This window comes from Hymenobacter sp. IS2118 (assembly GCF_000715495.1).
Classification (GTDB): domain Bacteria; phylum Bacteroidota; class Bacteroidia; order Cytophagales; family Hymenobacteraceae; genus Hymenobacter.
Genome location: NZ_JNLX01000047.1, coordinates 1 through 57,671, shown reverse-complemented (window position 1 = coordinate 57,671; position 57,671 = coordinate 1). Strand labels below are relative to the sequence as shown.

43 protein-coding genes (1 of these 43 running past the window's edge) are annotated in these 57,671 nt (G+C 60.2%); 25 read left to right on the top strand and 18 right to left on the bottom strand.

Features of this window, described 5'->3' with window-relative positions; genetic code table 11:
* Together GM79_RS02860 and GM79_RS02855 are read left to right on the top strand one after the other, a co-directional pair.
* Window positions 1-57, top strand: the 3' end of a protein-coding gene (locus tag GM79_RS02860) for an acetyl-CoA C-acyltransferase (RefSeq protein WP_035558914.1). 1,128 nt of this gene lie to the left of the window's left edge; only the last 57 of its 1,185 coding nucleotides appear in the window; the start codon falls outside the window, past its left edge; it ends in the stop codon at window positions 55-57.
* 173 nt (window positions 58-230) lie between these two features.
* The gene (locus GM79_RS02855; RefSeq protein WP_035558911.1) at window positions 231-2,021 is read left to right on the top strand and encodes an acyl-CoA dehydrogenase family protein; all 1,791 of its coding nucleotides are present in this window, start codon (window positions 231-233) and stop codon (window positions 2,019-2,021) included.
* Window positions 2,022-2,097: 76 nt separating this feature from the next.
* Here GM79_RS02855 and GM79_RS02850 read toward each other — a convergent pair whose 3' ends face one another.
* Entirely contained in the window at window positions 2,098-3,486 is a 1,389-nt protein-coding gene (locus GM79_RS02850; RefSeq protein WP_035558908.1) for a hypothetical protein, read from the bottom strand.
* 418 nt (window positions 3,487-3,904) lie between these two features.
* On the opposite strand from GM79_RS02850, the gene GM79_RS02845 reads away from it, so the two are divergent.
* Window positions 3,905-4,132, top strand: coding sequence for a hypothetical protein (locus GM79_RS02845; protein WP_035558903.1), 228 nt, complete (start codon window positions 3,905-3,907; stop codon window positions 4,130-4,132).
* Window positions 4,133-4,181: 49 nt separating this feature from the next.
* Here GM79_RS02845 and recG read toward each other — a convergent pair whose 3' ends face one another.
* The 4 genes from recG to mutY form a co-directional block, all read right to left on the bottom strand.
* Window positions 4,182-6,281, bottom strand: a complete 2,100-nt coding sequence (gene recG, locus GM79_RS02840; protein ID WP_035558900.1) for an ATP-dependent DNA helicase RecG — start codon at window positions 6,279-6,281, stop codon at window positions 4,182-4,184.
* Window positions 6,282-6,291: 10 nt separating this feature from the next.
* Window positions 6,292-6,933 (bottom strand): gliding motility lipoprotein GldD, encoded by a 642-nt coding sequence (gldD, locus tag GM79_RS02835; RefSeq protein ID WP_316930097.1) that lies wholly within the window; start codon window positions 6,931-6,933, stop codon window positions 6,292-6,294.
* A 262-nt stretch (window positions 6,934-7,195) separates the two neighbouring features.
* A complete protein-coding gene (locus GM79_RS02830; RefSeq protein ID WP_035558897.1) occupies window positions 7,196-7,630 on the bottom strand; it encodes a single-stranded DNA-binding protein in 435 nt (144 codons plus the stop codon).
* Between the two features lie 137 nt (window positions 7,631-7,767).
* The gene (gene mutY / locus GM79_RS02825) at window positions 7,768-8,853 is read right to left on the bottom strand and encodes an A/G-specific adenine glycosylase (RefSeq protein ID WP_035558894.1); all 1,086 of its coding nucleotides are present in this window, start codon (window positions 8,851-8,853) and stop codon (window positions 7,768-7,770) included.
* 189 nt (window positions 8,854-9,042) lie between these two features.
* On the opposite strand from mutY, the gene GM79_RS02820 reads away from it, so the two are divergent.
* The 3 genes from GM79_RS02820 (at window position 9,043) to GM79_RS02810 (ending at window position 12,513) form a co-directional block, all read left to right on the top strand.
* Window positions 9,043-9,351, top strand: a complete 309-nt coding sequence (locus tag GM79_RS02820) for an HU family DNA-binding protein (protein WP_035558892.1) — start codon at window positions 9,043-9,045, stop codon at window positions 9,349-9,351.
* A gap of 267 nt (window positions 9,352-9,618) precedes the next feature.
* A complete protein-coding gene (locus GM79_RS02815; RefSeq protein WP_161787106.1) occupies window positions 9,619-10,491 on the top strand; it encodes a tetratricopeptide repeat protein in 873 nt (290 codons plus the stop codon).
* A 414-nt stretch (window positions 10,492-10,905) separates the two neighbouring features.
* The gene (locus GM79_RS02810; protein ID WP_072008512.1) at window positions 10,906-12,513 is read left to right on the top strand and encodes a ribonuclease E/G; all 1,608 of its coding nucleotides are present in this window, start codon (window positions 10,906-10,908) and stop codon (window positions 12,511-12,513) included.
* An 87-nt stretch (window positions 12,514-12,600) separates the two neighbouring features.
* Here the strand turns inward: GM79_RS02810 and GM79_RS02805 are convergent, their stop codons facing one another.
* Window positions 12,601-13,287, bottom strand: coding sequence for a porin family protein (locus tag GM79_RS02805; RefSeq protein WP_035558885.1), 687 nt, complete (start codon window positions 13,285-13,287; stop codon window positions 12,601-12,603).
* 80 nt (window positions 13,288-13,367) lie between these two features.
* Here GM79_RS02805 and GM79_RS02800 point away from each other — a divergent pair, with 80 nt between their 5' ends.
* The gene (locus tag GM79_RS02800) at window positions 13,368-14,393 is read left to right on the top strand and encodes a hypothetical protein (protein ID WP_051718420.1); all 1,026 of its coding nucleotides are present in this window, start codon (window positions 13,368-13,370) and stop codon (window positions 14,391-14,393) included.
* A 12-nt stretch (window positions 14,394-14,405) separates the two neighbouring features.
* Window positions 14,406-15,614: a glycosyltransferase family 4 protein gene (locus GM79_RS02795; RefSeq protein ID WP_035558882.1), complete on the top strand. Its 1,209-nt coding sequence runs from the start codon at window positions 14,406-14,408 to the stop codon at window positions 15,612-15,614.
* Window positions 15,615-15,747: 133 nt separating this feature from the next.
* On the opposite strand, the gene nth is transcribed toward GM79_RS02795, so the two are convergent.
* The 3 genes from nth to GM79_RS02780 all read right to left on the bottom strand — a co-directional run bounded on the left by nth (window position 15,748) and on the right by GM79_RS02780 (window position 18,048).
* Window positions 15,748-16,404 carry an endonuclease III gene (gene nth, locus GM79_RS02790; RefSeq protein ID WP_035558879.1) on the bottom strand — a complete coding sequence of 219 codons (657 nt, stop codon included), beginning with the start codon at window positions 16,402-16,404 and terminating at the stop codon, window positions 15,748-15,750.
* 317 nt (window positions 16,405-16,721) lie between these two features.
* Complete coding sequence (locus GM79_RS02785; protein ID WP_035558876.1) at window positions 16,722-17,357, bottom strand: RNA polymerase sigma factor; 636 nt, start codon at window positions 17,355-17,357, stop codon at window positions 16,722-16,724.
* A gap of 286 nt (window positions 17,358-17,643) precedes the next feature.
* Window positions 17,644-18,048 (bottom strand): hypothetical protein, encoded by a 405-nt coding sequence (locus GM79_RS02780; protein ID WP_035558873.1) that lies wholly within the window; start codon window positions 18,046-18,048, stop codon window positions 17,644-17,646.
* A gap of 130 nt (window positions 18,049-18,178) precedes the next feature.
* On the opposite strand from GM79_RS02780, the gene GM79_RS02775 reads away from it, so the two are divergent.
* A complete protein-coding gene (locus GM79_RS02775) occupies window positions 18,179-19,471 on the top strand; it encodes an MFS transporter (protein WP_081867520.1) in 1,293 nt (430 codons plus the stop codon).
* A gap of 177 nt (window positions 19,472-19,648) precedes the next feature.
* On the opposite strand, the gene GM79_RS02770 is transcribed toward GM79_RS02775, so the two are convergent.
* The 8 genes from GM79_RS02770 to GM79_RS22680 all read right to left on the bottom strand — a co-directional run bounded on the left by GM79_RS02770 (window position 19,649) and on the right by GM79_RS22680 (window position 29,927).
* Window positions 19,649-20,293, bottom strand: a complete 645-nt coding sequence (locus GM79_RS02770; RefSeq protein ID WP_072008510.1) for an NTP transferase domain-containing protein — start codon at window positions 20,291-20,293, stop codon at window positions 19,649-19,651.
* Window positions 20,294-22,624 (bottom strand): xanthine dehydrogenase family protein molybdopterin-binding subunit, encoded by a 2,331-nt coding sequence (locus tag GM79_RS02765; protein ID WP_051718416.1) that lies wholly within the window; start codon window positions 22,622-22,624, stop codon window positions 20,294-20,296.
* 93 nt (window positions 22,625-22,717) lie between these two features.
* The gene (locus tag GM79_RS02760) at window positions 22,718-23,698 is read right to left on the bottom strand and encodes an FAD binding domain-containing protein (RefSeq protein WP_035558871.1); all 981 of its coding nucleotides are present in this window, start codon (window positions 23,696-23,698) and stop codon (window positions 22,718-22,720) included.
* A gap of 2 nt (window positions 23,699-23,700) precedes the next feature.
* Window positions 23,701-24,342, bottom strand: coding sequence for a (2Fe-2S)-binding protein (locus tag GM79_RS02755; RefSeq protein WP_035558869.1), 642 nt, complete (start codon window positions 24,340-24,342; stop codon window positions 23,701-23,703).
* A gap of 219 nt (window positions 24,343-24,561) precedes the next feature.
* The gene (locus GM79_RS02750) at window positions 24,562-25,611 is read right to left on the bottom strand and encodes a ComEA family DNA-binding protein (RefSeq protein WP_152559799.1); all 1,050 of its coding nucleotides are present in this window, start codon (window positions 25,609-25,611) and stop codon (window positions 24,562-24,564) included.
* Window positions 25,612-25,762: 151 nt separating this feature from the next.
* Window positions 25,763-27,325, bottom strand: coding sequence for an alpha/beta hydrolase family protein (locus tag GM79_RS02745; RefSeq protein WP_035558863.1), 1,563 nt, complete (start codon window positions 27,323-27,325; stop codon window positions 25,763-25,765).
* A gap of 177 nt (window positions 27,326-27,502) precedes the next feature.
* A complete protein-coding gene (locus GM79_RS02740) occupies window positions 27,503-28,891 on the bottom strand; it encodes an alpha/beta hydrolase family protein (RefSeq protein ID WP_051718415.1) in 1,389 nt (462 codons plus the stop codon).
* 37 nt (window positions 28,892-28,928) lie between these two features.
* Window positions 28,929-29,927 carry a hypothetical protein gene (locus GM79_RS22680; protein ID WP_152559798.1) on the bottom strand — a complete coding sequence of 333 codons (999 nt, stop codon included), beginning with the start codon at window positions 29,925-29,927 and terminating at the stop codon, window positions 28,929-28,931.
* A 148-nt stretch (window positions 29,928-30,075) separates the two neighbouring features.
* Between GM79_RS22680 and uvrA the strand changes: the two genes are divergently transcribed.
* The 13 genes from uvrA to GM79_RS02670 all read left to right on the top strand — a co-directional run bounded on the left by uvrA (window position 30,076) and on the right by GM79_RS02670 (window position 49,113).
* Window positions 30,076-32,928, top strand: a complete 2,853-nt coding sequence (gene uvrA / locus GM79_RS02730) for an excinuclease ABC subunit UvrA (protein WP_035558859.1) — start codon at window positions 30,076-30,078, stop codon at window positions 32,926-32,928.
* 146 nt (window positions 32,929-33,074) lie between these two features.
* On the top strand, window positions 33,075-33,947 hold the full coding sequence (locus tag GM79_RS02725) for a tryptophan-rich sensory protein (protein ID WP_152559797.1): 873 nt from the start codon (window positions 33,075-33,077) through the stop codon (window positions 33,945-33,947).
* Between the two features lie 96 nt (window positions 33,948-34,043).
* A complete protein-coding gene (gene tpiA / locus GM79_RS02720) occupies window positions 34,044-34,811 on the top strand; it encodes a triose-phosphate isomerase (protein ID WP_035558856.1) in 768 nt (255 codons plus the stop codon).
* An 80-nt stretch (window positions 34,812-34,891) separates the two neighbouring features.
* Window positions 34,892-35,275: a hypothetical protein gene (locus GM79_RS02715; RefSeq protein WP_235183894.1), complete on the top strand. Its 384-nt coding sequence runs from the start codon at window positions 34,892-34,894 to the stop codon at window positions 35,273-35,275.
* A 170-nt stretch (window positions 35,276-35,445) separates the two neighbouring features.
* Window positions 35,446-36,207 (top strand): ABC transporter ATP-binding protein, encoded by a 762-nt coding sequence (locus GM79_RS02710; RefSeq protein ID WP_035558854.1) that lies wholly within the window; start codon window positions 35,446-35,448, stop codon window positions 36,205-36,207.
* Window positions 36,186-37,577 carry a hypothetical protein gene (locus tag GM79_RS02705; protein ID WP_035558851.1) on the top strand — a complete coding sequence of 464 codons (1,392 nt, stop codon included), beginning with the start codon at window positions 36,186-36,188 and terminating at the stop codon, window positions 37,575-37,577. The genes GM79_RS02710 and GM79_RS02705 overlap by 22 nt, the downstream gene beginning before the upstream one ends.
* Before the next feature lie 155 nt (window positions 37,578-37,732).
* On the top strand, window positions 37,733-38,563 hold the full coding sequence (prmA, locus tag GM79_RS02700) for a 50S ribosomal protein L11 methyltransferase (protein ID WP_035558848.1): 831 nt from the start codon (window positions 37,733-37,735) through the stop codon (window positions 38,561-38,563).
* 36 nt (window positions 38,564-38,599) lie between these two features.
* Window positions 38,600-41,116, top strand: a complete 2,517-nt coding sequence (locus GM79_RS02695) for a TonB-dependent receptor (protein WP_035558846.1) — start codon at window positions 38,600-38,602, stop codon at window positions 41,114-41,116.
* A gap of 426 nt (window positions 41,117-41,542) precedes the next feature.
* Entirely contained in the window at window positions 41,543-43,228 is a 1,686-nt protein-coding gene (locus tag GM79_RS02690; protein WP_035558844.1) for a sodium/sugar symporter, read from the top strand.
* Between the two features lie 100 nt (window positions 43,229-43,328).
* A complete protein-coding gene (locus GM79_RS02685) occupies window positions 43,329-44,183 on the top strand; it encodes a fumarylacetoacetate hydrolase family protein (protein ID WP_035558840.1) in 855 nt (284 codons plus the stop codon).
* A 446-nt stretch (window positions 44,184-44,629) separates the two neighbouring features.
* Window positions 44,630-45,838, top strand: a complete 1,209-nt coding sequence (locus GM79_RS02680) for a porin (RefSeq protein ID WP_035558837.1) — start codon at window positions 44,630-44,632, stop codon at window positions 45,836-45,838.
* Window positions 45,839-46,139: 301 nt separating this feature from the next.
* Window positions 46,140-47,552, top strand: coding sequence for a hypothetical protein (locus GM79_RS02675; protein ID WP_152559796.1), 1,413 nt, complete (start codon window positions 46,140-46,142; stop codon window positions 47,550-47,552).
* A 304-nt stretch (window positions 47,553-47,856) separates the two neighbouring features.
* Window positions 47,857-49,113: an O-antigen ligase family protein gene (locus GM79_RS02670; protein ID WP_161787105.1), complete on the top strand. Its 1,257-nt coding sequence runs from the start codon at window positions 47,857-47,859 to the stop codon at window positions 49,111-49,113.
* A 183-nt stretch (window positions 49,114-49,296) separates the two neighbouring features.
* Here the strand turns inward: GM79_RS02670 and GM79_RS02665 are convergent, their stop codons facing one another.
* Window positions 49,297-50,322: a Gfo/Idh/MocA family oxidoreductase gene (locus GM79_RS02665; protein ID WP_035558827.1), complete on the bottom strand. Its 1,026-nt coding sequence runs from the start codon at window positions 50,320-50,322 to the stop codon at window positions 49,297-49,299.
* A 405-nt stretch (window positions 50,323-50,727) separates the two neighbouring features.
* Here GM79_RS02665 and GM79_RS22675 point away from each other — a divergent pair, with 405 nt between their 5' ends.
* The 3 genes from GM79_RS22675 (at window position 50,728) to GM79_RS02650 (ending at window position 57,574) form a co-directional block, all read left to right on the top strand.
* Window positions 50,728-56,208: a hypothetical protein gene (locus GM79_RS22675; protein ID WP_051718412.1), complete on the top strand. Its 5,481-nt coding sequence runs from the start codon at window positions 50,728-50,730 to the stop codon at window positions 56,206-56,208.
* Between the two features lie 70 nt (window positions 56,209-56,278).
* On the top strand, window positions 56,279-56,926 hold the full coding sequence (gene plsY, locus GM79_RS02655; protein WP_035558824.1) for a glycerol-3-phosphate 1-O-acyltransferase PlsY: 648 nt from the start codon (window positions 56,279-56,281) through the stop codon (window positions 56,924-56,926).
* Between the two features lie 99 nt (window positions 56,927-57,025).
* The gene (locus tag GM79_RS02650; RefSeq protein ID WP_035558822.1) at window positions 57,026-57,574 is read left to right on the top strand and encodes an REP-associated tyrosine transposase; all 549 of its coding nucleotides are present in this window, start codon (window positions 57,026-57,028) and stop codon (window positions 57,572-57,574) included.
* The last annotated feature ends 97 nt before the right edge of the window (window positions 57,575-57,671 follow it).

The window sequence follows — 57,671 nt, the reverse complement described above, 5'->3', positions numbered from 1 at the left end:
ACGGCCTGCGTGGGTGGCGGCCAAGGCGTAGCCGGCATCTACGAGCTGCTGAAGTAATTGCTACTTTGCTTAAAGAAAACCCCGCTCATGTGGGGTTTTCTTTAAGCAAAGTAGTAGGCATGCCTAACATATTTTTTTGTATCTTGCAACACTAAAACGGCTGGCCTGTTGTTTCTCAGAATAGTAGGCGTGCCTAACACTTTTAATCACAAACCCTCACCCCAACCGTCATGGAAGTAACGCAGCAAGCCAGCCTGAAGGGCGGCGAATTCATTATCAAGCCGACCGATGCACAGAGCGTCTTCACCCCGGCTGACTTTACCGAGGAGCAGAATTACATGCACCAGACGTGCCTGGACTTTGTAGCTTCTGACGTGCACCCGCTACTAGACCGCCTCGATAACCACGAGGAAGGCCTCATGCGTGGCCTGATGGAGAAAGCTGGTCAGCTGGGCTTGTTTGGCGTGAGTGTGCCCGAGCAGTTTGGTGGCCTGGACATGGACTTCCCGACGGCGCTGCGCGTGACCGAGGGCGTGGGCGGCGGCCACTCGTTCCCAGTAGCTTTTGCGGCCCACACGGGCATTGCCTTGCTGCCTATTCTGTACTTCGGCAACGATGAGCAGAAGGCCAAATACCTCCCCGGCCTCACCGATGGCAGCCTGATGGGCGCTTATTGCCTCACCGAGCCCGGCTCCGGTTCCGATGCCCTGGGTGCCAAAACCAAAGCTGTTCTCAATGCCGAAGGCACGCACTACGCGCTGAACGGCCAGAAAATGTGGATTACGAACGCCGGCTTTGCCGATGTGTTCATCGTGTTTGCTCAGATTGACGGCGACAAGTTCACCGGCTTCATCGTTGATAAAGACACGCCCGGCCTGAGCCTCGGCAACGAGGAGCACAAGATGGGCATCAAAGGCAGCAGCACCCGTCAGGTGTTCCTGAGCGACGCGCAGGTGCCCAAAGAAAATGTGCTGGGCGAGATTGGCAAAGGCCACCTCATCGCCTTTAACGTGCTGAACATTGGCCGCATCAAGCTGGCCGCTGCCTGCCTGGGCGCTACCAAAATGGCTGCCGACCTGAGCGTGAAATACGCCAACGAGCGGGTGCAGTTCAAGCTGCCGATTTCGAAGTTTGGCGCCATTCGCTACAAGCTGGCGCAGCAGGCGGTTCGTATTTACGCCGTAGAATCGGCTATTTACCGCGCTGGTTCCGACATCTATCGCATGGAGCAGCAGCTCATGGCCGAAGGCAAAGGCTCGAACGAAGCCCTGTTGGGTGCGGCCCGCGAGTTTGCCGTGGAGTGCGCCATTCTGAAAGTGGAAGGCTCGGAAGTGCTCGATTACGTGGTAGATGAAGGCGTACAGATTTACGGTGGCTACGGCTTCTCGGCCGACTACCCAATGGACCGCGCTTACCGGGATTCGCGCATTAACCGCATTTTCGAAGGTACCAATGAAATCAACCGCCTGCTGGCCGTTGACATGATTTTGAAGAAGGGCCTGAAGGGCGAAATTGACCTGATGGGCCCCGCCCAAGCCGTGCAGCAGGAGCTGTTGAGCATTCCGAGCATGAGCCAGGACGAGGAAACCGGTCTGTTCAGCAAGGAGATGAAAACCATCGCTAACCTGAAAAAGGCTATTTTGATGGTAGCTGGCTCGGCGGTGCAGAAATTTACCGCTACCCTGGCCAAGGAGCAGGAGTTGCTGATGAACATCGCCGACATGTCCATTAAGGTGTATATCGCCGAAAGCACGCTGCTGCGGGTAGAGAAAGAAGCTTCATCCAAAGGCGAAGAAGCAATGTCCGCCGAAGCTGACATCGCTCGCATCTACCTGGCCGATGCCGTGGACATCGTGGAGAAAGCCGCCAAAGACGCCATTGGCAGCATGGCTGAGGGCGACGAGCAGCGCCTGTTGCTCATGGGCCTGAAGCGCTTCACCAAAACCGAGCTGTTGAACGTGAAGGAAGCCCGCCGCCGCGTGGCTGCCAAGCTGATTGAAGCCAACGAATACGTATTCTAGACTTCCCTCTGTAGTAAGTAAAAGGCCGTTCCTGATTGCAGGAACGGCTTTTTTGCTGTTTGGCTTGCGAGGTGGATTACTTAACTACCACCTTTTCGAGTTGCAGCGCGGCTGATTTTTTGCTGGGCCGGCTGACGCCGATGATTGTTTTTTCACCCAGCCACACGGTGAAGTCTTTCACGTAAGCCAGCTGCTGGTCGGCTGCTACGTTTAGTTTTAGGCGTTCGGGCTGGCTTACCACACCGGTTTGGGCATTGACGAGCCGCAGGTAGAGGTCCGATTTCTTATTAATGGTTTCGAGGGTGAGCAGCTGCACGGTATTGCCGAAAACCGCCGCCCGGAAGCCAATGCCCGTGTACGCATCTACGGCCGGGGCTTTTTGGGCTTTGGCTATAATGCTGTGCCAAGTGGGCTGCCCAAATTCGTTGTAGCCGAACACATGCAGCTCGCGGGCGTGCACGGGCGAAGCCTCGCCGCCTTCTTCGTAATGTTTCTCGGCGATTACCACCAGTTGCTTTTCGGCAGTCAGCAGCAGCTCGCCCAAGTACACATCTTCGAGGCGTTTTACCGCAACTCCATTTGCCTTGTTCACTTCGGCTAAATAGGCAGGGGTGAAGCGAACTTCCGGCGAAAACTTCATGTCGCCGGTGCCGCTAAAATCGTATTTCACCACCTTGAGGCTGTAGTATTCGCCGGTTTCGTAGTCGGCGCACAAAGCCGCTGCATACAGGCTGCCATCGTTTAATACCTTGAACTTGGCATCGCGAATGGTGATGGCCCGACCCCCAAAAGTGCCACCCACGGGCACTCCCAGTACTTTAATCTCGGGGGATTTATCGGCGGGGTAGCGCCGAACGGTTAGCTTTTTCATCTTGTCACTTATCATCGTGACGTACTGCGTACCATCGTTGGCAACGTGTACTGCAGGAGAAAAAAAGTCGCCCTGGTCACGGAAATCGTAGGTTTTTTCCTGAAGCTTGGCCAGGCTTTGGTCGAACAGCGTGGCGGCGATGCTTTTCACCTGCGCGCCTTGTGTGAGGTAGCGGAAGGCCAACAGCCGGTTGCCATCGGGCGAAATAGAAACACCGAGTCGGCGGTCGCGGGCCGGCGCTGTCATCACTACTTTGTCTTGGCCCTTCTGGCCGGTTTCCAGGTTTATGGAGATTACGCTCAGGTTTTGGCTGCTTTCGCCTTTTTGGTGCAGAACGACCAATGTCTGCTGCGTCCCGCGGCCAAAAGCTTCCAGCGTTTGACCTTCACCCACTGGAATAGTGGCACTCCATTGCTTCTTGAGCTCGGCATCGTAGCGTTCAACGGCATAGCCGCCCGCGCTCTGATGCGCCAGAATCACAAAGCTTGACCCATCGGCCAGCGGGAGCGTTTTTTGCGGCACCCGCATATCGTAGCGGTCCGGGCCCGGTTCGGGCAGGTAGCTGAAGGGGGCGGACTTTACTTTCTGGGCCATGCTCGGGATGGCGCATCCCCCTACTGCCCAACTGAGCAGGCCAACCAATAATGCACGATGCAACATAGAACGCGGGTGTAGTTAACTCTTCGGAATAAATCTCAGAAATTTCTTAACACTCAAAAGTACCGGTTTTGAAGCGTTGAAGCATTTATCGGAGCCTATTGGCAACTGTTGTTGCGGGGGAGAGTAGAAAAAATTATTCTAAGCATAACACTAATCCTGTCACTTCCGTAGAGGGAGCCCGTTTACTTCGTGTCGGATTTGGGGCGCTCAATCGGCCCACGGTCCGGCTGCGATTTAACCCGCTCAGTCACTGGCAAACAAGGTTTGATGATATTTTTTCATCATTTTGACAAGTTTTTCTACTACTTAGTAGGTTCAGGCGTACCTTTGTCAGGCAATAAAGTTTTATATTATGAAATCACTTCTCAAGTTTAGCCTCTTATCTGCCCTCATTATTGTTGGCAAAATTGCAAAGCAACCCACTACGGCGGCCGTCGCTCAAACTATTCAGCCGACTGCTTTGCCTGATACCTCAGTTATTTTTATAAACCAGGTTATTCCATTCGAGCCTGCTAAGCAAAACCACGAAAAAGGCAACGTCCAGCAATCCCGCGTTGGTCTTGTGGCCAATCTGTTTTAGTCGATAGCGTTATTATTTATTCCCGCACTGCCTTTCCCAGCGCTTTCATTTAGCTGATTCGGCTCCAATTCACAGCAGTTGCGGGCAAGCTCTCGATGTGGCGCCGAATGTTCCCGTTAGTGGGGCTTTCCAGGTTGGGGTCTTCGCTTAGTATGGTTTGAGCGGCGGCGCGGCTTTCGCTCAGAATACGGCCATCTTTGGCCAAGTCGGCAATCAGCAAGTCGAGGACGCCACTTTGTTGGGTTCCCATCAGGTCGCCCGGTCCACGTAGTTTCAGGTCAATGTCGGCGATTTCGAAGCCATTGTTGGTGCGCACCATGGTTTCGAGCCGGGTGCGGGCGTCCTTGCTCAGCTTAAAGCCCGACATCAGAATGCAATAGCTTTGGTCGGCCCCACGGCCCACGCGCCCGCGCAGCTGGTGCAGCTGTGAGAGCCCAAACCGCTCCGCCGATTCGATGACCATCACCGAGGCATTGGGCACGTTCACGCCCACCTCAATCACGGTGGTCGCCACCATAATCTGGGTTTCCTTGTTGATGAAGCGCTGCATCTCGTAGTCCTTCTCCTCGGCCTTCATGCGTCCGTGCACGATGCTGATTTGGAACTCCGGGAAGGCGCGCGACACGCTTTCGTAGCCGTCGGTCAGGTCCTTGTAGTCCATCGTTTCCGACTCTTCAATCAGCGGGTATACGAGGTAAGCCTGCCGCCCGAGCTTCACTTGGTCGCGAATAAACTCGAACACTTTCAGGCGGTTGGCATCGTAGCGATGCACGGTCACGATGGGCTTACGGCCGGCCGGTAGCTCGTCAATCACGCTCACGTCCAGGTCGCCATACAGCGTCATGGCCAGCGTGCGCGGAATGGGCGTGGCCGTCATCACCAGCACGTGCGGAATGACGTGGGGGTTTTTCTGCCACAGCTTGGAGCGCTGCGCCACGCCAAAGCGGTGCTGCTCGTCCATAATGGTCAGGCCCAGGTTGCGGAACTGCACCACGTCTTCGAGCAGGGCGTGGGTGCCTACCAGCATGTGCATGGTTCCGTTGCGCAGCGCTTCGTGCAGCACGCGCCGCTCGGCGGTGCGCGTGCTGCCCGTGAGTTTGCCAATGTGAATGCCCAGGGCATCGGCGTACACCTTCAGGCCGGTGTAATGCTGGTCGGCCAGGATTTCGGTGGGGGCCATGATGCAGCTTTGCGCCCCGTTGTCGGCCGCCATGAGCATCGAAATAAAGGCCACGATGGTTTTGCCCGAGCCCACGTCGCCCTGCAGCAGCCGGTTCATCTGCTGGCCGGTGCAGAAGTCCTTGTAAATGTCGTGGATAACACGTTTTTGCGCCCCTGTCAAGTCAAAGCTGAGGTGGTTTTTATAGAAATCTACCAGCGTGGGCACTTGGTTGAATATCTGGCCGGCCAGCGTCACCTTGCGCTGGTCGCGCTGCCGCAGCAGCTTGAGCTGTACGTAAAAAAGCTCCTCAAACTTCAGCCGGAACTGGGCCGCGGCCAGTAGTTCCGGGCTCTGTGGGAAGTGAATCTGCTGTAGGGCCTGGGGCTTGCTCATCAGGGCGTACTGCTCAATCAGGGCCGGCGACAGCGACTCTGTGATGTGCGATTGGGCCAGCTTCAGCATCTCCGCCACCATGCGCATGATGGCCTTGCTATCGATGCGGTGGTAGTTTTTAAGCTTTTCGGAAGTGTTGTACACCGGTTGCAGAAAGCTTTGGCCGGGCTTGGCTTCGGTTACCTCCTCCAGTTCCGGATGCGCCATCTGGGGCCGCCCGTTGAACATCGTTGGCTTACCAAAAACGATGTACTCCTGGTTGTTTTTAGTGTACTGCTGCACCCATTTCACGCCCTTGAACCACACCAGCTCCAGCTCGCCGGTACCATCGCCAACCTTGGCCGTGAGCCGCTGCTTGGGCCCTTCGCCAATCAGCTCCTTGTTGCGCAGCATGCCTTTCACCTGCACGTAAGGCAGGTCGTCGTGCAAGTCGGCCACGTTGTACACCTGAGTCCGGTCGAGGTAGCGGAATGGGTAGCGCTGAATCAGGTCGCCGTAGGTGAACAACCCCAATTCTTTGCCCAGCACTTGGGCGCGCTGGGTGCTGCCCACCGAGCGCAGAAATTCAAGCCGGGTATTGAAGAAATTACTCATTCTTCGCTTGCTATTTGTATTTCAGGGTGTTGAGCATCCGCACCATATCCTCTTTCACGTATTCAATCACCGGTGCCAGCGAGTCGTTGGCCGTGGCCGTGCGGAAGTACAGCGCTCCGCGCAGGAAGTGTTTGGTGCTATCCGTGGTGTAAAACTGGAACTGGCTGGGCACCTCACCCTGCAGCTCAAACACCGAAGCGCGGATGCCGCTCGGCGTCTTCAAAATCCGCTCGTCAATGGCCGTGGCCTTTATTTCGTGCTTGCCGGTAAGCTTTCGCGCGTCTTCCATCATCTTATTATAGAGACGGCGGTCGCGCTGCACGTCCATATAAGTAATCTGCACGTTGGCGTTCAGCTTCGGGTAATACACATTCAGCCAGTGCTGCTGCGCTCTGGAAGACGAATCCCGTTTTATGACGGCCTGCTTGGAATATTCGAAGGAATACGGATGGTCGCCGGGCAAAAGCTGGTACTGGTGAGGCGGCAAATCGATGCGGTTATAGCCCTTGGGCTTAGGCGTAAAATCCGGGGCCGACGAGCAGCCCGCCAGCAAGGCCAGCGCCGCTACCAAAGAAAGATTTTTCAGGGTTATTACCACGTTTTTGCTGCTAAATAAGACGCCGTCGCCACGTCGGGTTGCGTCAGGTATCAAAGGTAACCGCTGGTCTCGTGCCATCCGCAACGCAAAAAGCTCCCGCCTGGTGCCGATAACAACACTGCTGAGCCACCGATTCTGGCGAAACCCCCAGGTTTCGCAGCTTTGGTCAACTGCGCTTGGGCACTTTGGACCCAGCCAAGACCGATGCCTCACCAAAGAAAAAGGCCACTCGACTGAGTGGCCTTTTCTTATTTTGAAAGTTAGGCCTGCAGCCCACAAACCCGGGAAACCCGGATAACAAGCCCAAATCCGTTATTCAGAACGGCAACTGGTCCAGCTCCGGCTCCTGACGGAAGCTCTGCTGGGGCTCGGCTGCTACCGGGCCATTGGCTTCGGTGCCAGTGCCAGCGGCATTTTGTGGCCGCCCGCCTAGCATCGAAATTTCATCAGCGATGATTTCCGTAATGTACCGGGTTTGCTGGTCTTTGTCCTGATACTGGCGGGTGCGAAGTTTGCCTTCGATGTACACCTGCTGACCCTTTTTCAAAAGCTTGTCAGCCATATCGGCCAGCCCACGCCACGCCGAAATGTTGTGCCATTCGGTGCGTTCCACGCGGTTGCCTTGCTTGTCTTTGTAATACTCATTGGTAGCAAGGGTGAAGTGCGCTACGCTCACGCCGCCTTCCAAATGCCGCACTTCCGGGTCTTTACCCAGATTGCCCACCAATATTACTTTGTTTACTCCGGCCATATTACTGCACGTTAGGAAATAAGAATTCGAAAGAGCCACCCGGCTTTTCTTGCCTTAAAGATAAGGCATTATATTCATGGCTGCTAATTTTTTACTAAAAATAAAAGCATAAATAGCTAATTTAAATGGCAGGCCTTCTAATAACCATGCTGGCTGCAATAATTAGCAATCAGCTTAGGCTTGGGCAGCGCCTCAATCTCATCGGTTGAATAAGCCTGTAGCCCTAAATCACGAAGGGCAGAAGCTGGCAGCGGCTGGGTTAGCGTCAGGGGATGGAACCGCACTTCCAGCTTTTGGTGGCTGAGAATGTGGCGGTAAGCCGGGCTGGGCTCGGCAGCCTGGCTGGCGTCGAGGTGCGCGCCCAATGCCTCGAGGTGGTGCAGGAGTTCGGCTGGGGGCAGTGCCGGCACTGTGGTTTCGGCCAGAGCAAAGTCGTAGAGGCCCTGCCAGATGTCTTTTTCCCGTCGCTCGCGCAGGTAGGTTTGCTCGCCGTGGCGCAGCACGAAGTAGTGAAAATAACGGGTGCGCGAAGCCTTGGCCTTGCTCTTCACCGGTAGCAGCGCCACCTGCCCGTGCTGGAACGCCCAGCACGGGCTTTGCAAAGGGCAAAACAGGCAGTCGGGCTTCAGCGGCGTACACTGGAGGGCCCCAAACTCCATGATGGCCTGGTTGAACTCGGCTGGCGTACTGGCGGGAATGTGCTGGTCGGCCAGGGCCTGGAACTCCTTGCGCGAGCTGGGCGCGGCAATATCCGAGTGCAGCCCAAAAATGCGGGCTAGCACGCGATACACATTGCCGTCGAGCACGGCCACGGCTTCATCAAAGGCAAAAGAGGCAATGGCGGCCGCAGTGTAGGGCCCCACGCCGCGCAGCCGCAGCAAACCGGCATAGGTGCCGGGAAACCGCCCGCCGAACTCATTTACCACCTGCTGGGCGGTGTGGTGCATGTTGCGGGCCCGGGAATAATATCCCAGCCCCTGCCAGTAGCGGAGTACTTCCGCCTCGGGCGCGGCCGCCAGCTGCTGCACTGTGGGGTAGGCGCTGAGAAAGGTTTCGTAGTAGGGGAGGCCCTGGGCTACCCGCGTCTGCTGCAGAATTACCTCCGACAGCCAGATGGCGTAGGGGTCGCGGGTGTGGCGCCACGGCAGGTCCCGCTGATGACGCGGGTACCAGCTGAGGAGGGCCGCCGCCAGAAAGGAAGGGCGGGGAGTTGCGTTGGTCAAAATTTTGAAAGCGAATAATTTGAGTCCAGAACTTGTTTAAGTGTTCTGGTTGGTAAAACAAAAAAAGGGGGCTACCTTTGTGGCCCCAATTCAAGGGCGAACCGCTTACCGGGCAAGGGCTTACGCTGGAATGCGGGAATTTTTTGCCTAAAACTGTATTTTTTTTAACCACATAAGGACCATACCAACGTGACTAAAGCTGAGGTAATCGCCGAAATCTCCACCAAGACCGGCATCGAGAAAGCAGATGTATTGATGACTGTTGAAGCTTTCTTCAAAGTCGTGAAAGACTCAATGACGGAAGGCCACAATATTTACGTGCGCGGCTTTGGCTCGTTCGTAAATAAGAAGCGTGCCCGTAAAGTAGCCCGCAATATTTCGAAAAATACGTCGCTCATCATCGAAGAGCACTACATCCCGAGCTTCAAGCCATCGAAGACTTTCGTAGCTAAGATTAAGAACAGCAAAAAGGTGAAAGCCGTTACGGCAAAAGCCTAAATTATCGAGCTAATCGAGCAGCGAAAAGGTGCGCAGTAGCCCGGCTACTGAACACTTAGGTGGGTTGGTAGTGTTACGCATTCGGGTAACCAACTAGGTCCCACACTGCTTTCCATCAGATAATGAATTACCGGCCGCGCCGCCGGTGTCTTTTCCTTCAGGAAAAGCCCGGCGGCCGGTTCTTTTCAGCCTATGGCCACTATTAGTTCTGCTTCTCATCAATTGGTTGTCCTCGCTACCGCACTCGCGCTGGTTGGGGGCTTATACGTGTTGCCAAAAGGCATTCTAAAACCAAAGGAGAGTCGTTCGGAACTGAATAGTGACGCTGCCAAAACAGCTAATAGGGATGGTGGCGGTTCCAAAGCTGGGGCTTCTTCGGGTCCGGTATCGGCAGCTGCCACCGGAAACAACGGTGAACACTCCGCTGATGACGGGCACGACCACGGCCCTGCTGCTCCGGAAGCAGCTCCACATACCACCGCCACGGCTGCCCAACGGCAGGAGCTGGCGCGTTTGCTGAAGGAATACAAAGCCGCGCCTACTGCGGCTGCGCAATCGGCCGTGGCCATCACTTTGGCCCGGCGCTACGAAAGCGTAGAGCGGTTCGACAGCGCGGGCTTCTACTTGGAGCAAGTGGCCTTGGCCAGTCCTAGTGCCAGCAATTGGCAGCGGGCAGCCGATGCCTACTTCCAGGCGTTTAGCTTTGCGGCGTCGGACGAGCGGGTGAAACTGCTGGGCGGCAAGTCCCGGGAGCTTTACGGCAAAGTGCTGCAAAAAGAGCCGGGCAACCTCGATGCTAAAACCAACCTCGGTATGGCCTACATGGCTTCCGAGGACCCCGTGCAGGGCGTAACCATCCTGCGCGAAGTGCTGGCAGCAGACCCCCGCAATGAGAAGGCCCTCTACAATATGGGCATTCTGGCGGTGCAAAGCAACCAGTTCGATAAAGCCGTGACTCGTTTCCAGGATTTGGTGAAAGTCAACCCGAAGAACGTGAACGGACAGTTTTACCTTGGCGTCACCCTGGCCCGCACCGGCGCCAAGGAAGCCGCCAAGGCGGCCTTCCTCACTGCCAAAAGCCTGAGCCCCGACCCGGCTCTGGCTGCTTCGGTAGACGAAGAAGTGGCCAAATTGAAATAGTAGTTAGGTCCTCATTGGCGGTTGTTAGTTAGTTTTAACCACAATTCGATGAGTCTGACAACTAAAATCAAGGACTAACAACTAAACATCACCAACTTAACCCCCAAGCATCATGCCCTGCGGTAAAAAAAGAAAGCGTCATAAAATTGCTACTCACAAGCGCAAGAAGCGCCTGCGCAAGAACCGCCACAAGAAGAAGTAAGCCTCACGGGGCGTAGCGGTGGCCGGCAGTTTTCCTAACGGGAAAGGAGCCAGTTGCCTATCTCTCACGTAGCCTCCTGAGTGTGGCCGCGTTGGGTGCTTTTCCCGTGGCTCGCGAGGGAAGCCAGAACCATTGGTTCTGGCTTCCCTTTGCCGGTTTCGGGGTAGTGCTGCGGTTATATTGGGGTTGGTTACTTTAATTAAATAAAGGCTTTGAGTAATGAATTAGTCATTAATTCTACTCAGGAAGGCGAGCGAATTGCGTTGTTGCAGGACAAGCGGTTAATTGAATACCATTTTGACCGCAACGACACTAATTACTCCGTAGGCGACATCTTCCTGGGCACCGTGAAAAAGGTGATGCCCGGCTTGAACGCGGCATTTGTAGACATTGGCTACGAAAAAGACGCGTTTTTGCATTACGGCGACCTTGGTGAGCAGTATAACTCCTTCACCAAGTGGGTTCGGACGGTACAGAGCGGCCGGGCCGGCGTGGCGGGCCTGGAGAACTTTACATTTGAGCCACCCCTCGAAAAAGTGGGTAAGGCAGAGAGTGTATTCAAAAAAGGGCAGCAGTTGGTGGTGCAAATCATCAAAGAACCCATTTCGACCAAAGGACCCCGCGTAAGCACCGACATTTCGATGGCCGGCCGCTACCTCGTGCTGATGCCGTTTTCGAATACCATCAGCGTCAGCAAGAAAATTGTGAGTAAGGCGGAACGTGACCGTCTTAAGCGACTCATTGCCAGTATTAAGCCTGTCAATTTTGGTGTCATTATCCGCACTGTGGCGGAGGGGCGCGAGGTGGCCGAGCTGGACAAGGACATGCAGGACATGGTGGCCAAGTGGGAGCAGCTGTACAGCACGCTGCGCACGGCCAAGCCGAACGACAAAGTGCTGGGCGAGTTGGGCCGCACTTCGTCGATGCTCCGCGATATGCTGAACGAGTCGTTCGACAGCATCCTGGTGGACGCCCCGACGATGTACGATGAGATGCGCGACTACCTGCAGAAAATTGCGCCTGATAAGTTGGGCTTGCTAAAGCTGCATAACTCAAAAATTAAGGTTTTCGAGCAGACGGGCATTGAGAAACAGCTCAAAACGCTGTTTGGCAAGACTGTGACCGTGCCCGGCGGCGGCTACCTCGTTATCGAGCACACCGAAGCCCTGCACGTTATCGACGTAAACTCGGGCAGCAAGAGCAACCAAGAGAACGACCAGGAGGCCACGGCCCTCATGATTAATCTGTTGGCAGCTAAGGAAGTAGCCCGGCAGCTTCGGCTGCGCGACATGGGCGGTATCATCGTTATTGACTTCATCGACATGCGCTCGGCCGAGAGCCGCAAGAAGGTGGAAGACACGGTGCGCGACGTGATGAAGCTCGACAAAGCCAAATACACCGTGCTGCCCATCACCAAGTTCGGGCTGATGCAAATCACGCGGCAGCGCGTGCGGCCCGCCGAGAACATCGTAACCGGCGAAGTGTGCCCCACCTGTGGCGGCACCGGCAAAATTTCGGCCTCCATTCAGGTTACCGATGATATTGACAACAGCATCGATGACTTGCTGGTGAACCAAAACCAGTCGGGCATTACGCTGTCCGTGCACCCGTTCCTGTATGCGTATTATACCAAAGGGCTGATTTCACGCCAGATGAAGTGGTACCTCAAGTATTACAAATGGGTGAAAGTGGTGAATGACAGTAGTCTGGGGCTGACCGATTATCGTATTGAGGACGAGCGGGGCGAAGAAATTCAACTGCGCTCCTCAGCCGCAGCCATGAGCCGTTTGCAGGACCGCGAAGTGGAGATTGTAGACTAAGCGGTTACAACAAAAAGAAGCCCCGCCCTTTGCAGCATTGCAAGGACGGGGCTTCTTTTTGTTCCGGCTGTGAGCCAGCTTCGGGCCCTAGAACTTAATGCCCAAGTCTAAGGCTACGGAACTGTTTTTAATGGTGATGTCTTTGAAATCGCGCGTCTTCTCAAAGTAGCGGTCAATGTCGACCAGACCGCGGTTGTAGCTGATGCCACTGAAGACTTTGGTGCTTTTTCCCAACTGGTACTCAACTCCAAGAGCGACCAAGGCATCGGCATCGAAAAACAAGACATGGTCGTTGGCTTTGGATTCGTTGCCAGTAGCCGGGTCGGTGTAGAATTTGCTGCTGTTGATGCGGGTGCCGATGGGCACGTTTAGTGAGCCGCCCACCTGAAAGTAGAGGCGCGTGGCCGGCGCAAGCTCATTGGTGAAAAGCTTCACCGTGAGGGGTGCTTGCAGGTACTGAATATTGAACTTCTGCGTTTCGGTAAAAGGCTGGCCTGTAACGCCACCTGAAACGTCCCGGTAGCTGATGGTGCCACCTTTGCCCGCCAGCAGCAAGCCTGTACTAAATGCATAGTTTTCGCCAAAAAAGTAGTCAACTACCAAACCGCCGCCGAAGCCGAACTGGCTGCCATCGCTCTTGAAAGCCCTGTCGCTGGGCGACTCGGCCCGTAGGCTGTTGATGGAGGGCGTGATTTTCAGGCCGATTTCAATTTGAGCCGAGGCCGTGGTGACGGAAGCCGCAAGGACCAATAGGGCGAGGAATATTTTTTTCATAGAAAGCAGATTTGACCATTGCATTCGGCAACTACCGACGGACAATGGGTTTTGGCTAATTTTACCCCAAAGTAACGCGCGTGAAGAAGAATAATTTTGCCTGGCGGCGCTGGCTGCCCTTGTTTTTTGCCCTTAGCTTCGGGCTGGGTGCCTGCAAGAGCGGCCCCGCCGACGGCTGCCGGACCGATGCTGCTGCCGATGCCCCGGCCGTGTCCGTGCGCGTGACACATCTGGAAACGCAGTTCTTCAAAATAAAATCGCCGGCTGATGCCCAGCGGTTTATGGCGGCTAATCCGGCGTTTGCTCGGTACTACCTGCAGCGGCAGCCGGCAAATGAACAGCAGCTGGCCACGAAACTGGCCCAACTGGCTTCCAACGATGCCTTGCAGCAATTGGGCCGCGAAACGGCTGCCGCCTTCCCGGACAGCGCCGCACTTTCGCACGACCTGAGCGAGCTGTTTCGCCGAGTTCATTTCTACTTTCCTGATTTTAAAGCGCCGCCGGCCGTAACATACGTGAGCGGGTTTTTGAACAAGGACATCTATGTGAACGATAGTTTGTTGGTGCTGAGCCTGGACTGGTTTGCTGGCCCCAAAGCCAGCAAGCGTCCCGATCTGCCGCAGTACATGCTGCGCCGCTACACGCCGCCCGGTCTTGTGCCGTTGCTGGCCCAGAACATATCCACTAAATACAACCGCCACGAGCTGACGGCCAACACCATGCTCGATGCCATGGTAAACGCTGGCAAGTCGCTATATTTTGCCAGCCAAGTGCTGCCCTGCACCCCGGATTCGCTGCTGCTGGGCTACACCAGCCGCGAAATGGCGGGCCTGGAAGCCAACGAGCCACGGGTATGGGGCCATTTCCTTGAAAAAGAGCTGTTGTACTCCACCACGCCTTTTTTGGTGCAGAAGTACGTGGGCGAACGTCCCAACGTGCCCGAAATCGACAAAACCTGCCCCGGCCGGGTGGGCCAGTGGGTGGGCCTGCAAATTATTCGCAAGTACGTGGCTACGCACCCCAACGTAAGCCTGAGCCGCCTGATGGAGGAGAAGGATGCCCAACGCATTCTTAACGAGTCGCACTACCGGCCCAAAAATGACTGAGGTAGCTCCCGCATGCACATCGCCGTTTTTAGCCAGTACCACACCAACCCCGACTGCCCGGCTACCAGCAGGCACTACACCCTGCTGGCCCACATTGCCAAAACGCACCGCGTAACGCTGCTGACCACACCGGCCTGGAAGGGCCAGCAGCTCACGCAGGAATTTCCCTGGGTGCCAGCCGGCGTGGAAATTCGCGAAGCGCCGGTGCCCTACCACAACAAAATGGGCGTGGCCCGACGCGCGCTTGCATTTGCTCACTACGCGGCTTGGGCCGTACGTGAGGGCCTGAAAATCGACCGGCCGGACGTCATTTGGGGTATCAGTACGCCCCTGACGGCGGCTTGGGCGGCGGCGCAGGTAGCGCGCTGGCGCCGGGTGCCGTGGGTATTTGAGGTGCAGGATTTGTGGCCGTCGTTTCCCATTGCCATGGGGGCGGTGCCCACGGCGCTGGCGCGGCAGCAGCTCTACCATTTGGAAAAGCGGCTTTACAGCAGCGCCCGCCATATTATGCCGCTCTCGCCGGACATGGCGCGCTACGTGACCGATTTAGGCATTGAACCGAAGAAAGTGACGACGGTTCTCAATGGTACCGATGTGGAACTGGCGGCGCAGGCCACGCCGGAAGTGGTGGCGGCTTTGCGTCGGGAGCAACGCTTAGAGGGCAAGCGGATTATCCTCTACGCCGGCACTTTTGGGCGGGCCAATGACATTCCTACCTTGGTAGCGGCTGCCGAAAGCATGGCGGCAGCGGCGACTAATGCGGTGTGGCTGTTTTTGGGGCACGGCTATTTTGAGCCCTTGATTGCGGCGGCGGCGGCGCGCTGGCCGGGCCGTATCCGGCTGGTGGGCGGGCAGGCGCGGCACGAGGTGTTCGGCTGGTTTGCGCTGGCGGAGGTTTCGGTGGTGTCGTTTTTGGGTTTGCCGGTGCTGGATTCCAATTCGCCGGCTAAGCTCTACGATTCCCTGGTGGTCAGCACGCCGGTTATCGTGACTAACCAGGGCTGGACGAAGGCTTTGGTGGAGCAGCACGGTTGCGGCTGGTACGTGCCCGCTGGCGATGCGCCGGCGCTGGCCGCCAGGCTGCACGAATTGCTGGCCCAGCCCACCGCGATGGCCGCCGCCGGGGCAAAAGGCAAGGCATTGGCATTGGAAAAATTTGACCGCCAGCAGCTCGCTCAAAAAGTGCAGCAGGTGCTGGAGGCGGCGGCGGAAAAAGCCTGACGACGCAGCAATGTTCTACCGTATATCATACAGCTTTTAGCGTCTGATATTGCTGCGCTAGTGCCGTGCTGCTTGGATTTGGGTTCAGGTATAAAAAGGATAAAAGTGCCTTCTGTGTCGTCAGAATGGGCTCTTAGGCCGAGGCTTTGCCGAATGTTTTTTCGAAATAGGCGCAACTGGGTGCCAAGGGGCAAATGCTGCATTTGGGCGTGCGCGCCACGCAGGTGTAGCGGCCGTGCAAAATCAGCCAATGATGCGCCTTGGCAATGGCGGCCTGCGGAATGTGCCGAACCAGTCCTTTTTCTACGGCGAGCGGCGTGGTGGCAGTTTTGGGCACGAGGCCGAGGCGGTGCGAAACCCGGAACACGTGCGTATCTACGGCCATGGCGGGCTGGTTGTAGATGACGGAAGCCACCACATTGGCCGTTTTGCGGCCCACACCCGGCAGGCGCTGCAATTCCTCAATCTGGCTGGGAACTTCGCCCCCGAATTCCTGGGTGAGCATGCGGCCCAACCCGGCCAGGTGCTTGGCCTTATTGTTAGGGTAGGAAACGCTGCGAATGAACGGGAAAATGTCTTCGGCGGCGGCGGCGCCCAGGTGCGCGGCCGTAGGAAACTGCTCCAACAGGGCAGGCATCACCTGGTTCACGCGCTTATCGGTGCATTGCGCGCTCAGCACCACGGCCACAATCAGCTCGTACGGATTGCCGTAGGCCAGCTCGGTTTTGGGCTCCGGAAAGTTGGTGGTGAAGTAGTCGAGGAAGTACTGAAAACGGTCGGCGCGGCGCATGGCGGGAGGTGGCGGCAAAATAACTGCCATCCCCGACGCAGCGAAGGCCGGAAATAGTGCGCCCGGACAATGCAAATGCGTTGGCCGGGCTACATATCTCAGGGTCTTCGCTGCGCCCGGAATGGCAGGAACAGGAAACCAAAAGGATTTAAGACTTGGCTAAGAAGGTGCGCGAATAGCGCAAAATGGCCTCGGAGGTTTGGGGCCGGGGCTCGCAACGTACGCCGTCGAGAGCTCGCTGGGCCAAAAGGAGGTCGGCGCACGTGGAAGCCAAATCCGGGTCGTGCTGCAAGGCCTCCTCTACCTCGCGCTGCCTTTCAGGAGGCAATTCGTTGTACACATACTGGAGGAGTGTCGAATGGGGTAAAGTTTGAATCATAATGGAGAGTGTTTGCAGACATCTTCTTCCGTAGGTTTATCAGCGCGTAGCGCATGCGGCCCAATGCCGTGTTGATGCTGACGCCGGTTGCGTCGGCAATTTCCTGAAAGCTCATATCGCCATAATGGCGCATGAGCAATACTTCTTTTTGGGCGGCTGGCAGTTCCTGAATTAACGCCCGCAGGTGGGTGTGGGTTTCTTCGCGGGCCAGAATATCTTCCGGACCGTCGTCGGTAATGGTGAGCGTACTGACCAGCCGCTCGTTGTCGGTAAGGCTGATGTGCGGCGCCCGCTTTTCGCGCCGGAACGAGTCGATGGCCAGGTTGTGAGCAATGCGGCAAATCCAGGGAGCGAACTTGCCTTCTTCGTTGTAGCGGCCACTTTTGAGGGTGTGGATGGCCTTGATGAACGTGTCCTGCAACAAGTCCTCCGCCAGGTCCTCGTCGCGCACGATGAGCAGAATGGTGGTGTAGGCACGGCTCCGATGACGCTCCAAGAGTAGGGCGAAGGCGGATTCCTGGCCGGCCAGGTAGAGCGAAATGAGCGCGGAGTCGCTAGGTTGCAAGAGGTCCATAAAGGGCTACGGATAAGGAGAACGTAGAGCTTTAGGCCAATAGTATGCAGTTAGCTGAAAAAAAGGAGGAGGCAACGACCCGGCGGAATATTCTCTGCTGGAATTGAACCAAATGTAGAGGAATCAACCGCACATCCGCAATAGGTACGAATCAAAAAATGACAAAATCTTTTTGCGAGCCTGAGGCAACGTTCTCAAAAGACCACGGTAGCCGCCTTTTTTAATAAAAAGGCAAATAAAATATTTCCGTAAAAGGTGCAATTGCCTGCGAACGCAGTCCGGATGGTTACTGCGCCAGCCACTGGTAAGCCGCCGCCTCGTCGGTGAAGATAGCCGTGTAATAGCCCTGGTTGGGGCGCTGGTTGCTGCTGATGGTGGCCACGGAGCTGGCCGTTTGCGCCTGTATGGCCCGCAATGGCGAAACCAGAAAGGCCATGCGCACCGGCGCAGTATAGCGCTGGGGAAGCAGGGCAAAGAAATCTGTTTCGAGCCAGTCGGCCAACTTGGGGCTGGTCAGCTCTTCGCGGCGGCGCAGGTCGAGCAGCCAGCGCCAGCAGCCGTGTTCGTCGGCCGTAGCCAGCACGGCAAAGTAGCCTTCTTTTAGCTCCTGGGCCGTGATTTCGCGCTGCCAGCGGGCCACGATGGCCGGCAGGTCGGGGCGAGGTGATATTTCGAGGCCAAAAGCTACCATAAGCCGGGAAGAGAAAGGGCAACAAGTACGGGCTTGCAATGTAGGGGAAAGCCGCCCGCTGACCTAACCGCCCGTCGCCGCCAGTCTTACCTTTGCGCTCCGTCGTCGCAGCGGCGGCTATTTGTGCTCCATGCTCCCTTCCAACCCTGCTGATTCTCCTTCGCCCCACGACCCTTACGCGGCGCTGCGCCTACCCGATTTCCGCCGCCTGGTGTCGGCCCGAACTCTGCTCACGGTGGCCACGCGGGTGCAGGGCCTGGTGGTGAGCTGGCAGATATTCAAGCTCACCAACAACCCGCTGGCCCTGGGCCTGATTGGGCTTTCGGAAGCCGTGCCCAGCATCGTGGTGTCGCTTTATGCGGGCTACGTGGCCGATTCGGTGCGGCGTAAAAATATTGTGGTGGCGGCCCTGGTCGTGCTGCTGCTATGCGCGGCGGCGCTGGCGTGGTTTGCCAGTCCGTATGGCATCGGCTTGTTGGCGAAAGATTCGCTCTACACGATTCCGCTCTACGGCGTGATTTTCGTGAGCGGCATCGCGCGCGGCTTCATGGGGCCCGCGCTGTTCTCGTTCATGCCCCAGCTGCTGCCCGACCGGGCCTTTTTGCCCAATGCCATCACCTGGAACAGCACCACTTACCAAGGCTCGGCGGTACTGGGGCCGGCCATTGGCGGGTACCTGATTGCGCACCTGGGCGTGGCCGATTCCTACCTCGTCACCACGGTGCTGCTGGGGCTGGCGCTGTTCCAGTTCGCCCGGATTGCCGGCCGGCCCTTGCCGCCCACGGAGGGCGAGCGGCTCAAACTGAAAGACAGCGTGCTGAGTGGCCTGCGGTTTATATTTAGCAACCAGCTGGTGCTCGCGGCTTTGTCGCTGGATATGTTCGCGGTGCTTTTTGGTGGGGCAGTGGCGTTGCTGCCCGTTTTTGCGGCCGATATTCTCAAAGTGGGTGCCACCGGATTCGGCCATCTGGAGGCTGCGCCAGCGGTGGGCTCGGTGCTGATGGCCGTGCTCTTGACCTATTTCCCCCTGCAACGGCACGCGGGCCGCAAGCTGCTGTGGGCCGTGGCCGGGTTTGGCGCGGCTACCATTGGGTTCGCGCTGTCCAAAAACTTCTACCTGTCGCTAGGGCTCCTGTTTCTGACGGGCGTGTTCGATTCCGTCTCGGTCATCGTGCGCTCCACCCTCATTCACACCTTCACCCCGGAGTATATGAAGGGCCGGGTGTCAGCAGTGAACAATATTTTCATCGGTTCCAGCAACGAGATTGGCGCTTTCGAGAGCGGCGTCGCGGCCCGGCTGATGGGTACGGTGCGGTCGGTAGTATTCGGCGGTGTGATGACGCTATTGGTGGTAGTCGTCACCACCTGGCGGGCCGATAAGCTCCGCGAGCTGGAAATGGGCAAAAAAGAGCCAGTCGATTGATGGGCTAAAAGACTTGTTCCCAAAAAAGCAAAATCGACGGTCATGCTGAGCGCAGCCGAAGCATCTCTACCGAGTGACTAATTCAATCGAATCAACGAAGCGAGCGAGATGCTTCGGCTGCGCTCAGCATGACCGTCGATTTTATGCTTTTTCGTGTTCAGAAACAAGTTTAATAGCTTATTCTTCAGTACGGGCCAGTAGGGCAGCGTACGCTTCGGGCGTGTCCACGTCCAGCAGCCCGTCTGGGAAAGCCAAGCGGCCGGCGGCGATGCCCTGACTGGCGATAAGGCGGCCGGCACCCTGCGCGCCGCGCAACTCGTGGAGTGCGGACAGCAGCGACTGGTCGAAAACGGCGGGTACGCCCAGCGTATCGCCGTAGGCCGTGGCCACTACGGCGGCCCGGCTCTGCCGCTGCGTGGTAACAAGCTGCCGCAGATGCTCGGGCGTAACCAATGGCTGGTCGGCCAGCATCACGAGGTAGGCGCTGGGCTGGGAGGCTACCGTCGCGTTTAGCCCGGCTTGGATGGAAGATGCCATTCCTGACTCCCAATCGGGATTATGCACCACTTGAAAGGGCAAATCCGCGACTTCGGCGGCCAGCGAATCGTGCAGGGCGCCGGTCACCAGCACCAGCGGGGCGCAACCCGTGGCTACGGCGGTTTCGGCGGCGTGGCGCAGCAGCGTGCGGCCGCGGTAGGACAGTAGCTGCTTGGGCCGGCCCATGCGGGTGGAAGCCCCGGCGGCCAGCAACAGCAACGCCACCGCCCCGGACGGAGCCGGAACGGTGGCGTTGGATGCCGTAAGCAAAGCTGGCGCAGGCATCTAAACTGCTTTAGTGGCCAGGATTTTATCGGGCGTGATGGGCAGGTCGCGCACGCGCTTGCCGGTGGCGTGGAAAATGGCATTAGCAACGGCCGCCGACACGCCCACCATCGAAATCTCGCCAATGCCCTTCACGCCCATGGCATTGATGTAGGGGTCCCGCTCGTCGATAAACTCCACGGTCATGTCCGGAATGTCGGCGTTGACGGGAATGTGGTAGTCGGCGAAATCGGCGTTGACGTAGCGGGCAAACTGGTTGTCGCGGTGCGTGGCCTCCATCAGCGCCGCGCCGATGCCAAAGATGGAGCCGCCGATAATCTGGCTACGGGCCGTTTTGGCGTTGAGAATGCGGCCGGCGCCGTGCACGCTCACCCAGCGGGTCACGCGCACGGTGCCCAGGTCGGGGTCGACCTGCACCTCGCAAAAATGCGCGCCGAAGGAGTGCATGGAGTGCGTCGCCGGTTTCTCGGCATTGCCCGAGGTGGCGGGGCTGGCCGCCTGGCCGGTTTCGTAGCCCGCGCCGTACTTGCCGCTGCCGCTACCCTCGATGTCGTCGAGGCCCGCCCGCTTCATCAAGGCCATGAAACCTTCGCCTTTGGCCTTGTTCTTCTTCAGTTGGAGGCGGCCATTTTCAACGGCTACCTCTTCGGACTTAGCGCCAAACAGCGGGGATTTTTTATCCTTTATGGCCAGTTTGGTCAGCCGGCCCCATACGTCCTGCGCGGCCATGTAGACGGACGAGGACACCGTGCCCGCCGCCACCGAGCCGCCCGAATTGGGCGCGGTGGGCAACTTAGTATCACCCAATTCGAAGCGGATTTTTTCGGGTGGCAGGCCCAGCGAGTCGGCCGCCACCTGCGTCATCACGGTGTAGGTGCCAGTGCCGAGGTCGGTAGCGCCGCTCTGCACCACGGCGTGGCCGTCGGCGTAGAGGCGCACGCGGGCCATGCCCTGGGAATTGTGAACCGGGTAGCTGGCCGTGGCCATGCCCATGCCCACCAGCAGGCGGCCGTTGCGGGTGGCACCGGCCTTGGGGTTGCGCTTGCTCCAGCCAAAAAGCTCGGCACCACGGGCGTAGCACTCTTTCAGCGACTTGCTCGACCACGGATTCCCGTTGGTGGGGTCTTTGTCGGCGTGGTTCAGCAGGCGAATCTGAATGGGGTCGATGTTCAGCTTATAGGCCAAATCATCCATCAGGCTTTCCAGCGCGAAAGAACCGGGCGCCTCGCCGGGGGCGCGGGTATAGGTGGACGTCATCACGTTGCCCCGCGCCAGCTGGTAGCTGGCTTCAAAGTTGGGGCAGTCGTACAGCATGTTGATTATTTTGCTGTTTGACTCAGCGTAATTGTCCCAGGGCGACGTGGTGGATGTTTTCTCGTGGATGAGGGTCGTGAGCTTGCCTTCCTTAGTGGCGCCCAGGGTGAGGGTCTGGGTTTGGTCTTCGCGGTGGCCCATGCTGGTGAATTGCTGCTTGCGGGTCAGCGACAGCTTCACGGGCCGGCCCACGCCCTTGGCCGCCAGCACCGTGAGCACGGTGTGGGGCCAGCACGAGCCCTTGCAGCCAAAACCGCCCCCTAGGTACTTCGTGATAACGCGCACCTGGTCCTGCGGCAGCCCCAGCATGGTGGACAGGGCCTTCTGGGTCCGGGTCACGCCCTGCGTCGATTCGTACACCGTGAGGCGGTCGGGCGCGTCCCACACCGCCGTGGTCGCGCCGGGCTCCATCGGATTGTGGTGGTTGATGGCGTGCGTATACACGGCCGTAAGCTGCACGGGGGCACTGGCTAGCGCGGCGCGCGCATCGCCCCGGCGGGTTTTGCCATCGGTCTTACCGTCCTGAATTTTTGCCGGGTCGAAGATTTTAGCCTTCGGGTCGGTGTAGGCCGCAATGGGCTGCTCGGTAGTATAAGTAACGCGCACCAAATCGGCGGCGTGAGTAGCGCGCTCGAACGTGTCGGCCACGACCACGGCCACGGGCTGGCCGGCGTAGAAAATGACATCCGAAGTCAGCGGCATAAAACCCATGGGCGCGCCAATGGCCTTTTTACCGTCCGCGTCGTTGGGCGTCACGGCCAGCTTGGGAATGTTGAGGTGGGTGTAAATGGCCAGCACACCCGGCTGCTTGGCGGCGGCGCTGGTATCAATGCTCTGAATTTTCCCCTTGGCGATGTCGCTGGTTTTCAGCACGCCGTAGGTGAGGCCGGGAATGGGGTATTCGGCCGAATATTTGGCCCGGCCCATCACCTTGTCGCGCCCGTCGACGCGGTTCAGCGGTTTGCCCACCACGTTGGGAGTGGGCGAGGTTTCGAAAAAGGAAGGTTCGGTTTCCATAGAATAATTGTAGGAATGCGCCTCGGCGCGTTCGATTGGTCTTGTTTCAAATGGGCCGCGTGGCAGGCGCCGCACGCGCCAAGGCGCTGGTTCCTACGCCGTCAGTTCCGTGAGGGCGCGCACCAGGGTGTTTTGGGCCAGCTCTACTTTGAAGCGGTTGTGTTCGCGGGGTTGAGCTTCGCGCAAGGCGGCAGCGGCGGCGGCCCGAAAAGTGGCTTCCGTGGCGGGCGCGCCGGTAAGCACCTTTTCGGCTTCGCGGGAGCGCCAGGGCTTGGTGCCCACGCCGCCCAGCGCCACGCGGGCCGAGCGAATCTGGCCGCCCTGCACGTCGAGCCCTACGGCGGCCGAGGCCAGCGCGTAGGCGTAAGAACTACGCTCACGCACTTTCAAATACATGGATTTGCGGGTGTGCGCGGCGGCCGGCACTGTCACCGATACAATGAGCTCGCCGGGCTCCAGCACGGTTTCGCGCTGGGGCGTGCTGCCGGGCAGCAGGTGAAAATCAACCAGCGGCACGCGGCGCTGCTTGCCTTTGGCGTTTTCGAGGAGCAGCACGGCGTCCAGCGCCACCAGCGCCACGGCGAGGTCGCCGGGGAAAGTGGCAATGCAGTCCTTGCTGCCGCCCAGAATGGCCAGGCCGCGGTTTTCGCCTTCCTGGGCCGGACAGCCGGAGCCGGGCTGGCGCTTGTTGCAGGGAAAGGCCGTGTCGCGGAAGTAGCCGCAACGGGTGCGCTGCAGCAGGTTGCCGCCGATGCTGGCCATGTTGCGCAGCTGCGGCGAGGCAGCCAGCAGCAGCGACTGCGAAATCACGGGGTACTGCTGCATCACGAGCGGGTTTTCGCCCACGTCGCTCATGCGCTCCAGCGCGCCGATGCGCAGACCGTCGGCGGTTTGCTCGATACCTTTAAACGCGAGCATATTGATGTCCACCAGCTGGTCGTGGGTTTCCACGTTCAGCTTCATCAGGTCGAGCAGGGTGGTGCCGCCGGCGATGAAAGCCGCCTGCTGGTTGTCGCGCACGGCGCCGGTGGCTTCCTTGGGCTGCGTGGCCTGGAGGTAGGAGAAATTATTCATTGCTAAGACTTAAAACCACTTTTTTCGACCTGCCGAATGGCTGCTACGATGTTGGGGTAGGCGCCGCAGCGGCAGAGGTTGCCGCTCATCCACTCGCGCACGTCGCCGTCGGTTTTGGCGTGGCCTTCTTTCAGGCAGGCTACGCCCGACATGAGCTGGCCGGGCGTGCAATAGCCGCACTGGAAGCCGTCGTGCTCGATGAAGGAGGCTTGCAGCGGATGCAGCTCTTCGCCCTTGGCCAGGCCCTCCACGGTGGTAATTTCCTTACCCTGGTTCATCACGGCCAAGGTCAGGCAGCTGTTGATGCGGCGGCCGTCGACGAGCACCGTGCAGGCACCACACTGGCCGTGGTCGCAGCCTTTCTTGGAGCCTGTGAGGTCGAGCTTCTCGCGCAGGGCGTCGAGGAGCGTCACCCGCGGCTCGGCGCTGATGGTGCGCACGGTGCCGTTCACTTTAAGCCGCATTTCCGTCACGCCCTCCACCTTTTTGGAGATGGCCGTGAGGCGTTCGGCCTGGCTGATGAGCGGCGGCGCCAGCGCCAGGCCCAGAAAACCGGTGGCTTGCTTGATAAACGAGCGGCGGCCGTCACTGGGTACCGGGCCATCAGGCCGGTCGGCCGAATCAGGTGGAAAGTTGTCAGTCATGGCGAGGGATGTCAGAAGTAGGTTGCTAACCGCGGAGCACGGGCAATGGTTGAGTTACGCCAGCAGTAGCGCGCGCTCACGTTGAAGCTAACGTGCTACTACGTTTTGGCGGCTATTCAAAGTTGCCAATCCCCCTAATTATGTACGTTTTCATGCCAATAGCGAGAGGGCTGGCGCGCGTCTCTGACGCGCGCCAGCCCTCTCGCGTAACAGCGGTGATTACTCGCAGCGCACGTAGGGCCGCATTTTTTCCCAGTCTTCGGCTTTGAGAATGGGAATCTGCTTCAAATCCTCCACTTGCTTGTAGGGGCCGTGCTGCTGCCGGTACGCCACAATGAGGCGGGCCCGCGGCTTACCGATGTAAGGATGCAGGTACAGCTCATCGAAGGAAGCGGTATTCACGTTCACCAGCTTCGGCGCAAACCCTACCGCCACGAAGGTGTATTTCTTGAGGCTGTCGCGCAAATCAGGCGCATCGCGCAGCACAAATACCTCGTCCAGCTGGTCTTCGCGGAGGTAGCCGCCCAGCTGGTTGCGGTAGCGCACCACCCACTTGGCACGCCCGGCGCCAATGCCGCGAATCTGCATCAGCTGCGTGGTGTCGGCGGTATTGAGGTCGAAGGGCTGGAGGTTGCGGGGCTTGCTCGGAAACTTGCCGGGCGTGGCCGCGAAGGGCGGAAACTTGCCGTCGGGACCGGGTTTGGCGGCATAATCGGGCTGCTCACCGCGCTTGGGCGGTGCATCGGGCAGCTGCATAAACGGGGCGAGCCGCCGGTACACGGAGTCTTCCAGTCCGTACATTTTTTGCACCTGGGTTTTGGCCTTGAAGCCGCCGGCCGCCTCGCGGTATTTCACAATGCGGGCGGCCACGAAGTGCGGGACGCCACGGGCCTCCCAGCCTTCAGCGGTGAGGGAGTTGGGGTCGAATGCGGAGAGTTGCACCTGTGCCACTTTGGGGTAGCGGCTGCCGCCCGGTTTCCCAAAGTCCCGCTTCGGAAATTTAGTGGCAAAGCCCTGTTCGGCCGTGCGGTGCTCCTTGAGCTGCGCGGCCAGCTTGCTGAGGGCTTTTTGGTCGGCGGCGGGCAGGTACGCGGGGGCGGCGGGGCGCAGCACAATGGGTGCCACAATGGCCATCAGCATCAGGGTCAGCAGTCCCACCATGCCCCTGGCCTCGCCCCGCGAGTAGCCCATATGGCGCCGTATCCAGCGCATGGGCCCGGAGTTTTCCCACGACCAGCGGGGCCGTGGTGGGGGGGGCGTAGCAGCCATGGGCAGGGGCTCCAGCCAGCGGCCGGCATTTGGTAGAACGGGAGGCAAAGGGCCGATAAAATCCAGATATGCAGATTCTATTGCCGGAAGCAAGTATAGCCAAAAACCCTGACAAAGCGCCCCGCTCGGCCAGCTGCTCGCCCGGCAGGCCTTACCGGCGGCGCAAGCTCAGGCCCGTTGCTTTGGAGCTTTTGGCCGGGGCGGCCGGGCTGGGTTTCAGCAGCGAGCGGGCCGGGGCGGGCTGGGTTTTTATGGCCACCCACTCGCTGATTTTCTTTAGCGCCTCGGGCGAGAAGGTAGGCTGCTGCACGCCATTCACCAGCGGCCACTGCGCGGGCGCGGGCTGAAACAAGTGGTTGACGCCATCGATGCGGTAAGCTGTCACCTTGTTCAGCCCCCGGCGCAGTGGCGCCATGTTGCGTTTGGCCGGTACCTGCAGGTCGGACGTGCCGTTGAGCAGCAGCACCGGGCATTCTACCTTATTTAACTGACTGATAGGATTAAAATCAAAGAAATAGCGCGACCACGGCGAGGTGAGCTGTACCGCCCGGGCGTTGGCCATGGCCACCGTGATGCCGGTGTTGGAGCTGTTGAGGACCGTGGCCACTTTGGCGCGGGCCAGCTCATTGTTCGGATTTTCCCGCACGATGGCCACCAGACGCTGGTAGGCATCCTGCGCGGCCTTCACCTCGGCGGCGTCGGACCCAATCAGGCGCATGATTTCGCCTTGCTGGCGCAGTAGCACGTCGAAACCCGGCTGGCCGTAGCCGGCCAGCGAAACCACAAAGCTGGGCGCCTGGCGGCCGGCCATGGCCGCCAGCAGGGCCACGTTGCCGCCCTCGCCGTGGCCCAGCAGGCCCACGCGCTGGGCGGAAATGAGCGGGCGTTTGCGCAAAAAGGCCACTGCCGCAGCGGCATCCGTCACAAAATCGGCGGTGGTGGCGCTGGCGTAGGTGCCGCTGCTCTGCCCCACGCCCCGGTCGTCGAAGCGGAGCACCGCAATGCCGTGGCGAGTGAGGTAGTCGGCGAGCTGGCCAAACATGTGGTAGCCGCTCACTTCCACCTCCCGGCTCTGCGGGCCCAGGTCGGAAACCAGCGCTACGGCCGGGAAAGGGCCTTCGCCGGCGGGTACCGTGAGCGTACCGCCCAAGTGCTGCTTCGAGGAGGGGTTCTGGAAACTGACCTGGGTAACGCGGTAGGGCGGGGCGGGGCGGAACGGAGCCGCGGCCTTCGACTGCACGGTTGCGGCCCGCTCCAGCAGCATGGGCGCTTTCACGCCGGGCTGCGTCCAGGTGCCGCTCAGCTTGTCGCCGCCTTCCAATACCTTGCCCACGAAGCTGCTGCCGGCCTGCTCAATGCGCAGCGTGATGTCGTTGCCCTTCAGCTCTACTTCCACGGGCATGCGGCTGATGCGCTGCTGGGGCGCGTCGAGGGCGGCGTAGTAGGTGCCGTTGGTGAGGGGCACGATGGTGATGACGACAGTGATTTGGCCGCCCAGCAATTTCAGCGGGCCTTTCCACTGGCCGTTGAGCGGACCGGTGAGCTTGGCTGCGGCGGCAGGCCGGGCCGGAGTCTTGGGTTTGGCAGCAGGGGCCGGTTTGCCCGGCAGCTTTTTTTTGATGGTTGTGGGCGCCGGCTTCCGCGTTTGGGCATTGCCAGGCAACTGGGCCACCAGCGTAAGGAATAACAAGGTAACGGATAAAAATTTTATCATGGAATCAGTCTATATAAAATGCGCTAAAGTCGATTCGACTGGAAACAAGTGCTGAAAAGTACAACAAACGTAAGAAAACGAAGTGAATCCGTAGGCGTGTCAGTACGTGTTTAAAAAGGCGAGAGCCCATCTTTCGAGTGGGCTCTCGCCGGGGTTTAATCAGCGTGAAAAAACGCCTTATTTTTTAGTGTGCTGCGTTATCCAGTCGCCAATCAGCTGTAGCGCGGCCGGTGCAACCGTCTCTTCAATGGTGCCATACTCATCGGTGCCGCCGGTTGTGGCCGTCTGAAACAAGTGGTTGAGACCCGGCAGCTCTTTCACGGTCACGTCGCGGTTGCCCCCGGTTTTGAGGATGGCCGTCGTGGCCGCCAGGTTGGGCTTGGCAATCACCTGAATATCCTTGCTGCCGCCCAGGGCCAGCACCGGGCAGCGCACTTTCACCAGGGTTTGGGCCGGGCGGTCGGCCAGTATTTGGCGGTAGTCGGGCGCGGTCATGCTGGCCAGCTGCGGTGCCAGCTGGACGGTGGCCTGCGGGTTGCCGGTGGGGTTGTAGAGCGCCAGCAGCTGCGCGGTGGCCTGGGCGTTGTCGGCGGTTTTCTTGATAATCTGAGTCATGGCGCGCTGCAGTTTTTCGGTGGCGGACAGTTGGGCGGGGTCCATGGTCAGCAAGCGGGCGGCGGCCACGGACTGCTGCACCAGCATCTCGTCGCCGGGCAGGGCGGGCGAGGCCAGCAGCACCAAAAAATCGGGCCCGCCGGCCTGAATGGCGGCGCCAATGGCGGCCGTGCCGCCCTGGCTGTGCCCCACCAAACCCACCTGGTTCCGGCGGATGCCCGGCTGAGCCCGCAGCCAGGCAAGCGCGGCCTGGGCATCGGCGGTGTAGTCGGCGCTGGTGGTGCCGGCCAGCGTGCCGCCGCTCTGGCCCACGCCCCGGTCATCAAACCGCAGCACGGCAATGCCCTGGCGGGTGAGGTAGTCGGCGAGCACGGCGAAGGGTTTGTGGCCCTTGATGGTTTCGTCGCGGTCCTGGGCGCCGGAGCCGGTGAGCAGTATCACGGCCGGAAACGGGCCCATATCGGCAGGCACGGTATAGGTGGCGGCCAGCGTCACGTTGGCCTTTTCATTCCTGAAAGTGACCTCGGCCGACTGATAGGGAAACGGTGGCTGCGGCGTTTGCCGGCGCGGCGCCGCAGCCTCGGCAGCACCCGCGCGCGTGAACGTGATGGGGAACACCCGCAGGCCCTGCTGCCATTCGCCGGTCAGCTGCTGGCCATCGGCGGAGCGGCGGCCGGCAAACCGGGCGGCTGGTTGCGCGAGGTTCAGGTACACGCTGTCGGCCGGCGCGGTGAAGCTCAATGCCATGCCTTGCACGCGCTGCGCCGGAATGTCGAGCGTGGCCGTGCGCGGCCCGGTGGCCGGGTCGGTGAGGTGGGCCGTGAACTCAATGGGGCCGAGCGAGCCGTTCCAGTCGCCAGTGAGGCTGGGGCGCGGGGCGGTTTGGGCGTGGGCGGGGCTGGTGGCAGCCAGCAGGACGGCGGCTAGGAAAAGGCGGGTAGCAGTTTGCATGAAAAGGAAGTTGGAAAACCTGAGTTAATTGCAAGGCTCAAAATGCGACAGCAACAGGAGTGACGTGGTGACTCTGTGGAATCTGCTTGGCGGCGTACAAGGCATTGGCAATGCAGGCAGATGCACTATAGTTGGTGTAGATAAACAACGGACGGCTTTGATAGGAAGCAGCTGTGCTTGTGCCGATGGCTGGCTTCGTTGTCGAAAGCAAAAACGTCTTTTTACCCGCGTTATCCCGAAGTGGAATACCAATGCTATGGTTGGTTTCCAGTGCTAACTGGCATACTTCTAACAAAATATCCTTCCAGGTATTAATGGCTTTTACGGTGCCGTTGGGCAAGCGTAGCTGTTTGGGCTTTTGGCCGGGTGGTAAGGGGGCCGCCTGCAATTGCGTCAACTCAATGAATGTGACGGCAGCAGTCACCGGCTTATTTGGTAGCGTGGATTGTTTGCGCACCTTGGCAGGCGGCAGCGTTGATAATTTCTGCAATGCAACTGCTTGCTTCTGAGTGGTAGGTATGGCTTCCCCGAGAGGTAGCAAGCCGTGCCCGCTCTGCGCTGCGTCGAGCCATTGAACCAGCTGCAGAGCGCAGCCGATGATGTCATCACGTAATAAATTGAAATGAGCATCTGCAATGGAGTTGCCCGGTCTGAATTCCGTGTAGAAATGCCAGCTGACGCCATCAGTCACGATTACTTTCAGCACCCCGAAGCCGAAGGCGTAACTCAGCAGCTGCTGCACGACGCTAAATTTCTCCAGATTCGAGCCCAGGCATTTGGCTTCCAGTAACAGGTCGATGTTTCCGCTGGAATCTCGCAGGGCGTAGTCTGCCCGCCACGTGGTATTAATGGTTTTTTCGGGTTCCACCATCTGTACGTTGGTCGTGTCCCAACCTAAGGCCCGTAGGACCGGGTCGATTAGGGCGGCGCGGGTAGCGGCTTCGTTTTTCTGCAAGATGCTGGCATTGGCTCCAGCGCTCGTCGCCACGTCTTTTAATACCTGATACAGGGTGCCGAGCGGACTGGAAATAGACATGAGGCAGCGAAAGGTGAAGTATAGCGCAATGTTAGCCATTGAAACGGCATTGCGCAGTACGCTGCACCCCCGCCCTGCCCGTACCTTCGCACCCCAGCAATTGCCCCCGGCCGAAACCTTCCGGCCCGGTTTCGCTGTTAGTTTGTTTATGCCCAAAAAAGACGCTTTGCAGGTTTCGGCTCCCGCCGACAACGCCATTGATAACCTCGACCCGCGCGAATTCATCCTCATCAAAAACGCCCGGGTTCACAACCTCAAAAACCTCAGCGTGGCCCTGCCGCGCAACCAGTTTATCGTCGTCACGGGCCTGAGCGGGTCGGGCAAATCGAGCCTGGCGTTCGATACGCTTTATGCGGAGGGCCAGCGCATGTACGTGGAAAGCCTGAGCAGCTATGCCCGCCAGTTTCTGGGCCGCATGGACAAACCCGACGTGGACTACATCCGGGGCATTTCGCCGGCCATTGCCATCGAGCAGAAGGTCAGCATTAAGAACAACCGCTCCACGGTGGGCACCAGCACCGAGATTTACGACTACCTCAAACTGCTGTTTGCGCGGGTGGGCCGCACGTTTTCGCCCGCCAGCGGCGAGCAGGTGCGTAAGGACAACGTGGCCGACGTGGTGGATTTCCTGGCTGCCCAGCCCGAAGGCACCAGGGCCATGATTCTGGCCCCGCTCTTCCGCACCGACCCCACGCGGGCCATGAGCAAGGAGTTGGATTTGCTGCTGCAAAAAGGCTACAGCCGCGTGGTGGTAGCCGGCGTGACGTCGCAGATTGAGGACCTGATAGGGGAGGGCCAGTCCGAGGTGAAGGGCGACGTGTACATCATGGTGGACCGCGCCGCCCTGCGCCCCGACGACGAGGACCTGCTTTTCCGCCTGTCCGACTCGGTACAAACCGCGTTTTTCGAGGGCCACGGTACCTGCGTGGTGCAGCTATCGGGCGCTGACCGCGAACCTGAAAACCGCACCTTTTCCGATAAGTTTGAACTCGACGACATTGTGTTTGAGGAGCCGAGCGTCAACTTCTTCTCCTTCAACAACCCGTACGGCGCGTGCCAGACCTGCGAGGGCTTTGGCTCGGTGCTGGGCATCGACGAGGATTTGGTGATTCCCGACAAGAGCCTGACGGTATACGAGGGCGCCATCGCGCCCTGGCGCACCGAAAAGCAGGGCGAGTGGCTGAAGCCGCTGCTGAAAAACGGCATTCGCTTCGACTTCCCCATTCACCGGCCCTACAACGACCTGAGCGCGGCCGAGCAGCGGCTGTTGTGGACCGGCAACAAGCATTTTGACGGGCTCGACAAGTATTTTAAGTGGGTGAGCGAGCAGACCCACAAAATCCAGTACCGCGTGCTGCAAAGCCGCTACCGGGGCCGTACTACCTGCCCCGACTGCCGCGGCACCCGCCTGCGCAAAGACGCGCAGTACGTGCGCATCGACGGCCGCAGCATTGCCGATATCGTGCTGCTGCCCATCTCCGACGCGCTGGTCTTTTTCGAAAACATGAGCCTGAGCGAGCACGACGCTAAAGTGGCCGAGCGCCTCGTGACGGAAATCACCAACCGCCTCGGCTACCTCAACCGCGTGGGCCTGGGCTACCTGACGTTGAACCGGTTGAGCAATACGCTGAGTGGTGGCGAGAGCCAGCGCATTTCGCTGGCTACTTCGCTGGGTTCGGCGCTGGTGGGCTCGATGTACGTGTTGGATGAGCCCAGCATCGGCCTGCACCCGAAGGATGCCGAGCAGCTGATTGGCGTGCTGCGCTCGTTGCAGCAGCTGGGCAACACCGTGGTGGTGGTGGAACACGAGGAGAAGATGATGGAGGCCGCCGACCAGATTATCGACATCGGCCCCGAAGCCGGCAGCGGCGGCGGTAACCTCATGTTTCAGGGCACGATGGCCGAGCTGTTGCAGGACACGACTACCTACACCGGCCAGTACCTGAGCGGCAAAATGGAAGTGCCCGTGCCCAAAGTGCGCCGCCCCTGGCGCAACGCCCTGGAGCTAACCGGCGCCCGCGAAAACAACCTCAAAAACGTGACTGTGAAGCTGCCGCTGGGCGTGATGACCGTCGTCACCGGCGTATCCGGCTCGGGCAAGTCCACGCTTATCAAGCGCATTCTGGCGCCGGCCCTGATGAAGATGCTGGGCGGCGGCGCGGGCGAAAGCACCGGTAAATTCGACCGCCTCACGGGCGTAAACGGGCAGGTATCGCACGTCGAGTTCGTGGACCAGAACCCCATCGGCAAGTCCTCGCGCTCGAACCCCGTCACCTACGTGAAGGCCTACGACGCCATCCGGACGTTGTTTTCGGAGCAGCCGCTGGCCAAAGCGCGCGGCCTCAAGCCCTCGCACTTTTCGTTTAACGTAGAGGGCGGGCGCTGCGAGGTGTGCACGGGCGAAGGCCAAGTGAAAATCGAGATGCAGTTCATGGCCGACATCTACCTGACCTGCGAGGGCTGCGACGGCCGCAAGTTCAAGCAGGACATTCTGGAAATAAAATTCCAGGATAAAAGCATCGACGAGGTGCTGCAGCTGACCGTATCCGACGCCGTCCAGTTCTTCAGCAGCCAGCCCAAAGTAGCCGACCGCCTCCGGCCGCTGGAGGATGTGGGCCTGGGCTACATCCGCCTCGGCCAGTCGGCCAACACGCTAAGTGGCGGCGAAGCCCAGCGCGTGAAGCTGGCTAGCTTCCTCACCAAGGGCGCCACGCTGCAGCAGGATAAAATCCTGTTCATCTTCGATGAGCCCAGCACCGGCCTGCACTTCCACGACATTGCCAAGCTGCTCACGGCCCTGAACGCGCTGATTGAGCAGGGCAATTCCGTCCTCATCATCGAGCATAATGTCGACATCATTAAGTGTGCCGACTGGCTGATTGACCTGGGCCCGGAGGGCGGCCTCAACGGGGGGCATCTGCTCTTTGAAGGCACGCCCGAGGAAATGGTAAAATTGAAAGATTCCAATCATACCGCGCGGTTTTTAGCTGAGAAAGTGTAACGTTGCGACTTGCAACTGCTGTTGTGGCTATCCGTAGTAGGTTTTAACTGCTCAGGCGCAAGACGGTTTCCCCTGGCCGCCGCGCTAATCCAAACTCATTTCCATTACGTAGGTTTTGTTTCTGAAAAAGCTTAATCATGTCGGCAATGTCATTATACTCAGACAAGTACAGTTCCTCCCGTCCTCCGGCCCTGGGACGGTTGTGGCGCTGGCTGACGGCTTTGGCCATTGTGGGCAACATTGTTCTCAACTACTATTCGAACGTTTACCCCTTCGCCGGGCAAACCATGGGCGAGGTGTCGGCCCGATATCCCACGCTGCTCACGCCGGCGGGCTATGCTTTTAGCATCTGGGGAATAATATTTCTGGCGCTGGTAGTATACGCCGTGTGGCAGCTGCTGCCCGCGTCCCGGCAATTGTCATTGCCCGACGCCGTGGCCAAACCGTTGACCCTGGCCAGCGTGGCTACGGGCGCTTGGGTGGTGCTGTTTGCCTATGAAAAGATATTGCCCAGCGTGGGCCTGATGCTGCTTATTCTGGGCAGCCTGATTATAGCGTACGGCCGGGTGCGGCGGCGGATTTTTGCCGGAGCGGCACCCGTGTGGGTGGGCGTTCCATTTTCGCTGTATCTGGGCTGGATTTCGGTGGCTTCGGTTATCAACATCACCATTGGCTTGCGGGCGCTGGGCTGGCAAACGGCCCAGGGTGTTTCGGTGGTGCTGGCGCTGGTGTTGCTGCTGGTGATTGTGGCCCTGGGGTTGCTCATCAGCCGCATTTTCCGCGACGCTGTTTTTCCGGTGGTGCTGGCCTGGGCGCTGGTGGGCATTTGGGTGGTGCGGCTGCGCGAAGTAGCCGAGCTGGGCTGGACGGCCCTGGCCGGTGCGGTTATCGTGCTGGTGCTGGGCCTCGTGTTTTCCCGGCAGGGCGGCCGCAAGGAGCCGTGGCAGCTGCGCGACGAAGCCGCCGCCGCCCGTGAAGCCGAGATTGCGGCCTCGCGCGCCATGAACCTGAGCGAATAGCGGCCCCGGCCACTAATTATCGCCCACCACGCCATTGCCCGACGCCGGCTGTTAGCTTTGTGGAACTGAACTAACCGTTTACTGTCCCCTCAGCTTATGCGCAAAAATCTCGTTGCCGGCAATTGGAAAATGAACCTGACCTACCCCAAAGCCCTGGCTTTGGTGGCAGATATCACCAGTCAGGCCGGCGCCGCCGCTACCGGCGCCAACGCTCCCGAAATCGTTATTTGCCCGCCTTTTCCGGTGCTGCACGGCGTGGGGCAAGCCCTGCCGCAGGGCGGCAAATTCCACTTGGGCGCTCAAAACTGCCACCAGCAGGAAAGCGGCGCGTTTACCGGCGAGGTTTCGGCCAAGCTGCTGGCTTCGGTAGGCTGCGAATACGTGATTCTGGGCCATTCGGAGCGTCGCCAGTACTTCCGCGAAGACGATGTGCTGCTGAGTCAGAAGCTGAAAGCCGCCCTGGCTGCGGGCCTGGAACCGATTTTTTGCGTGGGCGAGTCGCTCGACACGCGGGAAGCCGACGAAACCTTCGACTTCATCGGCAAGCAGCTCACGGATGGCCTGTTCCACCTCAGCAACGAGGAGTTTGCCCAGGTAACCATTGCCTACGAGCCCATCTGGGCCATTGGTACGGGCCGCACGGCCACCAGCGCGCAGGCGCAGGAAGTGCACGCCTTCATCCGCGAGCGAGTTGCCCGCGCCTACGACGGCCAGGCCGCTCTCGATACCACCATTCTCTACGGCGGCTCGGCCAACGCCCAAAACGCACGCGAGCTTTTCGCGCAGCCCGACGTGGACGGCGGCCTCATTGGCGGGGCTTCGCTGAAAGCGGCGGACTTTACGGCCATCATTCAGTCGTTTTAAGCCAGTAGCTGGCACCGTTGTTGAAGGACGGGCCAGCCTCTGGTCCGCGTGATTTTGCGCGCAAACTTCTTGCTTCTGCTATGTTTTTTTCTTTCGTACTCGCGGCTTTCCTGGCAATTGCGCCCGCGCCAACCTCGCGGGCCAGTGCGCCGGTAGTGGCCGTGCTCCGGGCCGCCGGCCCGCTGGAGCCGTGCAAAATCTACGGCTCGGTGTACCTCGAAACTGACCCGCGCCGTCGCAACTACTGTTTCGGCACGGTGTACGTGGAGCCGGAGGAAGCTTTTGCTGACCTCATTGTGTTCAAGGAATCCAACAAGCTTTTTGCCGACAAGGCCGGGCTCTGGGCCGATGCGCCCGCCCGCGACTTTGCCGATTACGTGCTGCTGGTAACCACCGACCGCAGCCGCGCCGACTTTGCCATTCACTACACCAAAGTGCGCTCATTCGCCGGCTGCAAGCCGTAGGGCGAGCAGGATTTAGAAAAAAGAACGTCATGCTGAGCGCAGTCGAAGCATCTCTACCGCATAACTAATCTCATTTGATTGGTTTACTGCTGCGGTAGAGATGCTTCGACTGCGCTCAGCATGACGTTTTTACATTTTTTGGTTTCCAGTTATCCTTCTACCACCAAACAATGGAATTAGAATTACGCAACCTCACCAAGTCGTTTGGACCGAAAGTGGTGCTGCGCGATGTATCCCTCACGGCGCACACCGGCTACTGCGTGGGCGTGCTGGGCCGCAACGGCGCCGGCAAAAGCACGCTCTTTAACCTGCTCACCAACGCCGTGCTGCCCAGCAGTGGCGCGCTCTGGCTCGATGGTCAGCCCTTGGGCGAAACCTTCCCGGTAGCGGTGAAGCGCCGCATGGGTGCCCTCGTTAACCAGGGTTACTTGGTGGAGGAGCTGACGGCCGAGGAATACCTGCAATTCGTGGCCCGCATCTATGAGCTGCCCGATGCCCAGGCCCGCATCGACAGCCTGCTGGGGCATTTGCTGGAAGAATACGACACCGTGCGCCGCAAGCGCCTCAGTGCGTTTTCGACGGGCATGAAACAGCGCGTGGCCATTGCCTCCTGCCTGCTGCACCGCCCCGAGCTGCTGATTTTGGACGAGCCATTCAACGGCCTCGACGTGTTTGCCGCCGACCGGGTGCTGTCGCTGCTGAACAGCTACCGCCCCCAGGCCCTCACCTTTGTGTCGTCGCACAACCTGGCCCACATCGAAAAAGTCGCCACCCATCTGCTCGTTATCGACGAGAGCGAAGTGAAGTTCTGGGGCTCGATGGAGGATTTTCTGCACGGCGAGCGCGCTTTGCTGGGCGATGCCCTGCTCCAGCTCCTTCATCCCGCCGCCAACCCCACCCAAGACCTGACATGGCTGACCGCGCAACGTTAGGCCCGCGCCTGGGGCATTTTTTGCCCTACCTGCTCCGTCGCCGCCTGTGGGCCGTGGTGTGGCCGGCCGCGGCGGGCGAGCGAACGGCCTTTCTGCTCACGCTGGCGGTACTGGTGCTCTACGGGGCCGGCTTCGGGCTACTGCTCGCCAGCGGCAGTTCTGAAGTAGCCGACAACCTGCCCACGTATGTCGCGGGGCTGAATGCCGCAGTGTTGCTCTCCGCCTTTCTGGTGGACTTTTTGCCGGCGCTGCGGCCCGTAACGCGGCCCATTCCCGACCATTTGCCCGTCTCGGCGCGGCTGAGCGTGGTCACGGCTTTTTTGCTGGATTTGATTACGCTGCGCCGCCTCACGCTGGCGGCGGGACTGCTGGCGGTGCTGCTGGCCGCGCCGCGCTATGCGGCGGTGCCCGCCTTTGCGGTATTGCTGCTGCTCGCGGCGGCCGTTTTGAGCTTCAACGTGCGCCTGCTGATTGCCTTACGGCGTTGGCGGCACCCGCTGCTGGGCCTGCACCTGGCCAGCGCGGGCCTGCTGGCGTGGTGGGTGAGCACGCCGGCCGGTGCGTACCACGCGGCGCTGGGCTGGGCGGCCGTGCTGCTGCCCTGGGCGCTGGGCGCGGCCGAGCTGTACTGGCTGGGGCCTTATTTCAGTGCCCGCTACCTGCCCACCGAAACCAGTGCGCCCGCAGGCGCCAGCCAGCTACTAGCCCGGCTCGCGCCCGAAAGCCGGGCCTACCTGCGCAAGGTGCGCACCCCGCTGCTCACGGGCCTGGCATTCAAACTCATCCTGCTGGGGGTGGTGGTGTGGTTGGGAGGCGAAAACGGCGGCAACTGGCGCAAAAGCGGCTCCGGCTACTTCTACCTGGTTTTTTTGCCGGTCATCAGCTTCAATTACGTGAACAGCAATCTCTACGGCTTCATGAGTACGCTGGTAGCCAACGAGCTGCACCGGTTGGGCCTGACGGCGCGCCTGCTCGGGCTGTACGGGCGGGTAGTGGCCGCGGTGGTAGCCGTGGAATGCGTGCTCTCGGCGGCCGTGCTGTTGGCCTTCTTTCCCCGCGCCGATTGGTATTTGCTGGCTTTGCTGCCGCTGGGCGCGTTGTCGTTGGCCAGTCTGGGCTTGTGGGGCAGCCTATACTACGCCAAGCCCGTGAAGAAAGTGGGCGAGCTGGGCAGCATGCGTAAGAACGTTTCCAGCCTGGTAGGGGTGGGCATGGTACTGCTGGCAGCGGCCCTCTACTTTGTGCCGTGGTGGTGGCTGCGCCTGCTGCTGGCGGCCCTGGTTACGCTTTCGGCCGTGATTCCGGTGCGGGCGGTGCTGCGCAACGATGGCAACCTGCGTCGCCGCCTCTGGCGTGGAATCAGCGCCTGATTTTTTCCGGCGACCTTTGCGGGACGAAAGGAATTAAAAATTAAAAATGAACCTGTTTGGGAAGTCTGCCTGATAAAACAGGGCGTCATGCGGAGACTTCCCAAACAGGTTTATTTTTAATTTTTAATTCTCAATTTTTAATTCCCTTCCTCCGCATGGATTTTATTGAACTGACCGTTGAAGCGCCGCGCGAGCTGGCCGATATTCTGGTGGCCGAGCTGGCCGAAGTAGGTTTCGACACCTTTGAGGATACCGACGAAGGCTTTTGCGCCTACACCACGGAGGACGTTTTCAGCCCCGACGCGGTGGCCGAAATCATGAGCCGCTACGCCGGCATCGGCGAGCTCAGCCACTCGCACCGCGTCATTACCCGCCAGAACTGGAACGCCGAGTGGGAGAAGAACTTCCAGCCGCTCATCATTGCCGAGCGGGTGTCGGTGCGGGCGCCGTTTCACCCCGAGCCGGCCGGCGTGGACTACGACATCGTGATTATGCCGCGCATGTCCTTCGGCACGGGCCACCACGAAACCACGGCCCTGATGATAGAAAACCAGCTCGACGTGGACCACAAAGGCCTGCGGGTGCTGGACATGGGCACCGGTACCGGCATCCTGGCCATTATGGCCGAAATGCTGGGCGCCCGCCAGATTCTGGCCGTGGACACCGAGCCCTGGACTGTGGAAAACGCCCGCGACAACGCCACCGAAAACCAGTGCCGCACCATCGAGTGCCGCCTGGGTGGCGTAGAAACCCTGGCCGATGAAGCCCCTTTCGACCTCATCCTGGCCAACATCAACCGCAATGTGCTGCTGGAGGACATGCACGAGTACGCCCGCTTGCTGCCCAGCGGCCGGCCCATCCTGTTCAGCGGTTTCTACGAGGAAGACCTGGCCAAAATTCAGGCTGAAGCCGCCAAGCACGGCCTGCGCTACCAGCGTCACCGCACGCTGCGCAGCTGGGTGTCGGCCCTGTTCGAGAAAGAATAACAACGCCTCATCGCCCTGCGGCGAACTATTGCAAACATGAAAAAAGCGCGCGTGCAAAAAGGAGTGCTGGCATTTTTGCTGGCCAGTGGATTACTGCTGTCGGCTTTCCGGTCGCTGCCTGCCGAGGAAGGACTGATACAGCGCATTACCCGCCAGCTGGGCGAGTTTTACGCGGCGGCCAAGGGCGAAAAAGTGTACCTGCACCTCGACCGCCCGGTGTACGCCACCGGCGAAACCATCTGGTTCAGCGCCTATGTGGTAGATGCCTCGCAGCACCAGCTCGATTCGCTCAGCCAGGTGCTGCACGTCGATTTACTTTCAGCTGACCGCAAGGTGGTGGCCCGCCGTACCCTGCGCCTGCAGGGCGGCCGGGCTAGCGGCGACCTCGCCATTGCCGACTCGCTGGCCGCTGGCACCTACGTGCTGCGCGCCTATACCAACTGGATGCGGAACGCCGGCGATGACTATGTGTACAGCCGCCGCCTCAGCATCTGGCTGGCTTCGCCGCTGGGGCCCCAGGAAATGCCTGCTGCCGCCGGCTCTCCGGCCACCAAAACCCCAGGCCTGGCCGCCGCCACGGCCAAGCCCGACATTCAGTTTTTTCCCGAAGGCGGCTACCTCGTGGAGGGCCTGCCGGCCGTGGTGGCCTGCAAGGCTACCGATGCCAGCGGCCGCAGCCTGGCCGTGCGTGGCCAGATTCTGAACGCCCAAAATGCCGTGGTGGTGTCCGGGTTTGCCACTCGGCACGCGGGCATGGGGCGGTTTGCCTTCGTGCCTGGCAGCGGGCAGCGCTACCGCGCCCGCCTCACGCTGCCCAACGGCAGCACCGCCGAGTACCCACTGCCGGCCGTGCAGCCCACCGGCTACAGCCTGCACGTAGTAGAAACAGCCGATAACTTTTTGGTGGAAGCGCGCTACCGTGGGCCGGCCGGGGCGCCCGCGCCCGGCCCCGTGCAACTGCTCACGCAGGTGCGCGGCGTGGTGGCCTACCCCGGCCCCCGCACCCTCACGGGCACGTCGCCGGCGGCGTGGCAGATGCCCAAAAAGAATTACCCCGACGGCATTGTTCACTTCACGCTTTTTGATGCGGAAGGCAGCCCGAAGTGCGAGCGGCTGGCCTTCGTGCAGAACGGCCCGGCCGCGCTGAGCGTAACTATTGTGGCCGACCAGCCCAGCTACGGCCCGCACGCGCCGGTGCAGCTCACGGTGCGCGTGGCCGATGCCGCCGGCCAGCCCGTGGCCACCAGCCTCTCGGTGGCCGTGAGCGACGCCGGCCTGGCCGCCCTCGACCCCAACGCCGAAACCATCGCCTCCAACCTGCTGCTGACTTCGGATTTGGTGGGCTACGTGGAAACCCCCGGCTACTATTTCCGCAACCAGACGGCCGCCACCGCGCAGGCCCTCGACGACCTGCTGCTGACCCAGGGCTGGCGGCGCTTTGTGTGGAAGCAGGTGCTGGCCGGCCAGCCACCAGTGGTGCGCTTCCGCCCCGAGCAGGACATCACCCTGACCGGGCAGGTGGTGAGCGTGCAGGGCAGCCAGCCTATCGCCAACAGCCAGCTCACGTTTATGCAGCTCCGGCCCACCCGTAGCGTCACCACGGGTACTACCGACGGTGAAGGACGGTTCTCGTTTTCGGGATTTCCCCTGCGCGATACGGCCGTTATTAGTTTGCAGGCCCGGCGGGCTAAGGGCGGTTCCAACGTCATCATTCGGCCCGACGATGGGCCCGTGCCCGGCCCGCAGCTGCTGCCCGCGCTGCCGCCGCTGAGTGCCGCGCCGGCTGGCGTGGCCGCTTTTGTGCGCCGCAGCCGCCAGGCCCAGGCCGCCGACCTGGAGTTGAACCCCGACAAAGCCCTGCGCAACATTCGCCTCGATAACGTGGCCGTGACCGCCAAGCGCGTGGCTGTACCGGCCAACGACCCCCGCCGCCTCTACGGCGCCACGGGCGGTACCGTGGTGGATTTTGCGAGTATGCCATCGGCCCAGGTTGGCCTGACGGTATTGCAGATGCTGCAGGGGCGCGTAGCCGGCCTTACCATAAGCGGCACTCCGCCCAACTTATCGGTGCAGATTCGGGGTGTGGGTTCGCCACTCTTTATTCTGGATGGCATGCGGGTTGACGTGGATGCCATCAACAATATTCCTTCCTCGGATGTGGAATCAGTAGAGGTTTTCAGGGGCGCGCAAGCAGCCATTTTTGGCGGCAATGGGGGCGCCATTGCTATTTATACCAAGCGGGCCGACCCCAACTACCGCGCCCCCGACGCCGGCCCGCCCCCCGGCATTGCCACAGTACGGGTGCCGGGCTACTACCAGGCTCGCGAGTTTTACCAGCCCCGCTACAACGCCCTGCTCACCAACCCGCCCGCCGACCCGCGCACCAGCACCCTGTATTGGAACCCCACGGTGCGTACCAACGCCCGCGGCGAGGCCGAGCTGCACTTCTTCACCGCCGACGGCAGCGGCAGCTTCCGGGCAGTGGCCGAGGGCGTGAGTGCCACCGGCCAGCCGGCCACCGGCACGGGCACAGTCGTAGTGAAGGGAAAGTAGTGGCTGAACCCGCTTAATTAAGTTTTTGGAGAAAAAACCCCGCTGAAACTACAGCGGGGTTTTTCATGTGCCCCTGGTAAGGGCTGCTTCATTTTCGGTAGCACTGTGTACCGGACTTGGCCACTTTCTGCCGCTAGCATTTGGGCTGGCCGCCAAACTAAAAAAGTGAGTTTTTCGGGCCTGTGGCTCCACTCCACCTGCCAGACCTATGCGAGACCGGAGCATGGCATTTGGGTAACGATGACGGCTGTTACGAAATATTTCCAGAGCTACCGGAAACGTTACCGAAGATAATTCCGGCAGGAAACCAAAGTTTTTCTTTCAGAAACGGTTTTTTTAGCGGAACATTACTTTCCCATAGCTTAGCCACCCCTGCGTCATTTCGCATAATGGCGGACCTCGCCCCCTGAAACCCTATTTTCCTCAATGAACAAGCTCGCTACGATTGATTACATCGTTTTCTTCGTCTATTTCATCATCGTATCCGGCTACGGCATCTGGATTTACCGGCGTAAAACCGGCCACGACGGTACCATTGAGGGCGATTCCAAAGATTACTTCCTGGCCGAAGGCTCGCTGACGTGGTGGGCCATCGGCTCCTCGCTCATCGCCTCCAACATCTCGGCCGAGCAGTTTGTGGGCATGTCGGGCTCGGGTTTCAAGATGGGCCTGGCCATTGCCACCTACGAGTGGATGGCGGCCATTACGCTCATTGTGGTGGCGGTATTCTTCATTCCGGTGTATCTGAAGAACCGCATTTTCACGATGCCGCAGTTCCTGAGCCAGCGCTACAATGGCACGGTGGCCATGATTATGGCCATTTTCTGGCTGGCGCTCTACATCGTGGTCAACCTGACCTCGATTTTGTATCTCGGCGCCATTGCCATCAGCAGCATCGCTGGTCTTAATCTTGAATTCTGCCTCTACGCGCTGGCCGCGTTTGCCATCCTCATCACCCTGGGCGGCATGAAGGTGATTGGCTTCACCGACGTAATTCAGGTGTTTTTCCTGATTCTCGGCGGTTTGGCCACCACCTACCTGGCCCTGAACCTGGTGGCTGAAAAATTTGGCCAGACCGGCGTCATCAGCGGCTTTAACCTGATGACGGAGCAGGCCGGCGACCACTTCCAGATGATTTTCAAGCAGGACAACCCCAACTACATCGACCTGCCCGGCCTCACCGTGCTGCTCGGCGGCATGTGGATTGTGAACCTGAACTACTGGGGCTGCAACCAGTACATCACGCAGCGCGCCCTCGGGGCCGACCTGCCCACGGCCCGCGCCGGCATCCTGTTTGCCGCTTTCCTCAAGCTGCTCATGCCCGTGATTGTGGTGCTGCCCGGCATCGCGGCCTTCGTGCTTTACAAAGCCGACGTGTTCGGAGCGGCTGAATTCGGCTCCGGCGCCGACCTCAATCCGGACCGGGCGTATCCGGTGCTGCTCAATATTTTGCCGACGGGCCTCAAGGGCTTGTCCTTCGCGGCGCTCACGGCGGCTGTGGTGGCCTCGCTGGCCGGCAAGGCCAACAGCATCGCCACCATTTTCACCCTCGACGTTTACAAAAAAGTTATCAACCCCAACGCCTCGGAAAAAACGCTGGTGAATGTGGGCAAAATTGCCGTGGTGGTGGCCATGATTATGGGCGTGCTCATTGCCCCGCATTTGGGCATCGACAAAAAAGGCGGTTTCCAGTACATTCAGGAGTACACGGGCTTCGTGTCGCCGGGTATTTTTGCCATGTTCATTCTGGGTTTCTTCTGGAAGAAGACGACTTCGACGGCGGCCCTGTTCGCCACCATCGGCGGCTTCCTGCTCTCGGTGTGGTTCAAGTTCCTGCCCCTCTACGCCGACCTCTCGTTTCTGGCGCCGTTCGGCTTCGCAGTGAAGAATGCCGAGGGTGTTTACGAAATCCCTTTCCTCGACCGGATGGGCTTCGTGTTTGCCATCAGCGTGGCCGTTATGGTCGCCATCAGCCTGTACCAAACCAGCCGGGGCGTGAAAACCAACGGCCTGGAAGTAGACCGCAGCATGTTCAAAACCACGCGCGGCTTCGCCATCGGCGCCATGATTATCATGGTGATGCTCACCACGCTCTACACCGTGTACTGGTAAGCAACGGCTTGCCGAAAATCAGTTGGCCGTCAGGCTCGTCCGGCGTTAGTGCGGGCGGGCCTGACGGTCTTTTTTTGCGTCTTCTTTCCCATTTTTTGCGATGAAACTATTCCGCTACGGCCCGGCCGGCCACGAAAAACCTGGTGTGCTGCAAGGCGAACAGCGCTACGACGTAGCTGGCTTCGGCGAAGACTACAACGAGGCGTTTTTTGCCACCGACGGCCTGCAACGACTGGCCGCATTCGTAGCCGCTAACGCGGGCCAACTGCCCGTGGTGGCCGCCGCCGAACGCCTGGGCCCGCCCGTGGCCCGGCCCTCCAAAATCCTCTGCATTGGCCTCAACTACTCCGACCACGCCCACGAAATGGGCCTGACGCCGCCCACCGAGCCAATAATTTTTCTGAAAGCCACCACGGCATTGGTGGGGTCTTGCGATGACATCATCATCCCCCGAAACTCGGTAAAAACCGACTGGGAAGTGGAGCTGGCCGTGGTTATCGGCCGGCGGGCGTCCTATGTGGAAGTGAGCGAGGCCGCCGACTACATTGCGGGCTACATGCTGCACAACGACGTGTCGGAGCGGGAGTTTCAGATGGAGCGCGGCGGCACCTGGACCAAGGGTAAAAGCTGCGACACGTTTGCGCCGATGGGCCCGTATCTGGCTACGCCCGACGAGATGGGCGACGTGAACAACCTGCGCCTCTGGCTCACGGTGAACGGCGAGGAAATGCAGGACGGCAACACCGCCAACCTCATTTTCGACATCCCCTTCATCGTTTCCTACGTCAGCCAGTTTATGACGCTGCTGCCCGGCGACATCATCTCGACGGGTTCGCCGGCCGGGGTGGGTTCGGGCCTGAAGCCACCCCGCTACCTCCGGCCCGGCGACGTGCTGGAGCTGGGTATTGATAACCTGGGCACCGCCCGGCAGGTGCTGAAAGCCTACGCCGGCTGACGGGTTTGGCGAGTAGCGGTGAAAGGTTCTGAAGCAATTAGACGTGTTCCCGAATAAGCAGAAACGAAAAAAGCGAGTCATGCTGAGCGCAGCCGAAGCATCTCTACCGCGCAACTAATCCAATCGACTCAACGAAGCGGTAGAGATGCTTCGGCAAGCTCAGCATGACCGTCGATTTTACACTTTTCTGTATTTAGGAACAAGTCTATTAATTAAGCGGGCGAGAGTAAGCACCGTTCTCAGGCCGTCATGCCTCGGCTGCGCTCGGCATGACGGTTCCTTTTCTGCCTTCCCGGATAAATAATTACGGTCTGAAGCTCAAAATCCCTCCTGAGCAATTGGGCCGCACGGGGCGTTGGCTCAAATAGGTTCGTAACATTGCGGTGATTTAACGGACACAAATGGGTAATATCAAAACCTAGGCTTCGTGTTGGTATCAGCAATTGATGAAGAAATTATTTGTTGCGCTGCTGCTTCTATTGGGCGGGCGGGTGCAGTCCCAAACGCCCGATTCGCTGGCTCCGGCACCTCCCGCCGCCAAAAAGTGGTTTGAAACCTTTGCCATCCGGGGGTACGTGCAGGCACGCTACAACCGCCTGCTCGAAACCAACCCTGACCTGGGCTGCGAGCAGTGCGACCGGTCGTGGGGGAAAAACGGCGGGATTTCGCTGCGCCGGGTGCGGTTGATTTTTTTCGGGCAGCTGCACGAGCGGGTGTACTTCTACATTCAGCCCGATTTTGCCAGCTCCCTGAGTGGCAGCACTTCGCTGCAGGTAGGGCAGCTGCGCGATGCCTACTTCGACCTGGGCCTCGACAAAGCCAGTCAGTTCCGCATCCGGCTGGGCCAAAGCAAAATCCCCTTTGGCTTTGAGAACATGCAGTCGAGCCAGAACCGGCTGGCCCTCGACCGCAACGATGCAATAAACAGCGCTTTTTCCAACGAGCGGGACCTGGGCGCGTTTTTCTATTGGGCGCCCACGGCCGTACGCCAGCGCTTTGCCAAACTGGTGCGCGAGGGCCTGAAAGGCTCGGGCGACTACGGCATGTTGGGCTTGGGCGTATTCAACGGCCAGACCGCCAACCGCGCCGAGCTCAACAACCAGCAGCACGTGGTGGCCCGCTTCACGTACCCGCTGGTGGTGGGCCGGCATATTATTGAACCCGGACTGCAGGCTTACTCCGGCGATTACGTGCTGACGTCCGACCAGCTCTCGGCCGGCGTGAAAACGCGCCCCGACCGCAGCTACCTCGACCAGCGCGTGGCCGCCACTTTTGTGCTCTACCCGCAGCCGTTTGGCGTGCAGGCCGAATTCAACACCGGTCGCGGCCCCGAATTCAATCCCCGCACCGACAGCATCGAGAGCCGGAGCCTGCACGGCGGCTACGTGCTGCTCAACTACCGCTTGCGCTACAAGCAACAGCAGTTTTACCCTTTCCTGCGGGCGCAATACTACGAGGGCGGCAAAAAACACGAGCGCGACGCCCGCAGCCACGGCGTGCGCGAAGCCGAGCTGGGCGTGGAGTGGCAGCCCCTGAGTAGCTTCGAGCTGGTGGCCATGTACACGCTGTCGTCGCGGCGCTACGAAGATTTCCAGAAGCCCGATAACCGGCAGCGCGGCGGCCTGCTGCGGCTACAGGCGCAGATTAATTTTTAGGCAGTAAACTTGCTCCCGATTAAGAAATGGCTGAGAATTTTCATTGGTCTTGGTAATCGGGCCGCCCTCTTTGGCAGGCGAGGTGGTAGCCAGTGGTGCTTTGGGCAGCCCACAGTTCTGGCCCCGAATACCGCTTGGAAAACGACAGATTTCTTATTAGGAAATAAGCCTAAAGTATTTCGGAATAGCTCCTTAAATGTACCAATTCAGACTGTGGCCAGTACGCCGCGCGGCGCAACTTCCTTTGCCAACAGTCCAGCCGCAACAACGGTCAGTATTGTCGTTAGCGGGTGCCCGCTGGTTGCTGCTATTAGCCGTACTGCTGTTTGTGGCCAGCCTCTACCAGCGCGTGCTACACGGCGACGAAGCCTGGATTGGGGAGCAGGCTTATTGGGCCGCCAAGGAGGGTGTTGTACGTTCGGAATTATTCGATGGATTCCTGGGGGCTGGAACGCGGCAGTGGGTATACCATTGGTTGTTCGTGTGGCAGGCGGCGGGCGTAATAAGATTGGTCGGTTGGTCGTCGCTGGTTCTCAAGCTTATCAGCATGGCCTATTTGGGCCTATTTGGGCTGATTTGCCGGCCGCATCTGCGTCACTACCTCGCTACTACCGCTGCTCGCTGCTTGTTCTGGGCGGTGCTGCTGCTGAATTCGCTGGTAGTTGAGTATGGGTTTGTGTTCCGGCCCGAGGTAATGCTCATGTGTCTGGGCTTCGGCTCCTGGATATTGCTACAGCGTTGGTTGCACGCGGCGCGGCCGCGCTGGTACCACGTGGCGCTGGCCGCCGCGCTGGCCGGACTAGCCGCCGCTACTCACCTCAACGGCCTTATTTACCTGGTGGCTGGCACGGGGCTGCTAGGCTGGCGGCGACAGTGGCGGGGCGCCGTGCTATTTGCGGGCGTAGGTGGGGTGGTGTTTGCGATGTACTTCCTCGATGTGCTCGTGCACGATGCCTGGAGCGCTTACTTTCGTCAGTTCGCGCCTGCCATCGGTGGCGATAAATCGGGCCAGGGATTTGCTCTGGTTCTGCGGGCGCTGGCCGAGCATAAGCGCTTCTTCCACTCGCCCCTCGAAGCGGCCCTGTCGCTGTTGGTGCTGGCTGCGGCAGTCGTGCTGTACCGCTCGCGCTGGCGCACGCCGCGCCTGGCTGATGCCACCCTGTATCTGCTGCTGCTTGTGGCCGCCCTGGCGGCTCTTTCGCAGGGCAAAACTACCAAATACATGGTGCTGTACATGCCGCATCTGTGCCTGTTGGTGGCGGTGGGTTTCGAGCACCTGCCGCCCCGTACGGGCTGGGTGCGGGTGCTGCTGGCTGTGGTGCTGGGCTTTTACACCATTGTCAATAGTGTGTACACGGGGCTGCTTATCAGTCGGCATGAAGACAGAGTAGTGCGTAACCAGCAGCTGGCCAATCAGCTGCCTGCCTACCGATACGCTCGCATCGTAGCACCCATGAATTTCGTCTTCAATCAGATTGATGCCTTCACCATTCAAGGGGTGACGTGCTACCTGCTGCTGACGCAGGCCGGGCAACTCCGACCCAATGGCCAGGCCCTGTTCGAGGAAGCCGCCCGGCGCCAGCGCCAACTCATCATTCTGGACGACAACTCGCTCAAAGAAATGAGCTTGCCCCGACCTGTATCCGGCCGCACCTACGGGGGCTACCGCTACGCCTACCGTTTCCACGATTACTACATCTACAAAGCTTTGTAAGGCTGTCCGTCGCTTGGTTCCGGAAGCCGGTGCGTCACCGGGGGCGCCGTTAGCTCCACCGCGTAGCGCCCAGATGCTGCTACTACCCTTCGCCGCCGTTCCAAAAAAAACAGCGTGGGCGTAGCTGTCCCGCACAATCTACTACGCCAGTCCGGCGCCCCAGGCGTAGTCGAAGTGAGCCGGCTGTCGGGGGAAAGGTGCTGAGAAGTAAAGCTACCAGCCCTGCCTACCAAGAGTTGCCAACCCCTTACTTTGCAAACGATAAGGGGAGGCAGAAATCTTCGCGCAATACTTACTGATTTTGGTGCCGTATTATTTTTCTGGCCGTCTTTCGCAGCACTTGTTGTGGCTGGCCTGCGCGGCGGGCGTAGTGGGCCTGCTGGCCTCGCGGGCACTGGTGGCGCTGGCCCCGGTGGTGGGCGTATGTGCCGTGCTGGCCAACCCAAATGTGCGCCGTGAGGCCGGGCTGTATTTCCGCAACGGAGCCGCCATGCGGGCGGCCGCGCTGTTTGGGTTTCTGTTGGTTAGTGGCTTGTATACCAGTGAGTGGGCTACCTGGCGCCACGAATTGTTTCGTAGCCTGACGTGGCTGGGCGTGCCGCTGGCTTTCACGCTGGCGGTGCCGCTGGCGGGCGGGCAGCGGCGGGCGGTGGGGGCGCTGTTCGTGCTGGGCACGGCGGCCGTGGGCCTGGCCACCTCGGCCCAGTACCTGCTGGACCCCGGCAGTGCTAATGCCGCCATCAGCGTCGGGCAGAACATGCAATCCATCACCGGCGTCTTTCACATCTATTTCGGGGTAATGCTGGCGCTGAGCTTTTTCTGGGGCCTGCGGCTGCGGCAGCATCCGGAGGCGCGGCTGTGGTGGCGGGGGGCGCTGCTGGGTGCGGCGGCGGCGGCGGCGCTCACGCTGCACCTGCTGGCCTACCGCACCGGGCTGTTGGTTTTCTACGCCGGCCTGCTCGGCTACGTGGGGTGGCTGCTCACCCAAAAACGGCTGGTTATGAGCCTGGGAATCCTGGTTTTGCTGGCTTTGGGGCCACTGCTGGCCTACTCCACGCTCGAATCGGTGCGGCACCGGGTGGGCTCCACGCTGTGGGACCTGAACCAGTACCGAACGGGCCAGGACCTCAACGACTACTCGCTGTCGAAACGGCTGGTGGCGGCCGAAACGGCCGTCATCATCATTCGCCAGCACTGGCTGTTGGGTGTGGGCCCGGCCGATGCGCACGCCGTGATGCGGGAGCAGTACGACTGGCGGGATTACGGCCTGCGCGATGCCAGCCAGGCCGACGTGCACAACCAGTACCTCAATGCCCTGCTGGGGGGCGGCCTCGTGGGCCTGGTGCTGTGGCTGGCGGTGCTGTTTTGGCCCCTCACCCGGCGCTGGGCCCGGACGAATCCGGACCTCTGCTTTTTCATCCTCATCCAGGCCACCGGCATGCTGGTTACCGATACGCTGAGCCTGCAAATCGGGCTCAATATGTTCGTGTTCGGCTACGGCTTTCTGGTTGTAGCCGGGGAGGCCAGGGAGCAGCGGAAGTTGTTGGTTGCTGGTTGTTAGTTATTCTAGCGGGGCTGGCGCGCGCGTCTGACGCGCTGCCGGTTGGCTCCGAGCCTCTGGCTTGGGCCAGGAATGCGTATGCAACGTTATTGCACGCCCAAGCCGGAGGCTCGAAGCCAGTGGGCAGCGCGTCAGAGACGCGCGCCAGCCCCGCCAGAACAACTGATAACTGACAACCAGCAACTAAACCGCCGGGTGCTCCAGTAGCTCCAGCTGCCAGCGCAGCTGCTCGTCGCGGATGGGATAGGGCACGCCGTTGCGGATGGTCTGGAACACGGCTTCGAAGAGGCCGAGGTAGTCGCCAGGGTCGGCCGGGTCGGGGGTGGGGGGGAGCGCGCCCTCGGGTCCGGCCAGGGTGAGGTGGCCTTCCTGACCGGGCGTTTCCAGTCCGTATTTGGCGGCTAAGGGCGACATGCCGCCCAGGAGCTGGGCTTCCTGCGGGTCGGTGCGGTGTTTTTGGTAGCTGCCCAGCGTGCCGTGCAGCACGTAGGCCGGGCCGGGGGCCGCTACCAGCAGGCTGGACGTGAGCCACACGTTGAGGCCTTGCGGGTAGCGCAGATGCAGGGAGAAAAAGTCCGTAACCCGGCTGCCGGGTCGGTGCTGGCCTTCCGCTTTATGAAAGCTGAGCGGCTGGCCAAACAGGCTGATGGCCTGGTCGATAAGGTGCGGGCCCAAGTCGTAGAGCAGGCCGCTGCCGGGACCGGGCTCTTCCTTGAATTTCTTGACGTTGAGCGTCGTCTTGTAGCGGTCGAACCGGAAATGGGCCTCGATGAGCGTGCCCAGCTGCCCGCTGGCCACCACGCGCCGCACCGCCCCAAAGTCACTGTCCCAGCGGCGGTTTTGGTAGGCCAGCAGGTGGCGGTTTTGTTGTTGGGCGAGGCTTATTAGTTCTTCCAGCTCGGCCAGGGAAGTCACCACGGGCTTTTCGAGCAGCACGTGCTTGCCGGCGCGCAGGGCCTGCCGGGCCAACTCGAAATGGGTGTTGCCGGGCGTGTTCACCACCACCAGTTCCAGGGCGGGGTCGGCCAGCAGCTCGGCCACGCTGGAGTAGCTGCGGATGTTGGGGTAATCGAAGGCCATGCGCTGCTCGTGGCGCTCGGCCACGGCCTGCAGGTCGAAGCCGGGGTGGGCGGTGAGAAAGGGCGCGTGAAAAAGCTTGCCCGACATGCCGTAGGCCAGCAGCGCGGTGCGAATGGGAACAGTGGTCATGCCTCAAAGTAACACCGCTGCCTCCCGATACCGGCCGGGCCCGGAACCGTACGCGCCACCCCCAACTATCCGTTGGCCGCCCTAAAAGTGGAATAAACGAATAGCGGGAACAAGGACATTGTTTGTGAAACTATTGATAACCAACGAATAATAGTCCTTAACTACTGCGTTTGATAGATTGCTTTTTTGATTGTGCTTAACTTGTACCGGGTTTTTTACGGCAGCGCTGGGCACTATACTTCCCGTCAGGCGTTTGCTTCTGAAAATAAGCAGCCCACCGGCTTGTGGCAGTGTCATTTTCCGGGGATGCGGTGCCGGAAGGCGCTACTTCCGGAGCGCCTGCAAAACCCGGGGCGGCCCACAGTTTACCCGGCAAGCCGGTACTACAGACGAAAAATAGACGATATGAAGCCATTAGTTATTATCGCTGCCTGGCTGGGCCTGCTGCTGGGGAGCTATTCTTCGGCCCAGGCCCAGACCAAAAAACCGGCTGCTGTCCCCGCGCCGGTAGCCGCCACCGTGCCGGCGGCCCCGCGCTACCAGGTTGGGAAGCTGGCCACGGACCCCGCCCAGTATATCGCCGACGTGCAGAGCATGATGGCCAGCACCAACAACGCGGCTGCCCGGGCCGGCGCGGCGCGCCTGAAGGAGCTGTGGAGCTCCAACACCCTCACGGCGTCGCAGCAGGCGCGTATCGTAGCCTTGTCGCAAACCATGCTGGCCAAGCGCTTCCGGCCCCGGCCGCACTTCGAGAACCTGTTTGGGGCCATTGTGGGGGGCGCCACCGGTGTTGCCACGGCCAAGCTCAGCGACCAGCAGATGGACCAGTACCTCGACGTGCTGGGCCAAACTCTGGAAAAGGAATCCCCGCAGGAGACGGAGAAATTCATCTTTATGACCAACCGCTTCCTTAACGGCGGCTACCTCTATCGCACGGGCTACAACACCCTGCGGGCCGTCAACGGCACGGTTTCGTTTGCGTATTCGCCCAATGCCGCGCCGGTTTCCAACCTGGAGTTTGGGACGCCTGCGGCCAAGGAAGAGCCGCTGCCGGCCCCTAAGCCCGCCGCGCCCAAACCCGCCGCCAAAGCACCGGCCAAAGCCGCGCCCAAACCCGCCGCCAAGAAAAAGGCCAGCAGCAGCGGTTGGGATACGGCCGATATCTGGTCGTCGCCCTCGGGCGGGGGCTGGGGCGACTCGGACGATGGCTGGGGCGCACCCGTGAAAAAGGCCCCGGCCAAAAAGCCCGTGGCCAAAGCCGCCGCCAAGCCCGGCGCCGCCAAGCCCGCGCCCGCCAAAGCCGCCGCGCCGGTGGTGAGCGCCGCTGATTTTGATACGCCCGCCGCGTTCACGCCCTCGTCGCTGCCCTACGATGAGTATTTGGCGCCGTCCACCCGCGGCGCGGTGCTGGTGGTGAAGGATGCCGACCTGTTTATGGCTACCGCCGGCGACTCGATTTTTCTGAAGAAGGTGAACGGCACGGCCGTGCCCGGCTCCAACCGCTTTGTTGCGACCAGCGGGCAGCTGGTGTGGTCCATTAAAACCAACCTGGTGACGGCCGATATGGCAGGCTTCGACTTCGACCTGACCAAGCCGGAATTTACAGCTCAGCCGGTGACGGTGACGTACCCATTCCTGCTGGAAGCGCCCGTGAAAGGGGCCCTGAGCTACAAAAGCGTGCGTCGGAAGGCCGGGGCCACCGAAACCGGCTACCCGCGCTTCATTACCCTCACCAACGACGCCCGCATCAAGAACCTGGGCGACAACCTGCAGTACCGCGGCGGCCTGTCGATGGCCGGCAGCAAGGTGCTGAGCGCGGCCCTGGACGGCTCGCTCTCCAACCTGATAGTGAGCCTGGACGGCAAGCCCAAATTCAAAGCCACGTCGCGCGCTTACGTGCTGGGCGACTCCCTGATTACGGCCAGCCGGGCGGCCGTGACCATTTACCAGGGCGCGAAGGACTCGGTGACGCATCCGGGCACGCAGCTCAAATTCTCGAAAAGCAAGCAGCAGCTGAAGCTGGCCCGCGAGGAAGGCCTCTACAAAAACACGCCCTACAGCGACTCCTACCACCAGATGGACATTCGCACCGAGGCCATGACCTGGAACCTGCGCGAGCCAACCATCGACTTTGCGGTGCTGTCGTCCAAAAACCAGCAGTCGGCTGATTTTGAGAGCAAGGAGTTTTTCACCAACAGCCGTTACCAGCAGCTTAAGAGTATCAACCGCCTGCACCCGCTGCAAATGCTGGTGGGCTACAGCCAGAGTCACGATAATGTCAAGACCCTCAACGTGAAGGACCTGGCCACCGACCTGAAAACGTCGGAGCCCAACATGCGCAGCGCCATGTCGGGCCTGGCGCGCGACGGCTACGTGCAGTGGAACCCGCAAACCGGCGAGGTGACCATTCTGCCCAAGGGCGCGCACTACGTGGCCTCGGCCCGCGACCGCAAGGACTACGACCACATTGCCATCAAGTCCTTGTCGGGCACGGGCCGCAACGCCACGCTCAACCTGAACACCAACGAGCTGCTGGTACGCGGTGTGCAGCGCTTCAACTTCACCGACGACTCGGCTACGGTGTTTGTGCAGCCGGACAGCGCCATTATCCGCATTCGGGAGAACCGGAACATCGATTTCAGTGGTACGGTGGTGGCGTCGGCCATGCGTTTCCGGGGCCGCGATTTCAAGTTCGATTACGACGGCTTTTACGTGGACATGGCCAAGATTGACTCCATCGTCATTCGCAGCGAAGCCCGGGATTCCAAGGGCAAGCCCACCGGCAAGCACGCCGACTTTGCCCTCACCAACAAGGGCAATGTCTCGACCGGCCGCTTGTTTTTGAACGACCCCAAAAATAAATCGGGCCGCAAAAAGAAGGGCCAGTACCCGGCGTTCGACTCCAAGAGCGGGGCCAACGTGTACTTCGGCAAGCAGGACGTGCTCGGCGGCGCCTACGATTCGACCATGGTGTTCGACATCCCGCCGTTCAAGCTCGATTCGCTCAACGGCATCAGCAAATCGGCCTCGGGCTTTGATGGCACGTTCCGCAGCGGCGGCATTATTCCCGACCTCAAAACCAAGCTCACGGTGCAGGAAGACGGTGCCCTGGGCTTTATCTACGACGTGCCGAAGGATGGATTCCCGCTCTACAAGGGCAAGGGCCGGGTGTTCAATAAGGTGAAAATGAGCGGCAAGGGCCTGCAGGCCGACGGCTCCATTACGTACCAGACCGGCACGTTCACCTCCAATCAGTTCGTGATGTACCGCGACTCAATGGTGACAGTGGGCCGCTCGGGCCTGATTGCGGCCAAGAAAGCCGACGGCGTGGACATTGCCAAAATGACCCTGCCGCCGGGCTACCTCATGCACTGGGACGTGAAGCAGGACTCGATGTACCTCTCGACGCCGCGCACCGGCGAGCCCATTCGCCTGTACAGCACCGCCGACCGCAAAACCAAAACCGTTACGGCCTACACCTTTAAGGGCACGGCGCTGCTCACGCCCAAGAGCACGGGCGGCAACGGCACCCTCGACGGCCCGCAGTCTTTTATCAAGTCGCCGGAATTTGTGTTTAAAACCGATAGCTACTCGGGCAGCCGGGCCACGGTCAACGTCAAATCGGCCGAAGCCAACAAGCCGGCGCTTACCGCCAACGAGGTGGCGTTCGACTACAACCTGACCAAGGGCTACGCCGATTTCAAGCGCGAGGAAGGCAGCAAGGCTACCATCGACCTGCCGTATTCCAAGTTTAAAACCACTTTGAGCGGCGGGCGCTGGGACTTCAAAAAGAAGCAGGTGGTGCTGCGTGAGGCCGCCACCGCGGATTCGGCCAATTCCTACTTCTACTCCACCAACCCCGAGCAGGCCCTGCGTTTCAAGGCTTCGGGCGCGGTGTACGACCTGGCCAAGTACCAGATGAAGGTGAGCGGCGTGCCCCACATCGCGGCCGCCGATGCCTGGATTATTCCCGACTCGGGCAACGTCAATATTCTGGCCAACGGCCGCATTCAGCGCTTCAAAAATGCGGTAGTGGAGCTGGATTCGCTGGGCAAATTTCACCGCCTGGGCAAGGGCAGCATCGAAGTGCTGTCCAAGCTGGCCTTCACCGGCAGCGCCGAGTACATTCTGAAAACGGCCCGCGACTCGGTGGCCCTGCGCTTCACCAACTTCGAGCCCGACCCGGCCGCTATTCTGGCGGGCCGGGGCCGGGGCGTGCGCAGCCTGCTGGGCGGTAAGAAGGACGAGTTCGGCAGCGGCGGTACTGGCCCGGCCACCGTGGCCACGGCGGCCGTGAACTCGGCCACCAAGCTGCAGCTGACGCCCCGCATCGGCTACCGCGGCAACGTGCAGCTGAACTCGCAGCGCCGCGGCTTTGCCTTCGACGGGCAGGTGCAGCTGCAGTTTGGCAAGGAGCGGGGCCTGGCCGAATGGGTGGCCATCAAGGACTCCATCGACCCCCGCAGCTTTAGCCTCAACCTGAAGGGAGTCAAGTCCGAAAACGGCACCCCGCTGCTAACGGGCCTTTTCCTCTCGAACGAGAGCAACAAGGTGTATCCGCTGTATGCCGCCACCGTGCCCAGCGACGGCGACGTGGCCTTGTTTACGGTGGACGGCGCCCTGCGCTACGACGACAACAAGGGCGTTTACACCATCTCGCGTAACGACCTGAGCAATGTGAATGCCTACGAAGGCGCGGTGCTCACCTACACCGATTCTACCAGCGGGCTGGCTTTCCGGGGGCCCATGACCTTCATCAAATCCAATAAGAACTACCAGATGGTGGGCAGCGTTGTGGGTACGGCCAACCCCGACAGCGCCCGTTACTCGGTGGACGCCCTGCTGGGCATCGACATTGAGATGCCGCCCAAAGCCGTGGAGGTGATGGCGGCCGAGCTGGCCAAGGCCACCAAAAACGCGCCCGAAGCCCAGGACGGCTCTTCCAACGAGCTGTATAAACTGGGCCAGTTTATCGGCGATAAGGGCGCGGAGGCGTATAGCACGCGTAAGGGCAGCCCCGAATCCATCCTCAAACTCTCGCCCAAGCTGCTGCACACCCTGCTGCTGAGCCGCGTGAACCTGCGCTGGAGTGAGAAGCGCCGCGCCTGGTACTCGGTGGGCCTGATTGGCCTGTCGGGGGTGGGCAAGCAGCCGCTCAACGCCCTGGTGAGTGGCCACGTGGAAATCCGCCGCGAAAACGAAACCGACGTGGTAGAAATCTATCTGGAGGCCGAGCCCCAGACCTGGTACTACTTCAAATATGCCAATAATCTGCTGCTGACCAAGGCTCAAAGTGAAGCCTACGACAACGAAATCCGCAGCAAGTCGAAGTACGATTATAACACTGCCACCAACTACGGCGCGTTTGTGGGCGACTTCTCCGATGTGGACGCTTTCCGCGTGCATTTCCAGAAGGACTACCTGGGCCAGTCCGGCAAGCTGGCCGTTCGTGCGGCCGATTCGGCCCCCACTGGCAACTTCGATAACCTGGACGGCAAGAAGAAGAAAAAAGGCAAGTACGACGATGCCTTCACTGAGGACCCCAACGCCGCCCCGGCCGCCGACGCCGCCCCCGAATCTTCGAAGAAGAAGAAAAAGAAGGCCAAGGCCAATGACCCCTTCGGCGATGGCGTGATGGAAGACCCCAACGCTCCGGCTACGCCCGCGCCCCAAAAGGAAACGGCCACGGAAAAACCCGCCGCCGCCGACCCTGACCCCGCTCCCGACCCTGCCGTTGCCGCCAAAGAGGCCGCGAAGGAAGCCGCTAAAGAAGCCGAGCGCGTCAAGAAGGAAGAAGAACGCATCAAGAAGGAGGAAGAAAAACAGAAAAAAGAAGCCGAGAAGCGCAAGAAGAAAGGCACCGAAGACCCCTTCGGCGACAACTAGGCCCGTATAAAAAACTCTCCTCCTGGCCAGGAGGGGAGTTTCGCGTTTTACCCTCACCATTTAGTCCCGCATGACCTTCCTCTACATTGCCCTCGCCCTGCTCGCTGCCTACCTGCTCGGTTCCATCCCGACGGCGCTGTGGGTGGGCCGCCGCTTCTTCGGCCTGGCCGACATCCGGGCGCACGGCTCCGGCAACGCCGGTGCCACCAACACCTTCCGCGTGCTGGGCCCCAAAGCCGGCTCGGCCGTGCTGCTGATTGACGCGCTCAAGGGTTTCGTGGCGGCCTACTTTCTGCCGCAGTGGCTGGTGGCGCAGGGCGCCATCGCCCCCGAGCACGCGTTGTACTTCAAGCTTGCCTGCGGCGTGCTGGCCATTGTGGGGCACATTTACCCGGTATTTGCGCAGTTTCGGGGCGGCAAGGGCGTGGCCACCGTGCTGGGCATGATGCTGGGCGTGGCCCCGGCCACGGTGGGCGTGTGCCTGCTGGTTTTCATCGCCATGCTGCTGCTGTTCCGCTACGTGAGCCTGGCCAGCATGACGGCCGGCCTCACCTTTGCGCTGCTGCAATTGCTACCGCAGTTCCGGCCGGCCCAGCCGTTTATGGTGGCCGTGGGCTTCGTGCTGGCCGCCCTGCTCATCTACACCCACCGGGCCAACATCGGCCGCTTGCGAGCAGGCACCGAAGGCCGCGTGCCACTGCCCTGGGCGAAGAAGTAATACTCCGCCAGCTGCTGGCGCGCTGCCTACTGAAGCGCGTGCTGGCGCGCGTCAGCTGTACATTCGGCCCATTGCCCGTTCCCGTACTTACCCCGCCGCATGTCCGACAAATACGCTGCGCACAATCCGGACGGGTTGTATTTTCTGACGCTTACGGCCGTGGAATGGGTTGATGTCTTCACGCGCAAAGAGTACAAGCAGGTCGTCGTCGATTCGCTGCGCCATTGCCAGCAGCACAAGGGCCTGGAATTGTATGGCTGGTGTCTGATGCCTTCGCACCTGCATTTGCTGGCGCGAGCCGCCGAAGGGTACAAACTGGGCCCCATTATTCGGGACTTCAAAAAGTTTACCACCAACACCATCGTGCGTTTGATTCAGGAAGGCCCGGAAAGCCGAAACGAATGGCTACTGTATCGATTTGAATACGCAGCCAGGTTCCTGCACCGCGTCGAACAGCATAAAATGTGGCAGGACGGAAGCCATGCGGTCGAATGCGTTACCCCCTTCTTTACCCGTCAGAAACTGCGTTACATTCATCAAAATCCAGTGCAGGACCTGACGGTTGCGGAGGCGGAGCACTACTTATTCAGCTCGGCCGCAAACTATGCCGAGCAGCCGGGACTCTTGCAGGTTTTGTTTATTGAGTAAGGTCTTTCCATCCCCACCCGCTGGCGCCCCACCCGCTGGCGCCCCACCCGCTGGCGCCCCACCCGCTGGCGCCCCACCCGCTGGCGCCCCACCCGCT

Coding starts and splice junctions, on each gene's coding strand:
- GM79_RS02855 (WP_035558911.1), top strand. CDS start 231: ATGGAAGTAACGCAGCAAGCCAGCCTGAAGGGCGGCGAATTCATTATC.
- GM79_RS02850 (WP_035558908.1), bottom strand. CDS start 3,486: ATGGCCCAGAAAGTAAAGTCCGCCCCCTTCAGCTACCTGCCCGAACCG.
- GM79_RS02845 (WP_035558903.1), top strand. CDS start 3,905: ATGAAATCACTTCTCAAGTTTAGCCTCTTATCTGCCCTCATTATTGTT.
- recG (WP_035558900.1), bottom strand. CDS start 6,281: ATGAGTAATTTCTTCAATACCCGGCTTGAATTTCTGCGCTCGGTGGGC.
- GM79_RS02830 (WP_035558897.1), bottom strand. CDS start 7,630: ATGGCCGGAGTAAACAAAGTAATATTGGTGGGCAATCTGGGTAAAGAC.
- GM79_RS02805 (WP_035558885.1), bottom strand. CDS start 13,287: ATGAAAAAAATATTCCTCGCCCTATTGGTCCTTGCGGCTTCCGTCACC.
- GM79_RS02795 (WP_035558882.1), top strand. CDS start 14,406: ATGCACATCGCCGTTTTTAGCCAGTACCACACCAACCCCGACTGCCCG.
- nth (WP_035558879.1), bottom strand. CDS start 16,404: ATGCGCCGCGCCGACCGTTTTCAGTACTTCCTCGACTACTTCACCACC.
- GM79_RS02785 (WP_035558876.1), bottom strand. CDS start 17,357: ATGGACCTCTTGCAACCTAGCGACTCCGCGCTCATTTCGCTCTACCTG.
- GM79_RS02780 (WP_035558873.1), bottom strand. CDS start 18,048: ATGGTAGCTTTTGGCCTCGAAATATCACCTCGCCCCGACCTGCCGGCC.
- GM79_RS02775 (WP_081867520.1), top strand. CDS start 18,179: ATGCTCCCTTCCAACCCTGCTGATTCTCCTTCGCCCCACGACCCTTAC.
- GM79_RS02770 (WP_072008510.1), bottom strand. CDS start 20,293: ATGCCTGCGCCAGCTTTGCTTACGGCATCCAACGCCACCGTTCCGGCT.
- GM79_RS02765 (WP_051718416.1), bottom strand. CDS start 22,624: ATGGAAACCGAACCTTCCTTTTTCGAAACCTCGCCCACTCCCAACGTG.
- GM79_RS02760 (WP_035558871.1), bottom strand. CDS start 23,698: ATGAATAATTTCTCCTACCTCCAGGCCACGCAGCCCAAGGAAGCCACC.
- GM79_RS02755 (WP_035558869.1), bottom strand. CDS start 24,342: ATGACTGACAACTTTCCACCTGATTCGGCCGACCGGCCTGATGGCCCG.
- GM79_RS02750 (WP_152559799.1), bottom strand. CDS start 25,611: ATGGCTGCTACGCCCCCCCCACCACGGCCCCGCTGGTCGTGGGAAAAC.
- GM79_RS02745 (WP_035558863.1), bottom strand. CDS start 27,325: ATGATAAAATTTTTATCCGTTACCTTGTTATTCCTTACGCTGGTGGCC.
- GM79_RS02740 (WP_051718415.1), bottom strand. CDS start 28,891: ATGCAAACTGCTACCCGCCTTTTCCTAGCCGCCGTCCTGCTGGCTGCC.
- GM79_RS22680 (WP_152559798.1), bottom strand. CDS start 29,927: ATGTCTATTTCCAGTCCGCTCGGCACCCTGTATCAGGTATTAAAAGAC.
- uvrA (WP_035558859.1), top strand. CDS start 30,076: ATGCCCAAAAAAGACGCTTTGCAGGTTTCGGCTCCCGCCGACAACGCC.
- GM79_RS02725 (WP_152559797.1), top strand. CDS start 33,075: ATGTCATTATACTCAGACAAGTACAGTTCCTCCCGTCCTCCGGCCCTG.
- tpiA (WP_035558856.1), top strand. CDS start 34,044: ATGCGCAAAAATCTCGTTGCCGGCAATTGGAAAATGAACCTGACCTAC.
- GM79_RS02715 (WP_235183894.1), top strand. CDS start 34,892: ATGTTTTTTTCTTTCGTACTCGCGGCTTTCCTGGCAATTGCGCCCGCG.
- GM79_RS02710 (WP_035558854.1), top strand. CDS start 35,446: ATGGAATTAGAATTACGCAACCTCACCAAGTCGTTTGGACCGAAAGTG.
- GM79_RS02705 (WP_035558851.1), top strand. CDS start 36,186: ATGGCTGACCGCGCAACGTTAGGCCCGCGCCTGGGGCATTTTTTGCCC.
- prmA (WP_035558848.1), top strand. CDS start 37,733: ATGGATTTTATTGAACTGACCGTTGAAGCGCCGCGCGAGCTGGCCGAT.
- GM79_RS02695 (WP_035558846.1), top strand. CDS start 38,600: ATGAAAAAAGCGCGCGTGCAAAAAGGAGTGCTGGCATTTTTGCTGGCC.
- GM79_RS02690 (WP_035558844.1), top strand. CDS start 41,543: ATGAACAAGCTCGCTACGATTGATTACATCGTTTTCTTCGTCTATTTC.
- GM79_RS02685 (WP_035558840.1), top strand. CDS start 43,329: ATGAAACTATTCCGCTACGGCCCGGCCGGCCACGAAAAACCTGGTGTG.
- GM79_RS02680 (WP_035558837.1), top strand. CDS start 44,630: ATGAAGAAATTATTTGTTGCGCTGCTGCTTCTATTGGGCGGGCGGGTG.
- GM79_RS02665 (WP_035558827.1), bottom strand. CDS start 50,322: ATGACCACTGTTCCCATTCGCACCGCGCTGCTGGCCTACGGCATGTCG.
- GM79_RS22675 (WP_051718412.1), top strand. CDS start 50,728: ATGAAGCCATTAGTTATTATCGCTGCCTGGCTGGGCCTGCTGCTGGGG.
- plsY (WP_035558824.1), top strand. CDS start 56,279: ATGACCTTCCTCTACATTGCCCTCGCCCTGCTCGCTGCCTACCTGCTC.
- GM79_RS02650 (WP_035558822.1), top strand. CDS start 57,026: ATGTCCGACAAATACGCTGCGCACAATCCGGACGGGTTGTATTTTCTG.